General features: G+C 50.4%; 49 protein-coding genes, 3 tRNA genes, 1 rRNA gene and 1 pseudogene. 14 read left to right on the top strand and 40 right to left on the bottom strand.

The window, feature by feature from the left end; translation table 11 throughout:
- A partial coding sequence (locus ACNQ0W_RS19070; protein ID WP_417933226.1) for a hypothetical protein occupies window positions 1-1,181 on the bottom strand: 1,181 nt, incomplete at its 3' end.
- 646 nt (window positions 1,182-1,827) lie between these two features.
- Entirely contained in the window at window positions 1,828-2,283 is a 456-nt protein-coding gene (locus tag ACNQ0W_RS19065; protein WP_232961493.1) for a DNA-binding protein, read from the bottom strand.
- A gap of 376 nt (window positions 2,284-2,659) precedes the next feature.
- On the opposite strand from ACNQ0W_RS19065, the pseudogene ACNQ0W_RS19060 reads away from it, so the two are divergent.
- The 3 genes and pseudogenes from ACNQ0W_RS19060 to ACNQ0W_RS19050 all read left to right on the top strand — a co-directional run.
- Window positions 2,660-2,969: pseudogene (locus ACNQ0W_RS19060) on the top strand (tyrosine-type recombinase/integrase); the annotation flags it as partial.
- A 172-nt stretch (window positions 2,970-3,141) separates the two neighbouring features.
- Window positions 3,142-4,392, top strand: a complete 1,251-nt coding sequence (locus tag ACNQ0W_RS19055; RefSeq protein ID WP_045616431.1) for a DUF6538 domain-containing protein — start codon at window positions 3,142-3,144, stop codon at window positions 4,390-4,392.
- Window positions 4,393-4,685: 293 nt separating this feature from the next.
- A complete protein-coding gene (locus ACNQ0W_RS19050) occupies window positions 4,686-5,357 on the top strand; it encodes an EAL domain-containing protein (protein ID WP_063946034.1) in 672 nt (223 codons plus the stop codon).
- A 42-nt stretch (window positions 5,358-5,399) separates the two neighbouring features.
- Here ACNQ0W_RS19050 and ACNQ0W_RS19045 read toward each other — a convergent pair whose 3' ends face one another.
- From ACNQ0W_RS19045 to ACNQ0W_RS19000, 10 genes are all read right to left on the bottom strand, one after another.
- The gene (locus ACNQ0W_RS19045) at window positions 5,400-7,259 is read right to left on the bottom strand and encodes a hypothetical protein (protein WP_116329857.1); all 1,860 of its coding nucleotides are present in this window, start codon (window positions 7,257-7,259) and stop codon (window positions 5,400-5,402) included.
- Window positions 7,252-7,452 (bottom strand): hypothetical protein, encoded by a 201-nt coding sequence (locus ACNQ0W_RS19040; RefSeq protein ID WP_040117868.1) that lies wholly within the window; start codon window positions 7,450-7,452, stop codon window positions 7,252-7,254. The genes ACNQ0W_RS19045 and ACNQ0W_RS19040 overlap by 8 nt, the downstream gene beginning before the upstream one ends.
- Window positions 7,453-7,584: 132 nt before the next feature.
- Complete coding sequence (locus ACNQ0W_RS19035; protein ID WP_116329858.1) at window positions 7,585-8,619, bottom strand: major capsid protein; 1,035 nt, start codon at window positions 8,617-8,619, stop codon at window positions 7,585-7,587.
- 16 nt (window positions 8,620-8,635) lie between these two features.
- A complete protein-coding gene (locus ACNQ0W_RS19030; RefSeq protein WP_116329859.1) occupies window positions 8,636-8,995 on the bottom strand; it encodes a hypothetical protein in 360 nt (119 codons plus the stop codon).
- On the bottom strand, window positions 8,992-9,207 hold the full coding sequence (locus ACNQ0W_RS19025; protein ID WP_063134504.1) for a hypothetical protein: 216 nt from the start codon (window positions 9,205-9,207) through the stop codon (window positions 8,992-8,994). The genes ACNQ0W_RS19030 and ACNQ0W_RS19025 overlap by 4 nt, the downstream gene beginning before the upstream one ends.
- A gap of 750 nt (window positions 9,208-9,957) precedes the next feature.
- Complete coding sequence (locus tag ACNQ0W_RS19020) at window positions 9,958-10,275, bottom strand: hypothetical protein (protein WP_116329860.1); 318 nt, start codon at window positions 10,273-10,275, stop codon at window positions 9,958-9,960.
- Window positions 10,268-10,492: a hypothetical protein gene (locus tag ACNQ0W_RS19015; protein ID WP_116329861.1), complete on the bottom strand. Its 225-nt coding sequence runs from the start codon at window positions 10,490-10,492 to the stop codon at window positions 10,268-10,270. The genes ACNQ0W_RS19020 and ACNQ0W_RS19015 overlap by 8 nt, the downstream gene beginning before the upstream one ends.
- Window positions 10,492-10,890: a hypothetical protein gene (locus tag ACNQ0W_RS19010; RefSeq protein WP_116329862.1), complete on the bottom strand. Its 399-nt coding sequence runs from the start codon at window positions 10,888-10,890 to the stop codon at window positions 10,492-10,494. The genes ACNQ0W_RS19015 and ACNQ0W_RS19010 overlap by 1 nt, the downstream gene beginning before the upstream one ends.
- A 406-nt stretch (window positions 10,891-11,296) precedes the next feature.
- Window positions 11,297-12,745: a DEAD/DEAH box helicase gene (locus tag ACNQ0W_RS19005; RefSeq protein WP_180261566.1), complete on the bottom strand. Its 1,449-nt coding sequence runs from the start codon at window positions 12,743-12,745 to the stop codon at window positions 11,297-11,299.
- On the bottom strand, window positions 12,711-12,875 hold the full coding sequence (locus ACNQ0W_RS19000) for a hypothetical protein (RefSeq protein WP_157848878.1): 165 nt from the start codon (window positions 12,873-12,875) through the stop codon (window positions 12,711-12,713). Before ACNQ0W_RS19000 ends, ACNQ0W_RS19005 begins: the two co-directional genes overlap by 35 nt.
- A 1,576-nt stretch (window positions 12,876-14,451) precedes the next feature.
- Here ACNQ0W_RS19000 and ACNQ0W_RS18995 point away from each other — a divergent pair.
- The gene (locus ACNQ0W_RS18995) at window positions 14,452-15,012 is read left to right on the top strand and encodes a tyrosine-type recombinase/integrase (protein WP_023303153.1); all 561 of its coding nucleotides are present in this window, start codon (window positions 14,452-14,454) and stop codon (window positions 15,010-15,012) included.
- 87 nt (window positions 15,013-15,099) lie between these two features.
- Here ACNQ0W_RS18995 and ACNQ0W_RS18990 read toward each other — a convergent pair whose 3' ends face one another.
- A complete protein-coding gene (locus ACNQ0W_RS18990) occupies window positions 15,100-15,471 on the bottom strand; it encodes a hypothetical protein (protein WP_023303152.1) in 372 nt (123 codons plus the stop codon).
- 277 nt (window positions 15,472-15,748) lie between these two features.
- Here ACNQ0W_RS18990 and yecR point away from each other — a divergent pair, with 277 nt between their 5' ends.
- Complete coding sequence (gene yecR, locus ACNQ0W_RS18985; RefSeq protein WP_229692708.1) at window positions 15,749-15,922, top strand: YecR family lipoprotein; 174 nt, start codon at window positions 15,749-15,751, stop codon at window positions 15,920-15,922.
- A 21-nt stretch (window positions 15,923-15,943) separates the two neighbouring features.
- On the opposite strand, the gene ACNQ0W_RS18980 is transcribed toward yecR, so the two are convergent.
- From ACNQ0W_RS18980 to proB, 5 genes are all read right to left on the bottom strand, one after another.
- Entirely contained in the window at window positions 15,944-16,186 is a 243-nt protein-coding gene (locus ACNQ0W_RS18980; protein ID WP_023303151.1) for a hypothetical protein, read from the bottom strand.
- Window positions 16,187-16,343: 157 nt separating this feature from the next.
- Window positions 16,344-16,502: a hypothetical protein gene (locus ACNQ0W_RS18975; RefSeq protein WP_023303150.1), complete on the bottom strand. Its 159-nt coding sequence runs from the start codon at window positions 16,500-16,502 to the stop codon at window positions 16,344-16,346.
- A 580-nt stretch (window positions 16,503-17,082) separates the two neighbouring features.
- A tRNA-Thr gene (locus ACNQ0W_RS18970) sits at window positions 17,083-17,158 on the bottom strand.
- A gap of 111 nt (window positions 17,159-17,269) precedes the next feature.
- Window positions 17,270-18,523 carry a glutamate-5-semialdehyde dehydrogenase gene (proA, locus tag ACNQ0W_RS18965; protein ID WP_062933703.1) on the bottom strand — a complete coding sequence of 418 codons (1,254 nt, stop codon included), beginning with the start codon at window positions 18,521-18,523 and terminating at the stop codon, window positions 17,270-17,272.
- Window positions 18,524-18,534: 11 nt separating this feature from the next.
- Window positions 18,535-19,638 carry a glutamate 5-kinase gene (gene proB, locus ACNQ0W_RS18960; RefSeq protein WP_015571369.1) on the bottom strand — a complete coding sequence of 368 codons (1,104 nt, stop codon included), beginning with the start codon at window positions 19,636-19,638 and terminating at the stop codon, window positions 18,535-18,537.
- A gap of 305 nt (window positions 19,639-19,943) precedes the next feature.
- On the opposite strand from proB, the gene phoE reads away from it, so the two are divergent.
- On the top strand, window positions 19,944-20,996 hold the full coding sequence (phoE, locus tag ACNQ0W_RS18955) for a phosphoporin PhoE (RefSeq protein WP_062933702.1): 1,053 nt from the start codon (window positions 19,944-19,946) through the stop codon (window positions 20,994-20,996).
- A 132-nt stretch (window positions 20,997-21,128) separates the two neighbouring features.
- Here the strand turns inward: phoE and crl are convergent, their stop codons facing one another.
- The 3 genes from crl to gpt form a co-directional block, all read right to left on the bottom strand.
- Complete coding sequence (gene crl / locus ACNQ0W_RS18950; RefSeq protein ID WP_006809999.1) at window positions 21,129-21,530, bottom strand: sigma factor-binding protein Crl; 402 nt, start codon at window positions 21,528-21,530, stop codon at window positions 21,129-21,131.
- 56 nt (window positions 21,531-21,586) lie between these two features.
- Window positions 21,587-22,831: an esterase FrsA gene (gene frsA / locus ACNQ0W_RS18945; protein ID WP_116329867.1), complete on the bottom strand. Its 1,245-nt coding sequence runs from the start codon at window positions 22,829-22,831 to the stop codon at window positions 21,587-21,589.
- Between the two features lie 104 nt (window positions 22,832-22,935).
- Window positions 22,936-23,394 (bottom strand): xanthine phosphoribosyltransferase, encoded by a 459-nt coding sequence (gpt, locus tag ACNQ0W_RS18940; RefSeq protein WP_003863205.1) that lies wholly within the window; start codon window positions 23,392-23,394, stop codon window positions 22,936-22,938.
- A 258-nt stretch (window positions 23,395-23,652) separates the two neighbouring features.
- On the opposite strand from gpt, the gene pepD reads away from it, so the two are divergent.
- Window positions 23,653-25,110 (top strand): cytosol nonspecific dipeptidase, encoded by a 1,458-nt coding sequence (gene pepD / locus ACNQ0W_RS18935; RefSeq protein WP_062933700.1) that lies wholly within the window; start codon window positions 23,653-23,655, stop codon window positions 25,108-25,110.
- Window positions 25,111-25,165: 55 nt separating this feature from the next.
- On the opposite strand, the gene dinB is transcribed toward pepD, so the two are convergent.
- The 8 genes from dinB to ACNQ0W_RS18895 form a co-directional block, all read right to left on the bottom strand.
- Window positions 25,166-26,224, bottom strand: a complete 1,059-nt coding sequence (gene dinB / locus ACNQ0W_RS18930) for a DNA polymerase IV (RefSeq protein ID WP_062933699.1) — start codon at window positions 26,222-26,224, stop codon at window positions 25,166-25,168.
- Between the two features lie 106 nt (window positions 26,225-26,330).
- Window positions 26,331-26,531, bottom strand: a complete 201-nt coding sequence (gene nqrM, locus ACNQ0W_RS18925) for a (Na+)-NQR maturation NqrM (RefSeq protein ID WP_003863212.1) — start codon at window positions 26,529-26,531, stop codon at window positions 26,331-26,333.
- A 2-nt stretch (window positions 26,532-26,533) separates the two neighbouring features.
- Window positions 26,534-27,757 carry an NADH:ubiquinone reductase (Na(+)-transporting) subunit F gene (gene nqrF, locus ACNQ0W_RS18920; protein ID WP_015571374.1) on the bottom strand — a complete coding sequence of 408 codons (1,224 nt, stop codon included), beginning with the start codon at window positions 27,755-27,757 and terminating at the stop codon, window positions 26,534-26,536.
- A gap of 10 nt (window positions 27,758-27,767) precedes the next feature.
- Window positions 27,768-28,364: an NADH:ubiquinone reductase (Na(+)-transporting) subunit E gene (gene nqrE / locus ACNQ0W_RS18915; RefSeq protein WP_003863217.1), complete on the bottom strand. Its 597-nt coding sequence runs from the start codon at window positions 28,362-28,364 to the stop codon at window positions 27,768-27,770.
- Between the two features lie 6 nt (window positions 28,365-28,370).
- On the bottom strand, window positions 28,371-29,009 hold the full coding sequence (locus tag ACNQ0W_RS18910; RefSeq protein ID WP_003863219.1) for an NADH:ubiquinone reductase (Na(+)-transporting) subunit D: 639 nt from the start codon (window positions 29,007-29,009) through the stop codon (window positions 28,371-28,373).
- Complete coding sequence (locus tag ACNQ0W_RS18905) at window positions 29,002-29,796, bottom strand: Na(+)-translocating NADH-quinone reductase subunit C (RefSeq protein ID WP_062933698.1); 795 nt, start codon at window positions 29,794-29,796, stop codon at window positions 29,002-29,004. Before ACNQ0W_RS18905 ends, ACNQ0W_RS18910 begins: the two co-directional genes overlap by 8 nt.
- Entirely contained in the window at window positions 29,789-31,024 is a 1,236-nt protein-coding gene (locus ACNQ0W_RS18900; RefSeq protein WP_062933697.1) for an NADH:ubiquinone reductase (Na(+)-transporting) subunit B, read from the bottom strand. The genes ACNQ0W_RS18905 and ACNQ0W_RS18900 overlap by 8 nt, the downstream gene beginning before the upstream one ends.
- 2 nt (window positions 31,025-31,026) lie before the next feature.
- On the bottom strand, window positions 31,027-32,370 hold the full coding sequence (locus tag ACNQ0W_RS18895; protein ID WP_032647337.1) for a Na(+)-translocating NADH-quinone reductase subunit A: 1,344 nt from the start codon (window positions 32,368-32,370) through the stop codon (window positions 31,027-31,029).
- Between the two features lie 300 nt (window positions 32,371-32,670).
- Here ACNQ0W_RS18895 and dpaA point away from each other — a divergent pair, with 300 nt between their 5' ends.
- Window positions 32,671-33,411 carry a peptidoglycan meso-diaminopimelic acid protein amidase gene (dpaA, locus tag ACNQ0W_RS18890; protein WP_006810008.1) on the top strand — a complete coding sequence of 247 codons (741 nt, stop codon included), beginning with the start codon at window positions 32,671-32,673 and terminating at the stop codon, window positions 33,409-33,411.
- Here dpaA and ACNQ0W_RS18885 read toward each other — a convergent pair.
- Together ACNQ0W_RS18885 and lpcA are read right to left on the bottom strand one after the other, a co-directional pair.
- Window positions 33,382-34,149, bottom strand: coding sequence for a class II glutamine amidotransferase (locus tag ACNQ0W_RS18885; RefSeq protein ID WP_017383120.1), 768 nt, complete (start codon window positions 34,147-34,149; stop codon window positions 33,382-33,384). The genes dpaA and ACNQ0W_RS18885 overlap by 30 nt on opposite strands.
- A gap of 48 nt (window positions 34,150-34,197) precedes the next feature.
- Complete coding sequence (gene lpcA / locus ACNQ0W_RS18880) at window positions 34,198-34,776, bottom strand: D-sedoheptulose 7-phosphate isomerase (RefSeq protein WP_062933696.1); 579 nt, start codon at window positions 34,774-34,776, stop codon at window positions 34,198-34,200.
- A 239-nt stretch (window positions 34,777-35,015) separates the two neighbouring features.
- On the opposite strand from lpcA, the gene fadE reads away from it, so the two are divergent.
- Window positions 35,016-37,460, top strand: coding sequence for an acyl-CoA dehydrogenase FadE (gene fadE, locus ACNQ0W_RS18875; protein ID WP_116329868.1), 2,445 nt, complete (start codon window positions 35,016-35,018; stop codon window positions 37,458-37,460).
- 107 nt (window positions 37,461-37,567) lie between these two features.
- Complete coding sequence (locus ACNQ0W_RS18870) at window positions 37,568-38,338, top strand: amidohydrolase (protein ID WP_045911133.1); 771 nt, start codon at window positions 37,568-37,570, stop codon at window positions 38,336-38,338.
- A 100-nt stretch (window positions 38,339-38,438) separates the two neighbouring features.
- Here ACNQ0W_RS18870 and ACNQ0W_RS18865 read toward each other — a convergent pair.
- Window positions 38,439-38,515: transfer RNA gene (locus ACNQ0W_RS18865), tRNA-Asp, on the bottom strand.
- A gap of 132 nt (window positions 38,516-38,647) precedes the next feature.
- Window positions 38,648-39,379 (bottom strand): DNA polymerase III subunit epsilon, encoded by a 732-nt coding sequence (gene dnaQ, locus ACNQ0W_RS18860; RefSeq protein ID WP_003863237.1) that lies wholly within the window; start codon window positions 39,377-39,379, stop codon window positions 38,648-38,650.
- Here dnaQ and rnhA point away from each other — a divergent pair.
- Complete coding sequence (gene rnhA / locus ACNQ0W_RS18855; protein WP_160840538.1) at window positions 39,333-39,911, top strand: ribonuclease HI; 579 nt, start codon at window positions 39,333-39,335, stop codon at window positions 39,909-39,911. The two genes, dnaQ and rnhA, sit on opposite strands and share 47 nt — an antisense overlap.
- On the opposite strand, the gene ACNQ0W_RS18850 is transcribed toward rnhA, so the two are convergent.
- A complete protein-coding gene (locus ACNQ0W_RS18850) occupies window positions 39,912-40,628 on the bottom strand; it encodes a class I SAM-dependent methyltransferase (protein ID WP_017383714.1) in 717 nt (238 codons plus the stop codon).
- 32 nt (window positions 40,629-40,660) lie between these two features.
- Here ACNQ0W_RS18850 and gloB point away from each other — a divergent pair, with 32 nt between their 5' ends.
- Together gloB and mltD are read left to right on the top strand one after the other, a co-directional pair.
- A complete protein-coding gene (gene gloB / locus ACNQ0W_RS18845; protein WP_062933694.1) occupies window positions 40,661-41,419 on the top strand; it encodes a hydroxyacylglutathione hydrolase in 759 nt (252 codons plus the stop codon).
- Window positions 41,420-41,487: 68 nt separating this feature from the next.
- Entirely contained in the window at window positions 41,488-42,852 is a 1,365-nt protein-coding gene (gene mltD / locus ACNQ0W_RS18840; RefSeq protein WP_062933693.1) for a murein transglycosylase D, read from the top strand.
- Between the two features lie 52 nt (window positions 42,853-42,904).
- Here the strand turns inward: mltD and ACNQ0W_RS18835 are convergent, their stop codons facing one another.
- The 3 genes from ACNQ0W_RS18835 to ACNQ0W_RS18825 form a co-directional block, all read right to left on the bottom strand.
- Window positions 42,905-43,678, bottom strand: a complete 774-nt coding sequence (locus ACNQ0W_RS18835; protein ID WP_116329869.1) for a class I SAM-dependent methyltransferase — start codon at window positions 43,676-43,678, stop codon at window positions 42,905-42,907.
- A gap of 77 nt (window positions 43,679-43,755) precedes the next feature.
- Window positions 43,756-44,556, bottom strand: coding sequence for an endonuclease/exonuclease/phosphatase family protein (locus ACNQ0W_RS18830; protein WP_032621812.1), 801 nt, complete (start codon window positions 44,554-44,556; stop codon window positions 43,756-43,758).
- 137 nt (window positions 44,557-44,693) lie between these two features.
- Window positions 44,694-45,869 (bottom strand): MFS transporter, encoded by a 1,176-nt coding sequence (locus ACNQ0W_RS18825; protein ID WP_047738142.1) that lies wholly within the window; start codon window positions 45,867-45,869, stop codon window positions 44,694-44,696.
- 103 nt (window positions 45,870-45,972) lie between these two features.
- Here ACNQ0W_RS18825 and yafC point away from each other — a divergent pair, with 103 nt between their 5' ends.
- Complete coding sequence (gene yafC / locus ACNQ0W_RS18820) at window positions 45,973-46,878, top strand: DNA-binding transcriptional regulator YafC (RefSeq protein WP_015571393.1); 906 nt, start codon at window positions 45,973-45,975, stop codon at window positions 46,876-46,878.
- A gap of 30 nt (window positions 46,879-46,908) precedes the next feature.
- On the opposite strand, the gene dkgB is transcribed toward yafC, so the two are convergent.
- The 3 genes from dkgB to rrf form a co-directional block, all read right to left on the bottom strand.
- Window positions 46,909-47,712, bottom strand: a complete 804-nt coding sequence (gene dkgB, locus ACNQ0W_RS18815) for a 2,5-didehydrogluconate reductase DkgB (RefSeq protein ID WP_062933692.1) — start codon at window positions 47,710-47,712, stop codon at window positions 46,909-46,911.
- A 160-nt stretch (window positions 47,713-47,872) separates the two neighbouring features.
- A tRNA-Asp gene (locus tag ACNQ0W_RS18810) sits at window positions 47,873-47,949 on the bottom strand.
- A gap of 55 nt (window positions 47,950-48,004) precedes the next feature.
- Window positions 48,005-48,097 (bottom strand): 5S ribosomal RNA (rrf, locus tag ACNQ0W_RS18805); the annotation flags it as partial.

Here is a 48,097-nt window from a genome sequence, read left to right as displayed (position 1 = left end):
TCTTTAAACATTATTGTTATTAGATATGGTATCAATACAGGTGCATCAAGGTAAATGTAGAAACTTTTATCTTCAATATACTTTTCAAGTTTACTATCACTCAAGAAGTTAACACACAATTTTGCTGAGCAATGCTCTGACAAATATTCATTTTCACCTGCTATTTCAAGCAATTCACTAGCCAAAGCTTCAGATTTCTCTCTATCTAAACCGCATCTTTCGTTTATTAAAATCTTTAAGTTATTAATTGTCGCTTGAAAAATTTTTAGTTTAGGAGATTCAAATTTACTCTCAGTTATTTGAATGCTTATTGATTCTTCGTAGGCAGTGATAATTAACTTCACGACTTCGGAGGCTAAATCTTGATCAGTATGTTTTGCTAGTTTATCACTAATAGTTTTAATTAAATCTTGTTTACGAGTACTATCTCTAAGTTTTATATTCTCAAGTTTAGATATTTCCTCTTGGCTAAGCGTATAAATACCATCTTGATTAATTACTTTGCCCTTACGTGTGAGTGTTTGTAATTTACCTTTTAAGCTGCCTATTTTTAAGTTAACACCTTGAAGTAAACCTAATAACTCTTCAACCGTTTTGCCACCTTCATTCAAATGGGAGAGTATACTTGCATCTATAATAGCATTCTTTAAATTTGTACTGTCTTTACTAAGGAGAAGATACTCGTAAAAAGCCCTTTGCTGAAAGTTTATTGGTTCATCGTTCTGAATATCAATCTTATGAATATCTTTTATAAGGTAATTAAGAAGGTGTGGGTAATGATCTGTTAAATCCTGCGCAATTCTTTTTGCATCATAAAACTCCAAGGAAATAAAATGATTTGTCATTGCACCAGTTCTAAGTTTATCCAATGTATACTCTGAAATGGGATGACTCCAGAAAAAATGCAATATTGGTGGATAATTATCCTTATCAACTAATTTTTCAACCTTTAAAAGATCTGCCTCTAGTTTTTCTTCAATTTTCTTTTCTTGTATAGTTATCTGTGCGGCCTGCCGAACCTCTCTTTCATTGCGCTTAATAACTAAATCCTTTCCATTATCGTAAGGCCCACCAACTAGATAGGCATTTCCTTTGAATAATTCCTCAGCATATCTTTTGATCAGCGTCTCAAATTCACCTTCAGTTGAGATCGAACTGATAAATTTAACGTTACTGTTCACATAAACTCCTTCCATGTTTCCCATTTCATAATTTGACAGATTAAAGAAATATAAGATCAATAATTTGCATAGTCAATTCGAGCAAAAAACGTACAAATTTATGCTGTTATAATAGCAGTTGGCTATTTTTAGAAGTAATCGTGATAAATTTCATTTTGGTGGAATTTATGTTGGGTTTTCAAAACACAACATACTGTTTTGGAAGTTGTGTTTACTTAACACTTCGATGCAACTGTAACTTAGAGCTTCTACAGCCAAAAATCCCCGCCGGCTGTGCCGGTGGGTGACAACATTTGACAACTTTCCCGATCAAATGTCAGGTTTTGACAGGTACTGCTAACGCTCCGCACCTGAAGTTTTCTAAAGGGGTAGCGGTTGACACTTTCCCCTAGTTTTCCCTAGTAAGGCATAACAAACCATAACAGGCTGACAGCTGCCCTGCTTCGCATCAGGATTAACAAAAGCTAACAGCCAAGGCTCAACAAATCTCAACGCCAGCCCTTTACACTTCTGCTGTAGCTGCTGTTCGTAGGCGTGAGGATCCGTTAGGTTGGGTTGACACTTTTCCCAGTTTCTCGCGAAAAAGTGTCAAGTTTGAGGGGCTGGGAGGTTTACAGTTTTTCGCCGTCCAGCAGGCAGAGTGGCATTAAACCAGTTTTGTTCCAGTCATCCAGCGTATCGGAGTGCATTGTGGCAACGAAGCCAGCTCAGAACGAAGAAACCGTAAAGCGCCCGCTGCACGGTCTTTGCCATAGAAGCTGTGGGTTTCTTCATCCAGTCGGAAGAGAATCAGCAATTGTTCATCGGGCTCGTGCTGAACATCAAAACCCAGTTCAGCGACTGCGGCTTCTATTCGCTGGCCAGCATCAATATCAGCCGGCAGCGCTTTCCCGCCGTCATGCTTCCATACCCATGCGGCGGCCTGCGCCCACGTCATTTCAGTCTGGTGTTCGCCAGCACCAGCAGAATTTTGTTTAGCCTGCGATGCGTCAACATCAACTTTATCGCCTGAAATAACAATTTCACCGCGGGCTATCCAGCCATAAACAGTTTGCCGGCTGACGCCCATATGCCTGGTGTAGGCTGATTTACTTAACAGCATTCTGGAGTTTCCCTCCGGGCAGAAAAAAGCCGCCCTCAGGCGGCCTGCTTCTCTTCTGAATGTGTCTGCCGCTGGCTGCCTTTGAGCATCGCGCTGACATGTTCGCTTAACTGATCAAAGCCGGTCATGCGTGGCTGAACTTCTGATGGATCGTCGTTCTTCCCGTACACGAGATGTTTTGCCTGTCCGCCCAAATCCAGATCGTTTCGGATGACGTCCAGTAAATCCGCCTCAGCTTCGGCCTGCTGTACCGGGGGTCTTTCTCTCCTTGCAGTACTCGTGATTAAACTCCCGCATGGCGCTTTCTATTCCTTCTGAAAATTATTTCGGCGTCAGCGGCTTGTCGAAGCCGTTCGTCTCTAAGAATGCCAGCTAAACAGCAGCGGTCAGAAAAATGCGGACAGATAGTAATAAGGCATGGAAGGGGCACTAAAGCGGGCAGGAAATAGCAATTTCCGCTTCCATGACCTCAGGCATACATGGGCGAGCAGGCTCGTTCAGTCTGGCGTTTCACTTCTGGCGCTGAAGGAAATGGGGGATGGGAGACACTGGAAATGGTTCAACGATATACGCATTTATCTGCCGGACACCTGACAGAGCACGCTAGCAAAATTGATGCGATTATTGGTCTCAATGCCACAGATACGGCACAGGAGGAGAACGTAGTTTACTTGAATGTAAGATAAGTAATTGAAATAACTGGTGCCGATAATAGGAGTGTAACACGCGATAAATCTTGTGTTCGGGTCTTCTTCTACGACCTTCGCAACTACCTGATTTAACGATTTTTACGCACGCTGATAATCTGGCATTCACCCTGCACATGATAAACGCCCCTCAACTTTAACGGGGTGGAAAATGAAATACAAGCCGGATCAATACATCATTTCCGATAGTTACGGAGTTTATTACGTCAGGATATCAATTCCTGTATGGCTCCGTAATGCATTTGGTGGAAGAAAAACTCTCGTCCGTAGTCTGAAAACTTCCGATCTTCGTGTGGCTCGTAGGAAGCGTGATGTTATAGCCGATGAATTTCACCACATCAGGCAAATTGCAGAGCCTCCAAAACCGGACAGCTTGCAGGACACGATCAGCTATTTAAAGAGCGTGGCTAAGTACGCGAAAGCTGCCCCGAAAGCATCAGCGCCGATTATCTACCAATGCCCTTCTCTGATTAAGATGTTAGAGATCTACCTTATGCATAACGCTGATCGCCTGAAAATGGGAACATTAAGCAAGACCAGGAAAGCCGTAGAACTATTCCTGAATTACCTGCGAAAGAAGGATGTGGAACTTAACGATATCAACCGTACCACCGTTACAGGCTGGCTTGATCATCTCAGAGAGACAAAGGCAGTCCAGACAGTGGCTAACTATCTATCAGCAATGGCAAACATTTTCGATCTTGCCTCTTCCCGATACCAGGACGCCCCACCGCTGGAAAGTAACGTGTTCAGGGGGCATAAACTCAACACAGCGCAGAGCCGCCAGAGTTACGAGGCATTCACGGAAGAGGATATTACGAAGCTCATTAGCGCGTTTAACAAGTTAGGAGAGGACGAGCTAAGGGATGTGACCACTATCGCCGCTTATAGCGGGATGCGCATTAATGAAATAGCCAGTTTAAAATCAGACAATATCTGTGAAGTAGAGGGGGTGCTATGTTTCGAGGTTACGGAGGGTAAGACACGCAATGCGGCGCGGTTGGTTCCACTTCATAGTGCGATTAGAACAATGGTTCTGGAACGCTGCCAGAAGCCGCACAACGGTTTTTTATTCTACCGTGCAAGTGTGACCAAGAGAGAGGACGGCAAGCGCTCCTCGTGGCATGTAAACCGCTTTGGACGACTTAAACGCGACATTCTCCCAGGGCAGGAAAACAAGGTGTTTCACTCGATCAGGCATCTCGTTGCTCAAACTCTGGATAGGGGCGGGGTTGGTCGAGATAAGTTAAACCCCGTCCCAGAAGATCGCATAGCCCTTCTTCTGGGACATTCGAGAGGAGAAACGGAGAGTTTCAAAACATACAGCAAGAATGCCGCCTCCCCTGTTGAGCTACAGCAGTACATCGAATTGCTACGCTATTCAAAAATTGACAACCCATAAGAAAAGGGGCGTAAGCCCCTCGTTAACTTATCGAATAGAACATTATTACATTACTTATATATTTAGGTGAATATGAACCAGTATCAAACAAAAAACCGAGCAAAAAAACAACCAGAAATACATCACAAGACTAATATATAACAATCAGCAAACACCCACCGCAAAGTAAAAAGTCATGTTATATCAATCGCTTAGTCAAAACCCTGCATCCGTACCACAAATTTTAGCAATACTATTGCTTTATTGTGATAAAAATTACAATATAATTTTAATTAAAATTTAAGGTATTTGTTATGGATACTGCATTCATTGCTGAGCCTATAGTGAGCATTGACGAGAGGTTGTTAGGCGTTGAGCTTCTCACTCGCTTCATTGCCTCAGATGGACGCCCCCTTCACCCTGAATTCGTAATTTCATCTTGGGATTTAGATAGGAAGCGGCTTTTCCTATACGAACAATGTGGAAACATTGCCACTATGCAAACGTGGTTCGAACGAAAGAATCTATTTTGTACACTGAACATTGATCAGCAAATGGCTTTTTTAATACGTCATGACTACATACTTAGACAAACTTTCGAATCGATGTCATTCATCAAACTTGAACTTTCTGAGCATTTCCCTGGTTTGGATAAGGGATTGAAAAGTCCCTTATTAAAATCGCTGAGCCAGGGTGTAAATGGGCTATGGCTCGATGACCTTGGCGCAGGAAACGCGAATGTAGTTAGTTTGATCGAAGGATACTTTGAGGTTGTAAAGGTAGATCGCTGCTTCTTTAATGAACAGGTGCAGAAACCAACCTTCAACCAGCTGATTGCATCAATCAAAAAACACTGTGACAAAATTATTATTGAAGGGATTGAGAATAGAGATCATATGGGGTTACTGCGTGAGGTGGGGATTTGGGGATTACAGGGGTATCTTTTTAAATCTGTCCCTTTTAAAAATGTGGACTCATTGCTGTAGTGTTGAAACCATCAAAAAAGGGGCTTACGCCCCTTTGATGTATCACCCGCCTGTACTGCTTTGACCGCTCAGGGCTGACAAGGTTAGTGACTGTGTAAAATTGGCTTGAGAAGCCCTCGCCTGGAAGTCTACATAGTCGGCTAATCTGCCTGTGTCAGATTGGATCGTTAGTGGTACGGACGGTGCGACCGTCAGGTTAAATGTTGGATTCAGATTATACGCTGGTGCATTGCCGCTGCTGAGTGACATTGCAGAATCACGCAGAGAATCACCTGCAAGGTTATATTGATTCGCCGCAGTCCCTGCTTGCTGATTACCAACGCCCAACCAGTCCATAATAGCCGGAGCCACTGAGCGGCTGTCCCACCCTGTCTTATCCTGAATCCAATCGGCTGTGGCATTAGCTGAGCCATTCACGGCTTTATCATAGATAGCATCTGGCGCTGTTTTATCAGGATCAGAATACAGCGATGGGAAGGTATCTTTCATCCAGCCGTTAAATTTGCTGAGGTCAGCAGTGATTTCCTGCGTGAATCCTGTCACCTGTGCTAACAGGTTTCCAAGCCCAGAACCTAATGATTTTGCTGTCTCGTTCAGAGTAGCGGTGTTTGATGCTAAGTCCTTACCAGCGTTACCAAACCCTTCGAGGAAGCCGGAAGTTAGATTCTGATTAAAACCATTGTTAACTGCTTGCAACTGGGTAGACAGGTCGCCGTATGCCAGAGTTTGCCTAATTTGTTCATCATTGAGAGTTTGACCACTTTCGGCAAGTTTCCTGAGGACGCTTGTATACTGCTCTCCGTTGTTCATGAACATATCGGTGTAGTGCATCAGATCATCACCTAAACTCTCAATCAGCGTACCAATCTGAGCCTGTGACATACCACGGCGTTGCCCTTCATTTACCGTAGCCTGGACGAAATCCAGTGGAGAATCCTGGAACTTGGAAATCTGATCTTTGCTCCATCCGAACTTGTTCATGATGGACGTAATGCCACCGTCGCCACCTTTCCATTCGCCATTTTTAAACTGGCTATCATTCACAGTCATAGCGAGGCGTTCACGGACGTCTTTCATGTTATCGACGGCTTTTGAGGTATTAGCTGAATCAACACCGTGTTGCTGTCCCCAGGCCACCATCGTTTTTATGGCGTTTGGGTTGGTTTTCACACGTTCAGATTGCCTCACCAGATCGAGGTTATCATTGGCTGTCTCGCGTACACGTCCCAGGATGGAAGCCCCACCCGCTAATGCAGCCGTAGCGCCAATAAAACCAGCACCGCCGCCGATCACGTTCAGCCCCTTCTCTTTGATGTTAGCCGCCGCGCCTTTGTAGTCCGTTCTCTTAGCTTGACGCTGTGCAGCCGCTTGTTGTTGGGTACTGGCGGTTATACGGGCTTGTAACGCTGCCTCTCTCCGCATCAAGGCCAATCTTTCACGAAGTTCATAGTTTAACTTCGCGCTACTGATCTGGTTATTACGGAAAAGCTCTGTTTGCTGTTTAGCGAAGCGAGCAAACTCCAGTTGTTTGAGCGGGTCAAGGCCATACTTCCCCGCTACGCCTTTCATTTGAAGGTTAGCTGACCTAAATTTTAACGAAGCTGTCTCATTACGTTTGGCAATCTTCGCAGCTTCCCTTGCTTGCGCTTTACCTGCTTTCTCAGCCTGGCGTTGTTGTTTTAAGTCATTGGACGTTTTTGGAGAAGCCGCTTTAGCATCTGCCACCTGTTCACGCGCTGATTGTCGGCGCTGCTTCTGAGTCTGAAACCGAATTTTCGGATTCTCCAGCTTCTTAAAATGGCGTTGAAGGTCATCAGCCGCTTTTTTGGCCAGTGCAATATCTTCCTTCGAAACTTTAAACTCAACGGTGTTTACGATACGTGCTGTGTTTATTTCAAGCATCGCCACCGCCTTGTTTATCAAGGAAGTGATGCACGGCCTCGTCGACGGTTTCACCACGGAAAATACGCGCTCTAACGCCCGTATAAGAAATCTCTAATAGCTCGCAAAGCTGGCTCACCTTGAGCAGCCCTTCTGCATCGTCTGCACTCAGTCGAACATGTAAACCACGATTTGATTTAAGTATGAGTTCCACCTCTATTTTTCCTCTTGTTATGGGGGAAACTAAAAAGGGATGCCACCAGAGCCACAATTGCGCTGTGGGTTAGTAAACATCCCTCATTAAAGCGCCTGAATATTTCCAGCGAGTCAGGCTCCCGCTTGCTCATTAAGCAGTGATGGTGATTTTCACCTGCATACCTAACGCATGATTGACAGGCAACGCCGAATTTTCGTGCATAACGTGGTACGCATCGCCGCGCTCACTCAGGTAGCCCCAAGAGTAGTATTCAGCAGGTGCTGCATCGATCAGCGCGAAGTTGCCAGAGGCAGCGCCGTAAATATTCTTATAAGGATTTGAGTTGCCTTTGCTAAACACAGGCACCGCCACCATATCAGCATCATCCGGCATCTGTGCCAAGATCAGCGCATCTGTCACTTTAACAATGTCGATAGGCGCACCAGGCAGACTAAACGTACTAACTCCTGGGAGAAGCTCGTGACGCTGGTAGAACAGGTTACGGTCGTCATATGGCGCTACATACTGGAACGCTTTAGACATACTGTCAGAGAAGCGAATCTGGCTAAATGCAGCAGGCTTAGCGAATACGATCACTCGTTCAATCTGACCAGCCAATCCACCTGCGGCAGCCTGAACTTTGTCTAAGATGGCATCAAAATCCTGTGCCGCTGTCGCTGTACTCACGCTGGCTGTCATTGGTACTACACCGAACAGTTCAGCATAAGAGATCAGCAGGTCATCAGTAGCAGGGGTATAAACTTCACCTTTGAACAGAGCACGGGCCAGGTAAGATTCACGGGTACGAAGGTAAGCAATTTTATGTTTCCCAGTGTACTCGGTGTACAGGTCGGTAACGGTTTGTTCGTAATCAGTGCCTTGTACCCTTTTCCCTTGTACGTCTACAGGTTTAAACTCATCTTCCCTTGCAAACCAAGGAATCTCGATAAGGTATTCTTTCCCATTCTGACGCGCGGTAGTGTCGTGGTTTGATGAATAACGGCTCTGCGGGGTGTTAAACAGGCTGTAGTTATCATCCAGAAGCTGTGTCACCACCACTTTCGGATTCTGAACACCTACTCCGTCGAAGAGGTCGAGGGCATTCATAAGGTAGTTACGTTCCGGCAGGGCCTGGAAGATTGGCGCTAAATCGACCATCTCACGCCCAATTGCGATTTTACTCATTATTTATCTTCCTTGATTAAGAGGTGAAGAATGGACGGCATACGAATCCTTTGGATTCGAGCGTGGTAATAGCTGCGGCGTGATTAGCTGCGTGCAGGTTCTCGGCTTTCAGTGCTACGAAGCTGCCAACATTAGGCGCACGTAGGACATTCACGGTTTTACCGTCGCCAGCACTCACGAAATCACTTACCACCACAAAGGCATCATCGCCGGAGGTGTATAAAGCGCCATCAGCCCCGATAACATCGGCGCATTGAATATCCGCTGGCAGGTCGAAAACACGACCTTCTACGACTGCAAAAGAATCAGTGGCGTAGCTCACTACGTCAGTGAAACTCTTACGAATTGGGAAAAGTTCGGTTAGGTCTACAATCATTGTTGTTTGATTTCCTTGGATTTGATTGCGATCCGTTCCTGCATACTAAGTTGAGGTGTGTCCTCAGAAGGGAAATACTGGTCTACAGCTTTTTCTATTTCTTCAACAGTACATCCTGCCATTTCAGCCACTTTAGCTATTAACTCAGGATTAACTTGAATCACTTCGGATTTGTATTTTAGGATTCGGTCGCGATTATTTAATAAGAACATTGTGTTGTTCCTTCGCGTTGTAACTGCGTTCATCCTTCCATTAATAACGGAAGTGTTACATGCAGATTGTTAAAAAGGGGCGATTAAGCCCCTGGAAAGCATGCCCGTGTTAGAAAGCATTGTTTAACGTCATCGTTTCGGAGGATTATGATGTTAAAGAATGGTTTCTTGAATAAATGAGGGCGCAATGTGAATACAGATGTATACACAAAGTAGGATCGCCCGTCATTGCTCCTCATTTTTAAAAGCGTGTAGCAGCGCCCAGGAATAAAATGAGGCTTTCTTTATCTATCTACTACCAGACACTTTCGGGAGTGTATTAATAGAAGATTTGCCAGCCTGAACGTGACTACCGCTGACGGCGTTTATTCAGTCTGACTACATTCACCCTAACGGAATGTATGAGTAAAGAGCGAATGCCCTTTCTGAAAAAGTCGGAGATGCGCGGTGATTGCGATGCAATACCAACACAACAAGATATTACATCCCGCGCATTCCTTCGGAACTAAACAAGACAAAGAAGAAAGAACCAACACTTTCAGAGAGAACATATGAATGGAAAGAGTGCCGCTATGGGAAACGGCATTCTCTGGAGTGCTCACACTATGGGATAGTGTTTGCAAGTCGTATTGACATACGAGGAAGAGTAATGTGATTCGAACATTTATTCATTTCCATACTTCTTATTCTACAGTATTCCCGTTACAAAGTCAATAGTCAGTCGCCATTTTATTCATTTATTGTACATTTTTATTCAATTTCGAGTACTACGTATTCTTCGGCTAAGTCATGCGCCAGCGCGTCTAAATCCTGCATACAGGACACAAGGGACTGAGCCACCTGTGACACTTCGCGTAGTACGCCTTGATCCTCGTTCAGGCTTTCTGACTGCTCCACTACGCTTATAATCCCTTGCATAACAACTGAGGCCAGATGAAGCTGTTTAACGGCCTCAGAAACGCTCTCAGGGGTTCCCTGTCGGTAGGCTTCCGTAGTCGCATCAAGAAGCGGAATGTGTAGTTGCTCGTGAAATTTCTGTAGCATTAGGTTAATGTCGGTTTTAGTCATTTTTCATTTGTTCCATTGTCATTTTGGTTTTATTTGCAGCAGCCAGAAAAGGCGCTGCGAGAGTGAGGACTCTGTTTTCCAGGTCATCAAGTGCCATTATTTTTTCTTCATCTGTCAGAAAAGCATCATTGATGACATTCTCGATTTCATCGTAATACCATTCGCAGCATTTAACGTTCTGGGCGAATCGTTTGGTTTGTATTGTCTGTGTATGCATTATTCTGTGTAACTGTCTCCAATGTTAAATAGTTCATTAAAGTCCCTGACTCCCGCCACGGTGTTATTCATTGCGTTGAATGTGAGGTAATGACGTAAAGAGGTGAAACCGAGGCACTGCCATTTTTTAAGCTGGCTATCATCCCAGGTGTAAACCTTCCGTTTACGTGGGCGGTAATACGCACCAGGACAGGAAGTGAGGATATCATTCAAAGCAGCCCACTCTTCCACAGAGGGCGGTTGTGAATGCACTTCTTCAACGTGCTCTATTAGTTCACCAGGGATTTCTTCGAGTGAAGAGATTAATAATCTCTCGCGTTGCCTACGCGCGGCTTTTCCGATATGGTTTAAACTTTCCTGCTCGATCCGTTTGATTGGATTTCTATCTTTTCTTCCCATTATGCCCCTTTAGTGGGGAAACTTCCCTGTCTGGTTATAACGTAAACGCCATAGAATATGGTGAACCACCATAAAGCAGTTATCATAAAAGTTTCCCTATTGTGTGTTTTAGAAATTAGAGTAGATAAATTCTACATTGTCTCGTTCGATGTGTTTCAGCGTGAATGATAGATAATGGCTTTCATCGTCTATCTCAATCACACCAATGTTGCGCAGCGCACGAAGCCAGAATCTGATCCCGTGGTCACTTACACCGGATTTATCAGATAGCTCTCCGTAAGAAATGCGTGTCCTACGTCCCTTCCAGAACCAGATAAGCGCATAATAAACGCCCTTCCCGCTATCGTTGATCTGTATCTGGTTTGTGTTGTTCAATTTTATGTATTGTATCAATTAGGTCTCCTGATTAGTTCCAGTGGCGTTGTATTGTGGCGATCCCTTTCTTCATGAGTTCAGCCGTTTGTCTTTGGGTCAATCCTTTGGATTTGTGTTCCTGTACTTCTTTACGGGTGTTGTTACCTTTAACTTTCTTTCTCACTTTCCCAAATTTCAGACATTCAATCTTTGCTCCAGGGAAATAATGCTCTTTGATGTATTCAGCAGTTGCCAGATCTGGCACTACGAACACCAGAGGGTGATCAGTGTCAGCATTACGAATAGATGTACGGCTAATAAACTGGTAGCACCTTTCATAATTCATCGCGGCGCGTTGCTTCTGTTCAAATTTTTCAACATCCCATCCGTTAATCTCCGCATACTGCCGCCATTTACCCTGGAAATCTCGATCAAGATTACTGCATCCGAGAAATACAGCATTGTGTATGTGCTGGTAATGGTTCAGGCCATAGGATGCCATTGAAACACGGATACCACGGGAAGCATCGGTAAGAATTTCATCCCCTATCGTAGTAAACTGACACAGGGATTTATCTCTGTTGGTAGCGAAGATAAATTCACCAGGCACGCGCTGGATGATTTCCTGGAGATGTTCGTGAAACACTTTCTGTAATGCTGTCAAAGTGCATCTGTTTTCACATACGGCGACCAGGGAGATCGGTACACGCTTATGTTTACGTCTTTCAAGTGGCGGCTGTAAATCTTCACCAGCTTCCTCAACTTCGTATTTCGCCAGATGTTCAGCAGCCCAGGTAAACAAACTTCGAGAAGAGCCAGCACCTAAGAGTGTAAGTTGTTCAGCCCATTCTACAGATCTGATAATTGGTGAAGCAGTGAAGGCGAACAGGTGTTTATTCTCTTCGTAGAGAAGTCCAGCACCCTGCATAATCGCCCAGAGCAGGCGCTTTAACTCAGCACCATTCGCCTCTGTTTCGTGCCAATAGTCGTAGAAATCTTCACGCTTATCATCACTCAGGAATAACAATCCGTCCCGCTCTTCCAGCCACTTTAGGAATGGGAAATTTTCTTCCGTCCGTTTGGTATGCTGCACTTTGATGTAAGCGCCAAACATTGCATCAGGGATTTCATCAACAAAGATACTGAAATTACGGAGAAGGTTTTGAAGTTCCGTTTCAAGCGCTGCGCGATAGCAATAATGAATGAAACATTGATGTGTACAGATAATAACCGAATGCTGGAAATCGTATTCCAGGGTGGAAATTAGGAGATTTACCGCTTCTGTTTCGGTGTCCACATGGAAACTCTTCACCCGTCTTTCTTTTAGTTCTTCCTTCACCTGTCCACATAATTCATGTGTTGGCATCACGAGAAGATAACGAGGGGGAATTGCTTCGGAGTTTGTTAATAAACTTGATTTGATGTAGTGCTGTAACGTGGTGGATTTTCCAGATCCGCAAATTGCATCAACGAATTTTACTACGCGTTTCTTTTCTTTCATCAGTTTCCTCTTTTTGTAGGATAGTGTGTTTGACAATGGAGTTAACCAGGGCCGGAATACTTACACCTTTAATTGTGGCGGCTTCACGGAGCGCCTCGTAAACTTCTGGACTAAAACGAATGTTCATCATTGGTTAATTTCCTTACGGTGTTGGTCATAACGGGCGAGAGCGTCAGCGAACATTTTCATTCGGTCTGTATACTCCCTCGATTTTGCTGCTTGCATGGATGCGTAAATAACGTGGCGTTTCACCTTACCACTCACCAGATCATTAAAAACCTGGTCACTACTGAAATACTTCAATAACTACCTCCTTCGGATTTTGGATGCAAAAAGCCCCAGGCAGATTACCCCGCCCAGGGCCGAAAGTTTGAGAAGGTTTTCTCCCCTTCATACTTACCATAATACACTATTTTAATAACGTTTGTCAACCAATACCACAAAATAAATTCGTCGTCAACAATTTTTTCATAATAGGATAAGACGGCTTCTCAAGGAAGGGTATCATTTCCGGCTCTTCATGCAAGTGAGCCGATCTTGTAGCTACGCTACATTGCACAATTAACCTGTTAACACATCATTTTAATGATAAGCCCTTTTACATAATTTTGATGTGTTGAGATCGTAGGCTCACAATGAACCAGCGATCAGCGGGTGAATGTCGCATGAAAAAGTATCTGCTCATGATCATCCTGCACAATGATGTATGTTCGAGGAATACGAGAACATAAGAGAGATAATTAATAACCTTAATTTAATTAAGGGTAGTTAGTAGTTGGTTTGTGTCAGTGAGTGAAGCGAACATGACAAGTTTCTCTACAGGAAAATCTCTTCTCAACAATAACTTTCAGTAGAGGTTACTTTCCTGTATAGCTCTCTTCCATGCGCGTGATCAGCGTATACCAAATTGTATAGTCCACTTTATGGAGAATTAACCCTCCATCAATCCTGATTACGTGTTAATAGCGAATACTCGCCTCCATAGCGCCGGAATAATCCCACGCTAATTACATTCTAAATACCCGCTAAACCCCAGGTAAAGCGATGCTTAATCTATTCTAAATAACCCGCCTGTAACGCTATCTGAGCGCCTTTCTCACTTTCAAAGTATCTTTCATCACTTATACGAAAGCCTTGCGCCGTGCGGCTCACAGCGATCATTGTCCACAATGAGCACTTTTATGATAGGTGCAATGTGCTTAAAGACTTTTTATATTTTATCAAATTTATTTGAATATCGATTTTCCATGCCAAAACCCGCCAATTAATTAGCATTCTAATCATTTCTTGATGCAATCAACTCAGATGGGAATCATTATCATCTACGGTGCAATATCCCTACCTCAAGGTTCTATACTAATGTGAGATAGAATATCTAAACAATTGATTTAGATGACATTAACCACTTTACCTTCAACTTTCCTCTCTAAGATATGCAATGAATCTGCATAAACCGTGCATAGCCTCGCCAGGATTTGGCAACGTTCAAACATCTGTTTAGACTTGCCAACTTTATGATTTCGTTCAAGATATTCCTAAATTGTTCGAATTTCAAACAGGAGTCCGTGCTTTTTCGCGTTCAGTAGTGCTGGAAATGGCGCAACCTTCCACCACTCCGTCAAAAAAATGTGAGATTGAATAGTTGTAACTTACTGAAAATGATCATAATCTTATTTCACAGTTTCAAGATTTACGGAGATAAGCAGATGGCGACCACGAAGATAATCACCCAGGCAGAGGCTTTTAAGCTGATTAACTGGCTTGAAAGTCATAACAAACAGCTATTCGCAGACGTAGCGGTAACAATGGCCTCTTTATGCTTACGTGTCGGGGATACGGTGAATTTAAAGTTCACCCAGTTCAAGGAAGGAAATACGCTGGAAGTGCTGGAGAGTAAGACGTGCAAGAAGAAAGAAATCATCGTCCCTGCGAAGGTGTGGGAGATTGTAGAACGTCGCCGCCAGGCATTCCCGAAAGACGAATATGTTTTTACGTCACACAGCAATCGTGCATCAGGAAAAGCCCCTGTCAGCCGTGAACAGGTGAACCGTGAGATCAAACAGGCTGCGGAGAATGTGGGGATCAAAGGAACAGTAGGATGCCATTCTTTTCGCAAGTTTTCTGCCACACAGGTGTGGGAGAAGTCTAACGGGAATTTGGCTTTAGCAATGAAAGCGCTGAACCACTCAGATCCCAAAGTCACCATGAACTATTTGAAAATTGACGTTAAGAGCGTGGGCGCTGCCCTTGCAAACATTTGGGAGTGAGCAATATGAAACGCTTGATTGTACTGCCGCTGGCGCTCATGAGACTGAAAGGTTAACGCAAGGCGCACCAGAGCATTTGGAAAGTAATCAGAACACACCAGCAGTGAGGGTGCACTTGGTAAACTTGTAGTGATCATAAGTGAACTCACAGTACACATTACCCACACCTTGCAGAGATACATCCCCCTGATACTTTCTCTCTCGTGTGTCGGGATCAAATTGGTTGAGGTAAAACTCCCCAAACATACTAAAAAACTTCTTCGCCCCAAATCTGCTCACACGAAGTTCGAAACTATCTATATAACCAGATGAACGCATCTCGACGGCAATAATACGCGCGATGGCAATCGCCTCCTGTTTACTTAACCAGTTATTCACAAACAAGAACACAATAAAAGAGCAACCTAATGTTTCAGGTAATGCCAAGATAGAAACAATTAACATTATCACGCGCAGCAACTATTATTCCTTCTTTCAAGAATCAGACAGAAATCATTAAGAAAACTCTTAAAGTTTTTGAGGCTATATTTTAAGTTAGCAATCTAACCGCAACAACTTAACACAAAAACTCTTGGTAGGGATGATCCTTGATGCGTAAAAGTTTATTGATGTTGTTAGCTTCTTCTCTGCTTCTGTCTGGGTGTGCTGTATAGAAACAACAGGTTCTAACTGGTGGTAGCAAGTCTGATGGGACTGTAAAAACGAGTTATTCTTTCGGGATGTTCGCCCCCCTAAAGTGAACGTCCAGCAAGGCGCTCAAGCAGCAGCACAGCGTTGCGCTGCATGTGGCTATTCTGGTGCTGAGCCTTTCGGCGGTTATACTTCAGTTTGTTCTCAACCATCCTCAAGCGGATGTATGGAAACACTGGTCTCAATGGAGTATCAATGTACTGGCGATATTAAAAAATAAAATAAAGGGGACATCGCCCCCTTATGCCCTTGCCAACCATTTTGTAGGGATCTCTTCCCACTTTTTGCTTACTTCATCAAAGAAGAACACATCATCAATGCCATGCTCAAGGAGGTTAACTGTCTGAGTAGCTGTCGGTATATTCAAATCTTCAACAAGCGCTGACAACACGGTATTGATTTGATCACATCCGTCCCATTCAATAATTTTCTCTTTATGTTTTCCATGAAACCCATAGTGGATACGTAACTGCTTATTGGTCATTACCATCCCCCTACTGTTAGTATTATCCTGATACATTGACTCAACAAAATCTCGTTGCTCTCCAGTCAAGGTGAGTGTCTCCAAAGAAAGAGCCCACTAAATTGTGCAACTAATAGATTTTAGACGATATAAGCCATTTAGCACCGTGATGGGTAGCTTAAAACATGTTGTTAGCCGTTCGCGCCAGCTTGATTTCCTCTCGCTCTTCCTGCTTCTTAGCAAGCCAAGCTTTACCTTCTGGCGTAGCAAGGAATTTACGAGCGTGAATCTTACGGTTGTTGCGCTTAGTGGCTGCCTTATTCGTGGCTTTTGACATGATATCACCTCCGCTGAATCTGCCAGCGCTCAACGTACAGCAGAGAGACAGTACAACGAAAGTTACAATCGTGCAGATAATGGATGACCATTACGTGCCGTGTTGGGCACATAAGAAAAGGCGGCGCGTAGCGCTTCCGCAGGGTGTAATCCCTTCGCAGGGAGGATAAAGCCTTAGCACGTTCTCTTATCAGGTGATCGTTATACTCCGGTGATCGAAACCGTGGCAGAGCCGGATTCTTTCCCGATCCGGTTAGTCTTCCCAACATTACGCCTGTTTATTCTCTGCAACGTCATCTCGACGTGTAGCATCATTGAGCGCCGCACGAAGCGCGGAACGTATCGCTAAGGGTTCAAGTGATGTGTTTAGAGAGTCCGGCAACTCTTTTAGCTTCAAGGGATGGCATAATTTCTAATGCTGTTCGGGCTTGAGCCTGGTAACTACCCGCCAGTACGTTGTACAATACTTGAGCCGATACAACGCAAAGGCGTTTACCAGTGCTAACAGACGTTAGAACAGAAGTTACAAACCGTTAGATAAACATGCTAAAGAATGCTGTTTTTACGGGATTTTCTGTTGATGGTGCCGATAATAGGAGTCGAACCTACGACCTTCGCATTACGAATGCGCTGCTCTACCAACTGAGCTATATCGGCCCTGAAAGGCCGGTTACGAGCGTAACCACGGGGCAAAAGAGTAGATCTAACCAGGTGATGCGTCAATGCCCTTTTGAATCAAACGGCTATTTTTGCATCACCCGCGATTATTTATGCACGAATGGTATCATCACCGAAGCCGATCCACTTGTAGGTGGTCAGTGCTTCCAGCCCCATCGGACCGCGGGCATGCAGCTTCTGTGTGCTCACAGCCACCTCCGCGCCCAGACCAAACTGGCCGCCATCGGTGAAGCGCGTCGAGGCATTCACGTAAACCGCAGACGAATCCACTTCATTCACAAAACGATCGGCATTGCGCAGGGTGCGCGTCAGGATCGCGTCAGAATGCTGGGTTCCGTGTTCACGAATGTGTGCAATAGCGTCATCGAGATCCGCAACCACCTTCACGTTCAGATCCAGCGACAAATACTCATCGTCGTACTGCTCCGCGTTAACCGGAACGACCTTCGCCGGACCGTCTTTCAGCAGGGCGAAAGCCTTCTCGTCCGCATGCAACGTGACGCCACTTTCCGCCATCTGCTTGCTCAGCGCTGGCAGGAAGGTACTGGCGATGCCCTGATGCACCAGCAACGTTTCCACCGTATTACAGGTGCTTGGACGCTGTGTTTTAGCGTTGACGATAATCTTCAGCGCAGGTTCGATCTCCGCGGTGTCATCCACCACGATATGGCATACGCCAATACCGCCGGTGATCACCGGAATGGTAGATTGCTCACGGCACAGCTTGTGCAAGCCCGCGCCGCCGCGTGGGATGAGCATGTCGATGTATTTGTCCATGCGCAGCATCTCGTTGACCAGCGCACGGTCGGGGCTTTCAATCGCCTGCACGGCACCCGCCGGTAAACCACACTCCTCCAGCGCCTGCTGAATGACGTTTACCGTCGCGGCGTTGGTGCGCCAGGTCTCCTTCCCGCCACGCAGGATGGCGGCGTTACCGGTCTTCAGGCACAGGGAGGCGACATCCACCGTCACGTTTGGACGCGCTTCGTAAATCACACCAATGACGCCGAGCGGCACGCGGCGACGCTCAAGGCGTAACCCGCTGTCGAGCACCCCACCGTCAATCACCTGCCCTACCGGGTCGGGGAGGTTGCACACCTGACGGACGTCGTCGGCGATACCTTTCAGACGCGCCGGGGTCAGCGCCAGACGATCGAGCATCGCTTCACTCAAGCCGTTGCGACGCGCTTCCAGCAGATCCTGCTCGTTGGCGAGCAAAATTTCCTGCGACTGAGATTCCAGATAATCAGCGATTTTTTCCAGCACGCGATTTTTCTCGCGGCTGGAAAGGAGCGCCAGTTTATAAGAGGCGGCTTTCGCGGCTGCGCCCATTTGTTCCAGCATGTTCTGGCTCCTTAACGAATAATCATGTCGTCACGATGCACGGCAACCGGGCCATATTCATAGCCCAGGATGGCGTCGATCTGCTGGGAATGGTGACCAGCAATCCGACGCAACGCGTCGCTGTTATAACGACTTACGCCATGAGCGATGTCGCGACCTTCAAGGTTACGGATTCGGATCACTTCACCACGCGAGAAGTTGCCTGTCACGCTTTTAATTCCTTTTGGAAGTAACGAGCTTCCTCTTTCCAGAATAGCGGCGGTCGCGCCTTCATCCACGGTCAGTTCGCCAGCCGGGGGCGCACCAAAGATCCAGCGTTTTCGGTTTTCCAGCGGGGACGCCTGGGCGTGGAAGCGAGTGCCCACAGAGATGCCTTCCATCACATCACCGATCACGCCCGGACGGCTGCCCGCGGCGATGATGGTGTCGATACCGGCCCGGCACGCCACGTCCGCGGCCTGGAGCTTGGTGCCCATACCGCCGGTTCCCAGACCAGAAACGCTGTCACCCGCGATGGCGCGCAGCGCATCGTCAATGCCGTGAACGTCTTTGATCAGTTCAGCCTGTGGATTAGAGCGCGGGTCAGCGGTAAACAGCCCCTGCTGATCGGTCAGAAGCAGCAGCTTATCGGCCCCTGCCAGGATCGCCGCCAGCGCAGAGAGGTTATCGTTGTCGCCTACTTTGATTTCAGCGGTGGCAACAGCGTCGTTTTCGTTAATGACCGGAACGATATGGTTATCCAGCAGCGCACGCAGCGTATCGCGGGCGTTCAGGAAACGTTCTCTGTCTTCCATATCCGCACGCGTCAGCAGCATCTGCCCGACGTGAATGCCGTAGATGGAGAACAGTTGTTCCCAGAGCTGTATGAGTCGGCTTTGTCCCACGGCGGCCAGCAGCTGTTTGGAGGCGATCGTCGCGGGGAGTTCGGGGTAGCCCAGGTGTTCACGCCCGGCGGCAATCGCCCCGGAAGTCACAATCACAATACGATGCCCTGCGGCATGCAACTGAGCGCACTGACGTACAAGCTCAACGATATGGGCACGATTCAGGCGGCGCGATCCGCCTGTTAACACACTGGTACCGAGTTTTACCACCAGCGTCTGGCTGTCACTCATGATTCTCTGCCGTTCAACAATAAGGGAAAATGATGTCAGTCAGACGTTTTAACAGGTGTCAGCTCCGTTGCCAACTGCCTTAGCGCATGACCCGTCACTTTGTTGCGCGGGATCAGGAAGCGTAGCGGCAGATTTTGACAATTTTATTACCGAAAAATTAAAACATACTTTTTTAGACATATTCTTACTTTGTCATAAAACTTTCACCCACGAACGATAAAACCCTTCCTGTTTTTCACGGGGTAATAAGTCGAATCTTATTACTCAGCGAATATTAGCGCGTTTTTATAAAATCAGGATTGAAAATGAAAAAGAGCACTCTGGCATTAGTGGTAATGGGCGTAGTTGCTTCCGCATCTGTTCAGGCAGCAGAAGTTTATAATAAAAACGGGAATAAACTGGACGTGTACGGCAAAGTAAAAGCAATGCACTACATCAGTGATGATGACGCTAAGGATGGTGACCAGACTTACGTTCGTTTCGGCTTTAAGGGTGAAACGCAGATTAACGATCAGCTGACGGGCTACGGACGTTGGGAAGCTGAGTTCGCAGGTAACAAAGCTGAGAGCGACTCTTCTCAAAAAACACGTCTGGCATTTGCCGGGCTGAAACTGAAAGACTTCGGCTCACTGGATTACGGCCGTAACCTGGGCGCGCTGTATGACGTCGCCGCATACACCGATATGTTCCCGGAGTTCGGCGGTGACGGCCTGGCGCAGACCGATAACTTCATGACGAAACGCGCCTCCGGTCTGGCCACATACCGTAATACCGATTTCTTTGGCCTGGTTGACGGCCTGAACATGACCCTGCAATACCAGGGCAAAAATGAAAACCGCGACGTGAAGAAGCAAAACGGTGACGGCTTCGGTACCTCCCTGAGCTATGACTTCGGCGGCAGCGATTTTTCTGTGATTGGTGCGTATGCCAGCTCCGATCGCACTAACGATCAAAACCTTCAGGCACGCGGCGAAGGTAAAAAAGCAGAAGGCTGGGCAACCGGTTTGAAATATGATGCCAACGATATTTATCTGGCCACTATCTATTCCGAAACCCGCAATATGGCCCCTATTTCCGGTGGCCTTGCAAATAAAGCGCAAAACTTCGAAGTGGTCGCGCAATATCAATTTGACTTTGGTCTGCGTCCATCTCTGGGTTACGTGCAGTCTAAAGGCAAAGATATCGAAGGTATCGGCGATGAAGATATCGTGAAATACATCGACGTAGGTGCGACATATTATTTCAACAAAAATATGTCTGCGTTTGTTGATTATAAGATCAACCAGATCGATGACGATAATAAACTGGGCGTAAGCAGCGATGATATCGTTGCGCTGGGCATGACCTACCAGTTCTGATGTTGTGGTAATAAAAAAACCGGCGCTGAGCCGGTTTTTTTGTGCCCGGTGACGCTGTGCTTACCGGGCATACGGGATAGTACATTTTTCATGCCGGGTAAGGCGTAGCCGCCACCCGGCGCTGTGACATCATCAGGCTCTCAGTTTCACCGCTTCGCTGGAAAAATCGTCCGCAGGCTCCAGCTTCAGATCCAGCGTTGCCAGCAGGTCGCGAGCTTTGCCGTGAAATTCTTTTAGCGTATGCTCCAGGCGATCGATCACTTCCTGATCTTTGATGCTCGTCGCCTGCCAGTGCCCGTCTTTATTAAACAGGCCAAACTGATAGCTATAGGTAAAACGGTTTTCCTGTGCTTCCATTTCCATCCACCAGCCCCAGAACTCACGTTTTTCGGGTGCAGGCTTCACGTTGACGCAAACAGCCAGGCAGTCGAAAAAAAAGCGATTCTCTTCACACTGCTCTTCTCGAATATACGGGCCAAGAGCCATGAACTTCTTAATCAGTCTACTTTTCGGGTGTCCACTCGGTAACGTCATTGCGATCTCCTTTTGTGAAGCACTGTTTTACCAAACCAACGAAATTTAGCAAACTATTAACACAATCTCTGCGTGATCCAGCGTGTGATCTCTTTCAGCGCTTTGTCAAAATTCTGGTACACCGGGCTGAAGGGTACCTCCAGCAATTTACCGTCAGAAGATGACGACGTGATTAAGCGTGACTCCTCTTCAGGGCTAAACGGATCGTTCTTCCAGAAACCGGACATCATCGGGGTTGGGCAGCGGCGGCCGAGTAAGCCCTGCGTTTTTAATGAATAACGATTAAGTTCAATGCGCAACGCTTCATCTGAAGCATCATGCATGCCAAGTCGGCTCGCCAGCACGTCCAGATACATCTCAGGAACGCTACCCTGACGCGCAGGATCGCTTAACAGAGCATGCACCACCGGGCCAAGACAGGCGACGGCCTTCAGGCGTGAAGATTCAAGGTAGGCCAGCCGTACCGCGACGTTAGCGCCAAAGCGGAAGCCAAACGCGCCTACCCGGGTGTGGTCAACCCAGGGGATATTCTCCAGCGCTTTTAATGCATGCTGGTGCAGCAGGCTGGAGTCTTGCGTAAGTTTCCATTTGGATGAAAAACCAATGGAAGGCATATCGAGCGTCAGCATGGCGATCCCTTTTGGGGCAAAGTAGCGCTCATACAGGCTGTAATAGTCGATTTGTAACGAGTTCAGGCCACCGCACATCAGAACCGTCGGGAACGGCCCTTCCCCCTCCGGCATATGCAGGAATCCGGTCACCGGGCTGCCGCCGGGAATGGCGAACTCAATTTCACGCATCCGGCCAGGCAGCCGCTGGGCGGCCTCTTCATAAGCCCGGTTTGCCAGCGCCTGGGCCTGCTCTGCCAGTTCGTCGCCTTTCAGATGCGGATATGCAGCGATGCTGTACAGATTTGCCGCATGCAGCCAGTGCTTGCCGCTGAGAGTGGCATCTTTTTCCTGGCTCGCTTTTTGCTGCCAGAGCATGGCCTGCTTTGACCATTCGTAGATCCAGTTTCCACCACGGTAGCCCACCACCGTATCGTAGAGATCGCTGTCGGTACGCTCGGACTCGCTCATCACGATACGCGCCTGCACGTCGAGGATTTCACGCGGATCGATGCCGCGCCAGATCCACATCAGGCGGTTAATCATTCGATACCAGTGGGGCACGTTCTTACCGTCTAACGCTGACTGAACGGCAGGCATTGTCCCCGGATTAAACCGACGCACCAGCGTCGACGTTTCAGGGTGCTTGAAACGGGGTTTGAAGAGAGTTTCGGTAAGATTCGCCTGCGTCATTGCGTTGCCTCCATGGATACGTCATATGAAGACCATTGTAACGCCTGGCAGGCTAAAAAGAACAACGCCCGGCATAACCGGGCGTGTAAAGTTACGTACTGAAATTAACGGCCAGAGATAGGCGGTACGAAGACCACGCCCATATCCCATGGCTGTTCAATCCAGGTATCCTGCGGGATATCAATGACGTAATCATCAACCAGTGGGCGACCCGCTGGTTTCGCGAAGATAGTGACGAAGTGCGCTTTTGGATACATTTCGCGGATAGCCACCGCAGTACCGCCGGTGTCCACCAGATCGTCGATAACGATAAAGCCTTCACCGTCGCCTTCCGCGCGTTTCAGCACTTTCAGTTCGCGCTGGTTGTCGTGATCGTAGCTGGAGATACATACGGTATCGACATGACGAATACCCAGCTCACGTGCCAGCAGCGCCCCCGGTACCAGACCGCCACGGCTGACGGCAATAATGCCTTTCCACTGTTCGGAAGGCATCAGACGCGCAGCCAGTTTGCGTGCGTGAATCTGCAACATGTCCCAGGTGACGACGTATTTTTCGCTCATGTGAAGTGTCCCAGCCTGTTTATATACGGCTTAAAAAAATGAGGGTGAACCAGGTTGCGCGAGATTATAGAGATCTGACGCACTAAAAACCAGTGTTACGCGCCATGAGCCTGAGTTTTTACATGCTTAATGCTACCAGCCACGGGAGAAAGTGGTATTCTCAGTTGCATCTCGCAAGCCTGACTTGTGGTAACAATCAACCTGCTAACCCTGTGACCTGCAACATTGTTTTGCAGCGCATCGACAAGGAGACCTATCGTGTCTGAACTGTCTCAATTATCTCCACAGCCGCTGTGGGATATTTTTGCCAAAATCTGCTCCATTCCGCACCCTTCCTATCACGAAGAACAGCTTGCCGAACATATTATGGGCTGGGCAAAGGAAAAAGGTCTGCACGCTGAGCGCGACCAGGTTGGCAATATTCTTATCCGCAAACCTGCCACCGCAGGTATGGAAAACCGTAAGCCAGTGGTATTGCAGGCGCACCTGGACATGGTTCCGCAGAAAAACAACGACACCGTTCACGACTTCACAAAAGACCCGATTCAGCCGTACATCGACGGCGAGTGGGTGAAGGCGCGCGGCACGACCCTGGGCGCAGATAACGGCATTGGTATGGCTTCCGCGCTGGCCGTGCTGGCTGACGACAGCGTTGAACACGGTCCGCTGGAAGTGCTGCTGACCATGACTGAAGAAGCGGGCATGGATGGCGCGTTCGGTCTTCAGGCAAACTGGCTGCAAGCGGACATTCTGATCAACACCGACTCCGAAGAAGAAGGTGAGATCTACATGGGCTGCGCGGGCGGGATCGATTTCATCTCTACCCTGCCGCTGTCCCGCGAAGCGATCCCTTCCGGATTCGAGACCTTTAAGCTGACGCTGAAAGGGCTGAAAGGCGGTCACTCCGGCGGTGATATTCACCTGGGCCTGGGCAACGCCAACAAACTGCTGGCGCGTTTCCTGGCGGGCCATGCCGCTGAACTGGATCTGCGCCTGGTGGACTTCAACGGCGGTACTCTGCGTAACGCGATCCCTCGCGAAGCCTTCGCTACCGTGGCGGTACCTGCGGCGAAAGCGGACGAGCTGAAAAAACTCTCCAGCGTGTATCTGGAGATCCTGAAAAACGAACTGTCTGCAAAAGAGAAAAACCTGACGGTGGTGCTGGAGTCCGTTACGACGGATAAAGCCGCGCTGACCGCACAGTCTCGTGACACGTTCGTCCAGCTGCTGAACGCAACGCCAAACGGCGTGATCCGCAACTCTGACGTGGCAAAAGGCGTGGTGGAAACCTCCCTGAACGTGGGCGTGGTGACCATGGGTGACGACAGCGCAGAGATCATCTGCCTGATCCGTTCCCTGATCGACAGCGGTAAAGAGTACGTTGTGAGCATGCTGGAATCTCTGGGCACGCTGGCCGGTGCGAAAACGTCTGCAAAAGGCAGCTACCCGGGCTGGCAGCCGGATGCAAGTTCTCCGGTCATGGCACTGGTGCGTGAAACTTATCAGCGACTGTTCAACAGCACCCCGAACATTCAGGTTATTCATGCGGGTCTCGAATGTGGTCTGTTCAAGAAACCGTATCCGGATATGGACATGGTCTCTATCGGGCCAACCATCACCGGGCCACACTCCCCGGATGAGCAGGTTCACATTGAAAGCGTCGGTCACTACTGGACGCTGCTGACTGAGCTGCTGAAAGCAATTCCTGTTAAGTAATTAGCCGTTTGATGCCCGGTGGCGCTACGCTTGCCGGGCTTACGATTAGCGTAATCTACAGTCCCAACACCAGCTGACGTTCCAGCTGCGGATCCAGCAAGGTGACGTGCAGCCCCACCAGCCTCACCCCTCGTCCGCCCCGCCGTTCTTCCCATGCCTTTTTTGCCGTCGCGATAAGATCCTCTTTGTTGAGGCGTGGCCAGACGTGCTCCTGCGTCGTCTGCTGAAAATCGTTAAATTTCAGTTTGATGCCCTGTCGGGCAATAAGCAGATCCGGTTTGACCTTCAGTAAGCGTCGTTCAAGCTCAGGATAAAGCTGTTCCGTAATAATGGTTTCACACTCGGTCCAGTCATGGATATCTTCGCTGAGCGTGCGTTCAACGCCGACCGATTTACGCAGCCGTTCGTTGTTCACATCCCGGTCATCAATGCCCTGACTGCGTTCCCACAGTACGCGGCCAAACTTGCCAAAACGCTTAAGCAGCAGCGCCAGATCGCTGCGCTGAACGTCTTCGCAGGTGCGTAGCCCCATACTTTCCAGCTTCGCGGCGGAGACTTTGCCCACGCCGGGGATTTTGCTGAGCGGCAGCGTCTTTAAAAACGCCGGAACCTCTTCCGGAGTGATAACGTACTGGCCGTTGGGCTTATTCAAATCGGAGGCGATTTTGGCGAGAAACTTTACCGGCGCGACGCCTGCCGATGCCGTCAGGTTCAGCTCGTTAAAAATAGTCTGGCGGATCTCCTGCGCCATCAGGGTGGCGGAGCCGTGGCAGTGCACGCTGTGGGTGACATCCAGATAGGCTTCATCCAGCGATAACGGTTCAATCAGTGAGGTGTAGCGGGAGAAGATCTCCTGAATGTGGCTCGATGCTTCTTTATAAGCATCAAAACGTCCGGGCAAAAGAGTGAGATGCGGGCACAGTTTCAGCGCCATCGCTGTCGGCATGGCGCTGCGCACGCCGTATTTGCGAGCAGGATAGTTGGCGGTGCTGATGACACCGCGCTGAACCCGGCTGCCGCCAATGGCGATGGGAATATCCCGCAGCGCCGGGTTGTCACGCATCTCCACTGCGGCAAAAAAGCAGTCCATATCGACATGGATTATTTTGCGCATAGTAAGCCCTCACTCATTACTGGATAAGTATACAGTAAACAAATGAGGGTTGAGAAGTGCGTGCAGGAATTGTCGGGTGGCGGGGTGCCTTACCCGACCTGGAAAACTAAATAATGCGTTGCTGCTCGCGAGCCATCCGCTTTTTCCGCGCATCGCACGGCTCCGGACAATCGCACACTTTTTCCATTCCGATAGAAGAGATGCCTCCGCAACTGCCCTGAATGCTTTTACGCTTGATGATCCAGCCTAAGGACATGCCGAAGATCACCAGCACAAACACCGCAAAGGTCGCCAGAAAAGTCAGCATAATCAGCCTCCGAAATCATCGAGCATGATGTTCTCATCTTCCACACCAAGATCTTTTAGCATCTTAATCACGGCGGCGTTCATCATTGGTGGACCACACATATAGAACTCGCAGTCTTCCGGTGCCGGGTGCTGTTTGAGGTAATTTTCATACAGCACGTTGTGGATGAAGCCCGTATAGCCTGTCCAGTTATCTTCCGGCTGCGGATCGGATAGCGCCACATGGAAGGTAAAGTTAGGGTTATCACGCGCCAGTTGTTCAAACTCATCGTCATAGAACATTTCGCGCAGTGAACGCGCCCCGTACCAGAAGCTGATCTTACGCTTGCTGCCAAGTCGTTTGAGCTGGTCAAAAATATGCGAACGCATCGGCGCCATACCCGCACCGCCGCCGATAAAGACCATCTCCGCATCGGTATCTTTGGCGAAGAACTCCCCAAACGGGCCGGAAATCGTCACTTTGTCGCCAGGCTTGAGGGACCAGATATACGACGACATGACGCCAGGGGGTGCATCAGGCACATTCGGTGGCGGCGTGGCGATACGCACGTTGAGCATAATAATGCCCTTCTCTTCCGGATAGTTAGCCATGGAATAGGCGCGAAGCGCGGGCTCTTTTACCTCGGAAACAAAGCGGAAGAGGTTAAATTTATCCCAGTCTGCCCGGTATTCCTCGGGCACGTCGAAGTCAGCATACGCGACGGTGTGTGCCGGACAATCAATCTGGATATACCCACCCGCACGGAACGGAACGCTCTCCCCTTCAGGGACACGCAGCTTGAGCTCTTTGATGAATGTGGCTTTATTATCGTTAGAGATAACTTCGCACTCCCATTTTTTCACACCGAAGATCTCCTCCGGCAGCTCAATTTTCATGTTCTGGCGCACAGCGACCTGACACGCCAGACGGCATCCCTCTTTCGCTTCACGCTTCGTGATATGCGACAGTTCCGTAGGCAGAATATCACCGCCGCCCTCTTTCACCGTCACACGGCACTGGCCACAGGATCCACCGCCGCCACAGGCAGACGAGACAAAAATCCCGTTGCCGGAGAGCGTGTTAAGCAGCTTATCCCCTGCCGGGGTACGGATCTGATTCTGCGGATCGTCATTGATATCAATGATCACATCCCCGGAATTGACCAGCTTCGCACGCGCCGCCAGGATCAGCCCTGACAGCACCAGTACTATCAGCGTGAACATCACCACGCCAAGAATAATTTCCATCTGTTAGCCCTTATAGCTGCACACCGGAGAAGGACATAAAGCCCAACGCCATCAGGCCGGTGGTGATAAAGGTGATCCCTAAGCCACGAAGCCCCGCAGGTACGTTGGCATATTTCATTTTTTCGCGGATCCCCGCCATGGTGACAATCGCCAGCATCCAGCCGATACCGGAACCGAAACCATACACAACCGATTCACTGAAGTTGTAATCGCGCTGAACCATAAACGAGACGCCGCCAAAAATGGCGCAGTTCACGGCGATCAGCGGCAGGAAGATCCCCAGCGCGTTGTACAGCGACGGGAAGTATTTATCGAGGATCATCTCCAGGATCTGAACAAGCGCCGCAATCACCCCAATAAAGGTGATGAAGTTCAGGAAGCTAAGATCAACCCCCTCCACCAGCGCGCCATCGCGCAGCACGAAGTTGAAGACCAGGTTGTTAATGGGAACGGAAAGCCCCAGCACAACGGTAACTGCCACGCCCAGACCAAATGCCGTCGATACCTTTTTAGAAACGGCAAGGAAGGTACACATGCCCAGGAAGAAAGCGAGCGCCATGTTTTCAACAAACACCGCGCGCACAAATAAACTCAGGTAATGAGCCATTGTCGGTTACTCCTTTTCCTGCTGTTCAGGCTTCAACGTACGAATTAGCCAGATCAGCAAACCGATAATGAAAAATGCGCTTGGGGCCAGCAGGAACAGGCCGTTCGGCAGATACCAGCCGCCGTTCTGTACCGTATCCAGCACCGGGATGCCAAACAGCTTGCCGCTGCCAATAAGTTCGCGCAGGAAACCGACCGTCAACAGGATCACGCCGTAACCCAGGCCGTTGCCGATACCGTCCATAAAGCTCGCCAGCGGTGGCATTTTCATCGCATAGGCTTCAGCACGCCCCATCACGATGCAGTTGGTGATTATCAGGCCGACAAACACCGAAAGCTGCTTCGAGGTTTCATAGGCGAAGGCGCGCAGGAGCTGATCGACCACGATCACCAGCGAGGCGATGATCGCCATCTGCACGATGATCCTCACGCTGTTGGGTATGTGGTGGCGGATCATTGAGATAAACATGCTGGAAAACGCTGTCACCAGCGTTACCGCCAGCGTCATGACCACCGCCGTTTCCAGCTTGGTGGTCACCGCCAGCGCCGAGCACACCCCCAGCACCTGTAGCGTTATCGGGTTATTGGCTAACAGCGGGCCAATCAATACCTTTTTAACTTCTTTCAGTTCACCCGTATCAGCCATTTTTCAGCGCTCCTTCACGTACATTCTTCAGGAAGGGACCAAAGCCCAGTTCACCCATCCAGAAATCAAAGCTGTGCTGCACACCGTTAGAGGTGAGCGTGGCGCCGGAAAGGCCATCAACGGCAAATTCATCGCCGGGACGCGCACCCCCTTTCACCACCTTCAGCGCAGGCTGGCCGTTGTCGTCGAGCACTTTTTTACCAACAAACTGTGCCCGCCAGTTAGGGTTCTCAACTTCGCCCCCCAGCCCTGGTGTTTCGCCCTGATCGTAATAAGTAATGCCTTTGACCGTACGACCATCGGTATCCAACGCCACAAAGGCGTACATCATTGACCATAAACCGTTGCCATAGATGGGCAACACGATTTCCTGGATGCGCTTTTGCTCGTCACGGACGAGGTAAATCTCCGCGACATTGCTGCGGCGCTTAATGCCTGCCGGATCCTGCGAGGCGTCAAGCGTGGTGCTCATCTGCGGATCTTTTAGCGCCAGCGCCTGGTTGTATTTCGCCGGGTCTTTTTCCATTAACTCCCCGGTTTTTAAATCCACCAGCCGTGCGGTAATACGTTCGGCAAACACCGCTGCGACGTCATCCTTCGTCATGCCTTCCTGCATCAGCCCGGCCACGGCCAGGATGTTACGCTGTTTATCCAGCGCTCGTTGCTCCTGCTGTAGCGGTTTTAACCCTACGGCAGAACCGGCCACGACAATGGAACAGACCAGACACAGTACCAGCACCACCAGCAGCGTTTTGCTGATGCTGTCGTTATTTTTGATCTCAGCCACGCGCCTTCCTCCGCTTAATGTTGGCGCGCACGACCAGGTAGTCGAACAGCGGCGCAAACAGATTGGCAAACAGAATGGCCAACATCATCCCTTCCGGATAGGCCGGGTTGACCACGCGAATCAGTACACACATCACCCCAATGAGCACGCCGTAACACCATTTACCTCTGTCGGTAAACGAAGCCGAGACCGGATCGGTGGCCATGAACATCATGCCAAACGCAAAGCCTCCCAGCACGAGGTGCCAGTACCACGGCATGGAGAACATCGGGTTTGTGTCTGAACCAATGAAGTTGAAAAGCGTGGCGGTGAGTACCATCCCGAGCATGACGCCAGCGACAATGCGCCAGGACGCCACGCGGCCAAAGAGGATGATGGCCCCGCCGATCAAAATCATCAGGGTAGACACTTCACCGATGGAGCCCGGAATATTGCCGATAAACGCATCAAACCAGGTGACAGGCTGTCCGGTTGCATTGTTGACCAGCGTTTCGCCGCCGCCTGCCGCCCACTGTGAAAGTGGCGTCGCGCCGGAGAATCCGTCTGCTGCCGTCCACACCAGGTCTCCCGAGATTTGCGCCGGATAAGCAAAGAACAGGAACGCGCGCCCTGCCAGCGCCGGGTTGAGGAAGTTGCGTCCGGTCCCACCGAAGATCTCCTTGGCAATCACCACGCCAAAGCTGATCCCCATCGCCGCCTGCCAGAGCGGCAGCGTTGGCGGGACAATCAGCGCAAACAGAATAGAGGTGACAAAGAAGCCCTCGTTGATCTCATGTTTGCGAATAATAGCGAACAGCACCTCCCAGAAACCGCCCACGATAAAGACAGTCATATAGATAGGGAGGAAGAAGACAGCGCCCAGCGTCATCATGCTGACCCAGCCGGCATCTGCCGCAAAGCTCACCCCCAGCGACTGCGCCAGACGATAGTGCCAGTCAGACTGAATCACCTGCGCCAGCTGCTCTGCATCGTACATATGGTGCAGCGCCGGAATAGTTTGCAACCCAACATTATACATCCCCCAGAACATGGCCGGGAAGACCGCAAACCAGACCAGAATCATCATTCGCTTGAGGTCGATGGCGTCGCGAACGTGCGCCGCGCCTTTCGTCACCAGACCCGGCGTGTAGAAAATGGTCGTTGTCGCTTCATACAGCGGGTAGTACTTTTTGAGCTTCCCTTCGGTAAAGTGCGGCTCAATTTTTTCAAAGAGGTGTTTTAAGCCCATGGTTATCCTTCCTGCTCAATGCGGGTTAACACCTCGCGCAATACGGGCCCATATTCGTATTTACCTGGACACACATAGGTACACAGCGCCAGATCTTCTTCGTCCAGCTCCAGACAGCCCAGCGCCTGGGCACCGTCGGTATCGCCGGCCAGGAGATCGCGCAGCAGCACGGTGGGCAGAATATCCAGCGGCATCACGCGTTCGTAGTTGCCAATCGGAACCATGGCGCGCTCACCGCCGTTGGTGCTGGTGGAGAAGTTAAACAGCTTACGACGCAGGAAGTGGCCGAGCGTGGTGCGCGTTACCGAGTATTTTTCTGCACCAGGCAGTACCCAGCCGAACAGCTCTTTCTCGCGTCCTTCAAGCACAACGCTCACCTGAAGATGGAAACGACCCAGCCAGGCCATCGGGCCTGTCGCGTGCCTGCCGCTCAGCACCGAACCGGAAATAATACGGTTTTCACCCTCTTTCGTTTCGCCAGCCAACAGCGCCGTCAGGTCCGCCCCAAGCAGCGTGCGAACCAGACGCGGTTGGGTTGCCTGAGGGCCGCCGATGGCAATAATGCGTTCTGCGCACAGCTCACCCGTGGTGAACAGCTTACCGATAGCGATCACGTCCTGATAATTAAGATGCCAGACCTGTTTCGTCAGGCTTACCGGCTCCAGGAAATGAATATGCGTTCCCACCAGCCCGGCCGGATGCGGGCCGGCAAATTCATTAAAGGCCACCTGCCCTTGCGGATGCCCGCCCAGCTTACCGCCGCTGGCCTGGCAGACATGCACTTTGCCCGGCGTCAGGCGCGTTAACACGGTGAGGCCGGCATCGAAAGCGTTTCGTTCCGCCAGAATAAGAGGCTGCGGATCTGCGCTGAGCGGGTTGGTGTCGATGGCCGTAACGAAGATAGCGGCCGGCACAGTGCCTGGCACGGGCGTTTTGCTATAGGGGCGCGTGCGAAGCGCCGTCCACAGTCCCGACTCCAGCAGTTGCGTCTGCACCGCGTCGTGGCTGAGGGTGGCAAGATCGGCGGCGTCAAAACGCGCAAATTCGCGTTTCTCATCGCCTTCAATTTGAATAACAACCGATTGCAGGACACGACGCTCACCACGATGGATGGCGACAACGGTGCCGCTGGCTGGGGCTGTAAACATAACGCCAGGATTTTTTTTATCCTCGAAGAGCGCCTGGCCTTTTATTACGCGATCGCCTTCCTGTACCAGCATCGCGGGACGCATGCCCACGTAATCATCACCTACAATAGCGACATGATGAATACTGGCGCCGGTGGTGACGTGCTGTTCAGGCACGCCAGAGATTGGCAGATCGAGTCCTTTTCTGATTCTAAACATGTGGTTAGCAGGTATCCATGAACAACAATCCAGAGAGGCCGGAGTGTACCATTTTCGGCCCTGCCAGGGGCAGTAAATCCGCCGTCTGGCGCGCCGAAATGCGAGCTATTGCGCAAAGTTCCTGGAGTCAGGACATTATGAATGGGTTATAAAGTAAAACTAATTTGTAAACGCAAAGGTTGGCTCTTGCGAAAATCTCCATCGGTGCTAATGTGAGCGCTCCTGTCCAGATTAGTCTGATTTCGGGTGTCTTTTGCCGTTCTGGCAAGTTGGTCATTGTTTTATCAAGGAACCAGTAGTATGCGTAAAATCGCATTGTTCATTGCGATGCTTCTGATACCGTGCATGTCGTTTGCCGGGCTGCTTGGCAGTAATAGTTCAACGACGCCGGTCAGCAAAGAGTATAAACAGCAGTTGATGGGATCCCCGGTTTATATTCAAATCTTCAAGGAAGAGCGCACACTCGATCTGTTTGTCAAAATGGGCGAGACGTATCAGCTGCTCGATAGCTACAAAATCTGTAACTATTCTGGCGGGCTGGGGCCGAAACAGCGCCAGGGTGACTTCAAAAGTCCGGAAGGGTTTTACAACGTTCAGCGTAACCAGCTAAAACCGGACAGCCGCTTCTATAAAGCGATTAACATCGGTTTCCCCAATGCCTTCGACCGTGCGCACGGTTACGAAGGGAAATACCTGATGATTCACGGTGCCTGCGTGTCAGTCGGTTGTTATGCGATGACGGATTCCGGCATTGATGAAATCTTCCAGTTTGTCACGGGCGCACTGGTCTTCGGCCAGCCGAATGTTCAGGTCAGCATCTATCCGTTCCGTATGACGGATGCGAACATGGCGCGCCATAAGTACTCTGTTTACACAGATTTCTGGAAACAGCTAAAACCGGGCTATGACTACTTCGAGCAGACCCATAAGCCGCCGGTGGTGTCCATCGTCAATGGCCGTTACGTGGTGAGTAAACCGCTCAGCCATGAAGTGGTTCAGCCGCAGCTGGCGTCAAATTACGCGGTCCCCGAGACAAAATAGCGCCCACTCGCCTGGCATGATCTTTTGCCAGGTTTCGTTGCCGGTCAGCGGCTGCGTTGCAATGACAGTGACCACATCGTTCGGTGTGGTCTCCTTCTGAAAATCAATTTCCACATCCTGATCGAGCAGCGTGGCGACGCCAAACGGCGCACGTCGGGTGATCCAGAACAGATTCGTCGAGCAGAACGCCATCACGTAGCGCCCGTCAGACAGCAGCATATTAAAGACGCCCTTCTCGCGTAACTCAGACGCCAGTGACGCTATGTACTTAAAAACGGCGGTCATGTTGCCGGGCGTACGGGGGTAGCGCTCGGTCAGCTTGTGCAGCAGCCAGCAAAATGCTTTTTCGCTGTCCGTTTCACCGACAGGACGGAAATTGCCGGTTTCCAGCGACTTATAGCCCGAAAGCTGCCCGTTGTGCGCATAGGTCCAGTTACGGCCCCACAGTTCACGGGTAAACGGATGGGTATTTTCCAGCGCCACTTCGCCGCGATTTGCCTGGCGGATATGGGCGATCACCGAACAGGATTTAATAGGATAGTCCTGCACCAGTCTGGCAATGGGTGAGTTAAAGCTGGGTTGTGGATCTTTAAACGTGCGACATCCTTTGCCTTCGTAGAAGGTAATACCCCAGCCGTCTTTATGCGGCCCGGTTCCTCCACCGCGCTGAACCAGCCCGGTAAAACTAAAGCAGATATCGGTTGGCACATTGGCGCTCATCCCGAGCAGTTCGCACATAGATCACCTCCACAACAGCGGGGGGCACCGGCGCCCCCCAGCGAAGTCTTACTTAACCATCTCTTTTTCGATCAGTTGGATCAGGATGTGGATCACTTTGATGTGAATTTCCTGAACGCGATCCGCATAACCGAAGTGTGGTACACGGATTTCAATGTCCGCTGTACCGTCCATCTTACCGCCATCTTTCCCGGTCAGGGTGATCACTTTCATGCCCTTCTCACGCGCGGCGGCGATCGCTTTGATCACGTTAGCAGAGTTACCGGACGTGGAGATACCCAGCAGCACGTCGCCTTCACGGCCTACGGCTTCAACGTAGCGGGAAAAGATATGGTCGTAACCGAAGTCGTTGCCTACACAGGAGATGTGGCTCACGTCGGAAATCGCAATCGCCGGGTAGCCCGGACGGTTTTCGCGATAGCGTCCGGTCAGCTCTTCGGCGAAGTGCATGGCGTCACAGTGGGAACCGCCGTTACCGCAGGAGAGCGCTTTACCGCCGGCTTTGAAGCTGTCGGCAAGCAGGACCGCCGCGCGCTGAATAGCGTGAATATTGGCATCATCTTTCAGAAAATTCGCCAGCGTTTCCGCCGCTTCGTTCAGTTCGTTACGAATAAGATCCTGGTACATGAGGATAATCCTTCAGTATTGATGAAATAACACAGTGGAGTGTACCGGATAGCAGTAAAAGCGAGAAGCTAAAGCCATGCGAATCGTCCGGCGTTTTGATTTTTTGTGCCGGCTAAAACGCGAACAATGTGAACCAGGTTGTAATTATTTTGTAAACACATTGCTAAAGGAAATGACATCAACTACAACCATATCATCACAAGTGGTCAGACCTCCTACAAGCAAGGGAGCTTATCTTTATGATGATTTTGAGCATTTTCGCAACCGTTGTGCTGCTCGGTGTGTTGTTCTATCACCGTGTCAGTTTATTCCTGAGTAGCCTGATTCTTCTGGCCTGGACGGCTGCACTTGGCGTCGCTGGTCTGTGGAATATCTGGGTCCTTGTTCCCCTGGCCATCATTTTGCTGCCGTTCAACCTGACGCCGATGCGTAAGTCGATGATCTCTGCGCCGGTGTTCAGGGGATTCCGTAAAGTGATGCCGCCGATGTCGCGTACAGAGAAAGAAGCGATTGACGCCGGTACAATCTGGTGGGAAGGCGATCTGTTCCAGGGCAACCCCGACTGGAAAAAGCTTCACAACTATCCGCAGCCGCGTCTGACCGCCGAAGAACAAGCCTTTATTGATGGTCCGGTAGAAGAAGCGTGCCGCATGGCAAACGACTTTGCCATCACTCACGAAATGGCCGACCTGCCGCCTGAGCTGTGGGCATACCTGAAAGAGCATCGCTTCTTCGCGATGATCATTAAGAAAGAGTACGGCGGTCTGGAATTCTCCGCTTACGCTCAGGCTCGCGTACTGCAAAAACTGGCGGGTGTCTCCGGGATCCTGGCGATCACCGTTGGCGTGCCAAACTCCTTAGGCCCGGGCGAGCTGTTACAGCATTACGGTACAGAAGAGCAGAAAGATCACTACCTGCCGCGTCTGGCGCGTGGTCAGGAAATTCCGTGCTTCGCGCTGACCAGCCCCGAAGCGGGCTCCGATGCCGGCGCAATCCCTGATACCGGCGTGGTTTGCATGGGCGAATGGCAGGGCCAGCAGGTGCTGGGTATGCGCCTGACCTGGAACAAACGTTATATCACCCTCGCACCTATTGCCACGGTGCTGGGCCTGGCGTTCAAACTCTCTGACCCGGAAAAACTGCTGGGCGGTGAAGAAGAGCTGGGTATTACCTGTGCGCTGATCCCAACCTCAACCCCGGGCGTTGAAATTGGTCGCCGTCACTTCCCGCTGAACGTACCGTTCCAGAACGGTCCTACCCGCGGTCAGGATATCTTTGTCCCGATTGACTACATCATCGGTGGCCCGAAAATGGCCGGGCAGGGCTGGCGTATGCTGGTGGAATGTCTGTCTGTGGGCCGCGGCATTACCCTGCCGTCGAACTCAACAGGCGGTCTGAAATCGGTGGCGATGGGGATTGGGGCTTACGCGCATATCCGCCGTCAGTTCAAAATCTCCATCGGCAAGATGGAAGGTATCGAAGAGCCGCTGGCGCGTATTGCGGGCAATGCCTACGTGATGGACGCCGCAGCCTCGCTGATTACCTACGGCATTATGCTGGGCGAAAAACCCGCCGTGCTGTCAGCGATTGTGAAGTATCACTGTACCCACCGCGCACAGCAGTCAATTATTGATGCAATGGATATCGCAGGCGGTAAAGGTATCATGCTCGGCGAAGGCAACTTCCTGGCGCGCGGCTATCAGGGTGCGCCGATTGCCATCACCGTGGAAGGGGCAAACATCCTGACCCGCAGCATGATGATCTTCGGCCAGGGTGCGATTCGTTGCCATCCGTACGTGCTGGAAGAGATGGCTGCCGCGCAGAATAATGATTTGGATGCCTTCGACAAGCTGCTGTTCAAACATATCGGTCACGTCGGCAGTAACAAGGTGCGCAGCTTCTGGCTGGGCCTGACGCGCGGGCTGACCAGCGCGACGCCAACCGGCGATGCGACCAAACGTTACTACCAGCATCTGAACCGTCTGAGCGCCAACCTGGCCCTGCTGTCTGACGTTTCCATGGCGGTGCTGGGCGGTAGCCTGAAGCGTCGCGAACGCATCTCCGCCCGTCTGGGTGATGTGCTGAGCCAGATCTTCCTGGCCTCTGCGGTGCTGAAACGCTACGACGATGAAGGCCGTCAGGAAGCGGATCTGCCGCTGGTGCACTGGGGCGTGCAGGATGCGATGTATCAGGCCGAACAGGCGATTGACGATCTGCTGGCGAACTTCCCGAACCGCTTCGTAGCGGGTGCCCTGCGCGCGGTGATCTTCCCGACCGGTCGTCATCACCTGGCGCCGTCCGACAAGCTGGATCACAAAGTGGCAAAAATCCTCCAGGTACCAAGCGCAACCCGCTCTCGTATTGGTCGGGGTCAATATCTGGCACCTACCCCGCATAACCCGGTAGGTTTGCTGGAAGAGGCGCTGCTTGACGTGATGGCCGCCGACCCGATTCACCAGAAGATCTGCAAACAGCTGGGCAAAAACCTGCCGTTTACACGACTGGATGAGCTGGCAAAACAGGCGCTGGCGGGTGGCATCATCGACAACAGCGAAGCTGCGATTCTGGTGAAAGCCGAAGAGAGCCGTCTGCGCAGTATTAATGTGGATGATTTCGAACCTGAAGAGCTGGCGACACAGCCGGTAAAGCTGCCAGAGAAACACCGCAAACCTGAAGCGGCATAAGGCCTTTTGCTCCCACAAACCCCGCCCCGCGCGGGGTTTTTTATTGCCACATTTTCTGGTAATGACGTGCTACAGTGTCAAAAAGTGTTTATTAAGGAGCCTGTATCGTGCCTGGTTTAAAGATTTCTGTTTTGCAGCAACCTTTAGTGTGGATGGACGGCCCCGCCAACCTTCGCCATTTTGATCGCCAGCTGGAAGAGATTACCGGACGCGATGTGATTGTCCTGCCGGAGATGTTTACCACAGGTTTCGCGATGGAGGCAGCAAAACAGTCCATGCCGCAGGACGAGGTGGTGGCCTGGATGCACGCCAGGGCGCAGGAAACAAATGCGCTGATTGCCGGTAGCGTCGCACTCCAGACCGGGCGCGGACCGGTCAACCGCTTCCTGCTGGTCGAGCCGGAAGGAAAAGTCCATTTCTACGATAAGCGCCACCTGTTCCGCATGGCGGATGAACATCAACATTATGAAGCCGGAAGCGAACGCGTGGTATTTGAATGGCGCGGCTGGCGTATTTTGCCGCTGGTCTGCTATGACCTGCGCTTCCCGGTGTGGTCGCGCAACCGCAACGATTATGACCTGGCGTTGTACGTCGCCAACTGGCCCGCCCCACGCTCCCTGCACTGGCAGGCTTTACTGACCGCGCGCGCGATTGAAAATCAGGCTTATGTCGTTGGCTGTAACCGCGTGGGAACGGACGGCAACGGGCATCACTATCGCGGTGACAGCCGGGTGATCAGTCCGCAGGGAGAGATTATTGCCACCGCCGAGCCGCATCAGGCAACACGAATTGACGCTGAGATCTCGTTAACGGCGTTAAAGGAGTATCGGGAGAAGTTTCCGGCCTGGCAGGATGCAGATCCGTTTACGATCGGATAAACGCAACCCGCGATGTTACCCTGGCTTATCGCCTTGCGTAACATCAGGGAAAAGCAGAAATGAAAAAGGCCCACGTTATAAATAACGTGGGCCTGAATAGTGGCGGAACGGACGGGACTCGAACCCGCGACCCCCTGCGTGACAGGCAGGTATTCTAACCGACTGAACTACCGCTCCACTGTTCCCGTTTGGGGAACGAGGCGAATATTACGGTTTGCCTCTGAACTCGTCAACGCTTTTTCTCAGGTTTTGAATCGTTTGCTGCAAAATTCACCCAAACGGTGATTTAACAAACGTTTCAGCACATTTTCACGTGCGCCACAGACAGCTTCCGCCCTTCTTCTGCACTAAATCGAGACGAGATTCATGGTTCATCAGTTCTTCATCACTGGCTAAAACAACCCGCAGGCGATTCGCCTGACGCACAATGCGCTGAATTCCCCCTTCATCCCGCGTCTGCTGGGATTCATTTTCCATACTGAATTTCATCGACGTTTGCCCGCCGGTCATGGTCAGGTAGACATCGGCCAGGATCTGGGCATCGAGCAACGCGCCGTGCAGCGTTCGCTTGGTGTTGTCTATCTCATAGCGAGAGCACAGGGCATCAAGACTGTTACGCTTGCCGGGGAACATCTTCCTTGCCAGCGCCAGGCTATCCGTGACTTTACAGAACGTATTCGTCTTCGGAATATCACGGTTGAGCTTGCTGAACTCATAGTCCATAAAGCCGATATCGAACGACGCGTTATGAATGACAAGTTCCGCACCTCTGATGTAGTCGAGAAATTCATCTGCGACGTCGGCAAAGGTGGGCTTATCCAGCAAAAACTCATCGGCAATTCCGTGAACGCCGAACGCTTCCGGGTCCACCAGCCGATCGGGTTTAAGGTAAACGTGGAAGTTGTTGCCCGTAAGGCGACGGTTCACCACTTCAACGGCACCAATCTCAATGATTTTGTGCCCTTCGTAGTGGGCGCCAATCTGGTTCATACCGGTGGTTTCGGTATCAAGAACAATCTGGCGAGTAATTGCAGTGCTCATAGCGGTCATTTATGTCAGACTTATCGTTTTACTGAACGTTTCAAATACAGGAAGTCTACCAGAGATGCGTAAACAGGTAGAAATTTTCACCGATGGATCTTGTCTCGGTAACCCAGGGCCCGGCGGCTATGGCGCCATTATGCGCTATCGCCAGCATGAAAAAACATTTAGTGAAGGCTATTTCCTGACCACCAACAACCGCATGGAGCTAATGGCGGCCATCGTGGCGCTGGAAGCCTTAAAAGAGCATTGTGACGTGGTGCTGAGTACCGACAGCCAGTATGTCCGCCAGGGCATTACCCAATGGATCCACAACTGGAAAAAACGGGGCTGGAAAACGGCAGAGAAAAAACCCGTCAAGAATGTCGATCTCTGGAAGCGTCTTGATGCCGCCCTCGGTCAGCACGAAATCAAATGGGAGTGGGTAAAGGGGCACGCCGGTCACCCTGAAAACGAACGCTGTGACGAGCTGGCTCGCGCGGCGGCATCCAACCCGACCCATGAGGATGCAGGTTATCAACCTGAATCCTGATCACGGTTTTTTGTACTGCCGCGTGGCCCCCACGGTCTGGCGGATCCGCGTTTTTGATTTGCTTTGCTTCATCGGGTTGAGCGTAAGGGGGATCGTCCTCTTACGCGCGACAATAAATTGCATGCAGCCCAGCGCGGGTAAATGGGTGCTTAATAAGACCCCGCCTTTACGCGTCCAGGGGATGACCTGAAAACCCCCGTAGCTCAGCACTTCGAAATTTAACAGTGAAAGCCAGTCCAGCTGGCGCATCATGGTAAACATCCTGCTGTTATAAGGCGGCGTGCGACGCAGAACGGGCGTCAGTTTACGTAGCCCCATCAGACTCAGCGGATTAAAACCGCTCAGGATCAGCCAGCCGTCATCAATCAAAACGCGGTCGGCCTCCCGCAGCAGACGGTGGGGATCGCTGCACCAGGGCAGCGTGTGGGCGAGCAGACAGGCATCAATGGATTTTTCCGCGAACGGCAAATGCAGCGGATCTGCTTTCACCTGAACCGGGGAGCCATTAAGCGATACGCTAACCTGATGCGAGATAGCGCAGCTTTCGGTATTGATTTCTGCGCTCAGATTGCCAATCTTAAGCAGGTGAAAACCATACATTTTCGCGAGCCAGGGTTTAAGCTGAAGCTCTAAGGCCTCGCGATAATATTCACCCCAGGGCAACTCTGCCCAACGTTCCGGTGGTGCGACAGTCTGAGGTATCCTTGCCGGTTTCATCAAAACACCCGCCACGCTATAAGAGGTAATGCATGAATCTTATCAGTATTTCCGCCTTTCAGGACAATTACATCTGGGTTTTAGTCGACGACGATCGCAGATGCATTATTGTTGATCCAGGCGAATCCGCACCGATCCTGCACGCGATAAAAGAAAACGGCTGGCAGCCGGAAGCGATCCTCCTTACCCATCACCATCACGATCATGTCGGCGGTGTTCCCGATCTCCTTGCGCGCTATCCCCTTCTTCCCGTCTACGGACCAGCAGAGACACAGGATAAGGGTACGACGCAAGTTGTCGAAGAAGGCGAAAGTATCCTCATCCTCGGATGGGAGTTTTCCGTATTTGCTACGCCAGGTCACACTTCCGGTCATCTCTGTTTCTACAGCAAACCTTATCTGTTTTGTGGCGACACGCTGTTTTCCGGCGGCTGTGGAAGGCTGTTTGAAGGCACGCCAGAACAAATGTATCAATCTTTACAAAAAATTAATGCGTTGCCAGCCGACACCGTAATTTGTTGCGCACATGAGTATACATTAGGGAATATGAAGTTTGCTGCAAGCGTGCTGCCTGAGGATCGGGCGATTCAGGATTATTACCAGAAAGTGAAGGAGTTACGTGCAAAAAACCAAAAAACACTCCCCGTAATTCTGAAAAATGAGCGACAAATAAATTTATTTTTAAGAACTGATGATGTTGATTTAATTAATAAAATTAATCAAGAAACAAATTTGTTACAACCTGAAGCGCGATTTGCATGGTTAAGGTCAAAGAAAGATAACTTCAGATAATTGCGGGTTGCCTTTTCAAAATTTCGCCGTTATCATCGCTCGTCTTTTAAGCAACTATTGACACACACATGAAGGCAAAAGCGATATTACTCGCCTCTGTCCTGCTTGTAGGTTGCCAGTCACAAAACGGCAGCAACGTACAACAGCACGCACAGAGCCTTTCTGCGGCTGGTCAAGGGGAAGCAGGGAAGTTTACGAGTCAGGCGCGATGGTTGGACGATGGGACATCCTTCGCGCAGGAACAAGACTTGTGGGCCTCTATTGGCGACGAGCTAAAGATGGGAATTCCGGAAAACAGCCGGATTCGCGAACAGAAACAGAAGTATTTGAGAAATAAGAGCTATCTCCACGATGTAACATTACGGGCAGAGCCGTATATGTACTGGATAGCCGGGCAAGTTAAGAAACGTAACATGCCTATGGAACTGGTACTACTACCCATAGTGGAGAGCGCTTTTGACCCGCACGCGACGTCTGGCGCCAATGCAGCAGGCATCTGGCAGATCATTCCGAGCACAGGGCGAAATTATGGTTTAAAGCAGACCCGCAACTACGATGCGCGTCGTGATGTTGTCGCTTCAACGACAGCCGCTCTCGACATGATGCAACGTCTGAACAAGATGTTTGACGGCGACTGGTTATTGACTGTCGCGGCGTATAACAGTGGTGAAGGTCGTGTACTGAAGGCAATGAAAGCGAATAAAGCGCGTGGAAAATCCACAGACTTCTGGTCGCTCTCACTGCCACAGGAAACAAAGATTTACGTACCGAAAATGCTGGCACTGAGTGACATTCTCAAGAACAGCAAACGTTACGGTGTACAACTGCCAACACCAGACGAAAGTCGTGCACTGGCGCGTGTCCGCCTCAGCAGCCCGGTTGATATTCAACAGGTTGCCGATATGACGGGTATGTCGGTAAGTAAGCTTAAAACCTTTAATGCAGGTGTTAAAGGCTCCACGCTGGGTGCTAGTGGCCCACGCTATGTGATGATTCCGCAGAAACATGCGGAACAGTTACGAGAGTCTTTAGCTTCGGGTGAAATTGCAGCCGTTCAGTCCACGCTGATCGCTGATACGTCGCCTGTAAGCAGCCGCAGCTATAAGGTGCGTTCAGGTGATACGCTTTCAGGTATTGCATCACGTCTTGGCGTGAATGCGAAAGATCTCCAGCAGTGGAATAATCTGCGCGGATCGGGTCTGAAAGTGGGTCAAACGCTGACCATAGGTGCAGGTAGCAGCGCACAGCGTCTCGCTAAAAACAGCGATAGCATTACCTATCGCGTACGTAAAGGCGACTCGCTGTCCAGTATTGCTAAGCGTCACGGCGTAAACATCAAAGATGTGATGCGCTGGAACAACGATACTGACAACCTGCAACCTGGCGACCAGCTGACGTTGTTTGTGAAAAACAGCGCTACGCCAGATTCCTGATAGTACGATCGCTTGTTAAAAAGGCACCGATTCCCCTCGATGCCTTTTTTATTTATCCCGCTTTTTGCGCTTCAGCCATAATGGTGTCGCTGGTAAACGAACCATCGTCATGCAGTTCAAAGTACGCCTTCACGTCAGCAGAGGCGCTCTCCTGATACAATCGGATCGCCTGAGTCAAAGCCTCCGGTGTGCGCATCCGCGCAATCCATGACGTAAACTCCAGCGGCAAACGGTCGGTAATCAATGAGCGTGAAATCAAGCCGGCTTCGGTGATAAACGTAAGCCACTCTCCACTGGAGTAGTTTTGCACGTGCGAGGTATCACGCAGCGCTTCAACCGTCTGGAGCCAGATATTTCGTACCGGATGTCCGGGAGACATCACGTCCATGATGATGAAGATTCCGCCCGGTTTGAGTACGCGTTTCACTTCCCGTAATGCCTGCCCCACATCATGCCAGTGGTGTGCAGAGTAACGGCTAATCACAACCTCAAACGACGCATCCTCAAAGGGTAAAGATTCAGCGTAGCCCTGGCGCGTCGTGACGTTATTCAGCCCTTTCGCTTTCGCCGCTTCAGCAACCACATCGAGCATCTGGCTCGATAAGTCATACGCCGTCACCTGAGCAACCTGCTGTGCGGCGGTAAAACTGGCGTGCCCCGCCCCGCAGCCTAAGTCCAGCACGTGCGCGTCAGGAAACGCGGCGAGCCGTTCGCCGAGACGTACCAGATCGCGGCCAGAGGTGTGCACGGCGCTGCTCAGGTAGGCACTTGCCTGAGAACCAAACTGTTTTTCGACGTTGTCATGATGGGAGTGTGTTGTTGTCATGTTGCTGTCCTTTTATGGGTTAAAAAAGAAAGGGCAGCACCCGCACAGGCCTGCCCCACGGCAGACCTGACGCACCATTATTTATCAGGTTTGCCGGGACTGAATTCAACTAGTAGAGGATTATGATCGGAGGCGCGCGTCACCAGAACGGAGGCGTCGTGCACGCTTAAACCCCGATAGAAGACAAAATCGAGAGGACGACCAAACGCTTTCTTGCGCTGGTCATCGTTAAAACGAACTTCACGCAGCGACATTTCACGCGCGAAGCGGTACAACGCGTTCATACGCGGACGGCTCCAGGCATTGAAGTCCCCGGCCATAATGATCGGCCCACTGTGATGAGCAATCTGATCGCCAATGGGAAGTAACTGCTTACTGTACACATCAACCCCCAGGCTGAAGTTCACCGCATGAATGTTTACCACCATCAGCAGACGGGTGTCGGGCAACGGATAGACCGTGACCAGCGCCGATTTTGCCAGACGCAGGATTGGCTCACGTTCACGCAGCGGGCAGCAATAGACCGGATGTGCGGCTGAAAGGGTCATCACCCCAGAAGGATGCTGTGGCAGAACAAAGGCTGGCACCTGATCGGCTGCAAGATAGTTTGTCGTTGCAAACCTGACCAGCTCAGGCGTGGTTTGCGCCTCCTGTAACAGAACCAGATGTGCATCTTTACCAAAATTTTGAAGTACGGATAACCACTCCGCGCGCTGTTGCTTAAAGATGTTCCACACCAGTACGCGAATTTTTTCGTCACTGCTTAATGGAGTGCCCGCTGGTAATGCCTGGCTGAGGCTCGCAAACGACCCCGGAGGCAAGATCCTCTCCGCGGGCATTCCGGCTACATAACGCATGGCATAGGTATTTTTTCGCACTTTCGGAAACGGCCTCTGTAACATGAACCAGCCCGGAAAACGGACTGGTTCTAATGTTATAGGGATTTTAGGTCACACTTTCAACGCAATTACTGAGAAACCGCTTTCCAGTTTTGTAAGCAAGCACTTACTGATACTTATCCAAGCGCGACGCGAGCGGGTTTATCAAGCCGTCCACTCAGCCCAATAAGGAGGAAAGCGACAAGCACAATTACCGCACCAATCCATGGCGTTTGGGTTAATCCAACGTGTTCAACCGTCTGCCCGCCGATAACCGATCCGAGTGCGATACCGATATTGAATGCGGCGATATTCAGGCCGGATGCGACATCCACCGCATTGGGCGTATAGCGTTCGGCTTTCTGTACAACATAGACCTGCAATCCCGGTACGTTACCAAAAGCGAATATTCCCATAACCAATACCGTTACCAGCGCGGCATATTGTATCGACGCGGTGAACTGGAAAATCATCAGCAGGACAACCAGCGCGGCGAAGATAAATTTTAGCGCCGGTACCGCACCATGCTTATCTGCAAGCTTACCGCCCCAGATATTGCCGATTGCGACGGAGATACCGTAGCCCAGTAAAATCCAGCTCACTGCGCCCGGAGAAAAACCAGCCAGCTCCTGCATCATCGGTGCAAGGAAAGTGAACGCAGTGAACACACCTCCATAACCCAGCGCCGTAACGGCATAGATCAGCAGCAGGCGCGGGTGTGTCAGAACCTTAACCTGATCGCTCAGGCTGGCGCTCGCGCGTCCCGGAATACTGGAGGGCACCAGCAGCAGGCTGGCTACCAGAGCAATCACGCCCAACAGCGATACCGCGAGGAAGGTTTCTCGCCAGCCAAAATGTTGCCCAATAAACGTTCCTAACGGCACGCCGGTCACCAGCGCGACGGTTAAGCCGCCAAACATAATCGCAATGGCTGACGCCGCTTTCTCTTTTGGCACCAGGCTGGTTGCAATCGTGGAACCGATGGAGAAGAAGACACCGTGCGCGAGGCCAGTCAGCAAACGGGCAATGACCAGCGTGGTGTAGTCAGGAGCCTGCCACGCCAGAATATTGCCGGCGGTGAAGAGCACCATCAGGGCAACTAACAGTTGTTTACGTGGAAAGCGTCCAGTCAGTGCGGTCAGCACAGGCGCCCCAACAGCGACGCCTAACGCGTAAATAGATACCAGCAGACCGGCAGAAGGCAGCGAAATGGCGAGTTGTTCAGCAATGGTGGGGACAAGTCCTACAATAACAAATTCGGTCGTGCCAATTGCGAAGGCACTGATCGTCAGGGCAAGAAGCGCCAGTGGCATAAATACTCCGTCTCTTCAGGATTAAGATGACAGGCAGTATGCGCCAGTGTTTAAATAACAAAAATGGTTAGAATCTCAATAGAATTTTGCGGATGATGCAATAATGAAAGCCACATCGGAAGAACTGACTATCTTTGTTGCCGTTGTTGAAAGCGGCAGCTTCAGCCGTGCGGCCGAACAGCTCGGGCAGGCGAACTCCGCCATCAGCCGCTCGGTAAAAAAGCTGGAGATGAAGCTCGGGGTGAGCCTGCTCAACAGAACAACGCGGCAGCTCAGCCTGACGGAAGAAGGTGAACGTTATTTTCGCCGCGTACAATCCGTTTTGCAGGAGATGGCGGCAGCTGAGACGGAAATAATGGAGTCACGTAGCACTCCGCGTGGATTGCTACGTATTGATGCGGCGACGCCGGTCGTGCTTCATTTTCTGATGCCGTTAATCAAGCCATTCCGGGAGCGTTACCCGGAGATGACTCTGTCTCTGGTCTCCTCCGAGACGTTTATCAATCTTATTGAGCGTAAAGTTGATGTGGCGATCCGCGCGGGAACCCTGACGGATTCAAGTTTACGCGCTCGCCCTCTGTTCACCAGCTATCGCAAAATTATCGCGTCACCGCAATATATTGCTGAGCATGGCAAACCTGAGACCGTTGAGGAGCTGAAGCAGCACCTGTGCCTGGGCTTTACGGAACCTGTCTCGCTGAATACCTGGCCCGTGGCCTGTCATGACGGACAACTTCATGAGATCACCTGCGGACTTTCGTCTAATAGCGGGGAAACGCTGAAACAGCTTTGTCTTGAAGGAAATGGGATCGCCTGTTTATCAGACTATATGATCGATAAGGAAATAGCTGCGGGTCAGCTTGTAGAACTGATGGCTGACAAACGCTTACCTGTAGAGATGCCTTTTAGCGCAGTGTATTACAGTGACAGAGCGGTAAGTACGCGCATACGCGCTTTTATCGACTTCCTTAGCGAACATATAAAAACAGCTCCCGGAGGAGCTGTGTGAGGGTTTAAGGGTACAGAGGGAGGGCTTTTATTAATCCCAGTCTGGGGCTAACCCTTCCGGGCTGACCAGACGATCGTTGCATTCCAGTGCAGCGATCGCGTTGTTATCTTCATCATCAAGCTGGAGATCCCGCGCTAACAGGTTACTTGCCAGGTTTTCACGTTTGGTTGAAGACGGGATCACGACATAACCTTCACCCATTGCCCATGCCAGAATGACCTGCGCAGCAGTCGCGTTATGTTTCTCAGCGATACGCGTAATCACTTCATCTTTCAGTGCCTTACCATAGGCCAGCGTCATGTATGAGGTGATGTGGATACCGTGCTGTTTCGCCCAGTCCACGACTTTACGGTTTTGCAGGTAAGGAGAGAGTTCAATCTGGTTGGTGGCGATATTTTCTTTACCCACTGCGGCAATCGCCCTTTCCATCAATGGGATAGTGAAGTTAGAGATGCCAATTTCACGCGTTAAGCCCTGCTCTTTCGCTTCCAGCAGCGCCTGCATGAACTCCTCCACAGAGACGGCATCGTCAGGAGATGGCCAGTGGATCAGCGTCAGATCAACATAGTCAGTACGCAGCTTTTTCAGACTTTCCTTCAGGCTTGGGATCAGCTTGTCTTTGCTGAGATTCTCAATCCAGATTTTAGTGGTGATGAAAAGTTCGTCGCGCGGTACGCCACTCTCTTCGATGGCCTGACCTACGGCAGCTTCGTTATCATAAATCTGCGCCGTATCAATAGCACGATAGCCCAACTCGAGTGCGGTTTTAACAGATGCAATAACAACATCGTCTTTCAGGCGGAAAGTGCCCAGACCCAGTGCAGGGATAGTCATATGATTCCTCAATCGTTATGTTCGTAAACTGAGGAGAATTATCGCTGTAGTTGTTATGACGAAAAAGATCGTAAAATGCAGAGGATTTTTGCTAATTTCGCAACAATCAAACGACAGATAAGAAAAAAGCCCTGAGCGTTAGCTCAGGGCTTTTAATAAGTGGCGGAACGGACGGGACTCGAACCCGCGACCCCCTGCGTGACAGGCAGGTATTCTAACCGACTGAACTACCGCTCCACCGAATACTTCTGTAACCACCGGATTAATGCACCGGCTTACTACTTAATTTGATGCCTGGCAGTTCCCTACTCTCACATGGGGAGACCCCACACTACCATCGGCGCTACGGCGTTTCACTTCTGAGTTCGGCATGGGGTCAGGTGGG

Source organism: Enterobacter cloacae complex sp. 6730903 (genome assembly GCF_048283985.1).
Lineage (GTDB): Bacteria > Pseudomonadota > Gammaproteobacteria > Enterobacterales > Enterobacteriaceae > Enterobacter > Enterobacter hormaechei_C.
The sequence above is the reverse complement of the archived record's forward strand: the minus strand, read 5'-3'. Positions and strand labels throughout refer to the sequence as shown.

What these genes read in the sequence shown, in the direction of transcription:
- proA (WP_062933703.1), bottom strand. Translation starts at nt 18,523, where the DNA reads ATGCTGGAACAAATGGGCGCAGCCGCGAAAGCCGCCTCTTATAAACTG.
- ACNQ0W_RS19005 (WP_180261566.1), bottom strand. Translation starts at nt 12,745, where the DNA reads ATGAAAGAAAAGAAACGCGTAGTAAAATTCGTTGATGCAATTTGCGGA.
- gpt (WP_003863205.1), bottom strand. Translation starts at nt 23,394, where the DNA reads ATGAGCGAAAAATACGTCGTCACCTGGGACATGTTGCAGATTCACGCA.
- frsA (WP_116329867.1), bottom strand. Translation starts at nt 22,831, where the DNA reads ATGACGCAGGCGAATCTTACCGAAACTCTCTTCAAACCCCGTTTCAAG.
- ACNQ0W_RS19020 (WP_116329860.1), bottom strand. Translation starts at nt 10,275, where the DNA reads ATGACTAAAACCGACATTAACCTAATGCTACAGAAATTTCACGAGCAA.
- proB (WP_015571369.1), bottom strand. Translation starts at nt 19,638, where the DNA reads ATGAGTGACAGCCAGACGCTGGTGGTAAAACTCGGTACCAGTGTGTTA.
- ACNQ0W_RS19030 (WP_116329859.1), bottom strand. Translation starts at nt 8,995, where the DNA reads ATGATTGTAGACCTAACCGAACTTTTCCCAATTCGTAAGAGTTTCACT.
- crl (WP_006809999.1), bottom strand. Translation starts at nt 21,530, where the DNA reads ATGACGTTACCGAGTGGACACCCGAAAAGTAGACTGATTAAGAAGTTC.
- ACNQ0W_RS19015 (WP_116329861.1), bottom strand. Translation starts at nt 10,492, where the DNA reads ATGCATACACAGACAATACAAACCAAACGATTCGCCCAGAACGTTAAA.
- yafC (WP_015571393.1), top strand. Translation starts at nt 45,973, where the DNA reads ATGAAAGCCACATCGGAAGAACTGACTATCTTTGTTGCCGTTGTTGAA.
- dinB (WP_062933699.1), bottom strand. Translation starts at nt 26,224, where the DNA reads ATGCGCAAAATAATCCATGTCGATATGGACTGCTTTTTTGCCGCAGTG.
- ACNQ0W_RS19010 (WP_116329862.1), bottom strand. Translation starts at nt 10,890, where the DNA reads ATGGGAAGAAAAGATAGAAATCCAATCAAACGGATCGAGCAGGAAAGT.
- dnaQ (WP_003863237.1), bottom strand. Translation starts at nt 39,379, where the DNA reads ATGAGCACTGCAATTACTCGCCAGATTGTTCTTGATACCGAAACCACC.
- lpcA (WP_062933696.1), bottom strand. Translation starts at nt 34,776, where the DNA reads ATGTACCAGGATCTTATTCGTAACGAACTGAACGAAGCGGCGGAAACG.
- gloB (WP_062933694.1), top strand. Translation starts at nt 40,661, where the DNA reads ATGAATCTTATCAGTATTTCCGCCTTTCAGGACAATTACATCTGGGTT.
- dkgB (WP_062933692.1), bottom strand. Translation starts at nt 47,712, where the DNA reads ATGACTATCCCTGCACTGGGTCTGGGCACTTTCCGCCTGAAAGACGAT.
- fadE (WP_116329868.1), top strand. Translation starts at nt 35,016, where the DNA reads ATGATGATTTTGAGCATTTTCGCAACCGTTGTGCTGCTCGGTGTGTTG.
- ACNQ0W_RS18980 (WP_023303151.1), bottom strand. Translation starts at nt 16,186, where the DNA reads ATGACCAATAAGCAGTTACGTATCCACTATGGGTTTCATGGAAAACAT.
- ACNQ0W_RS18835 (WP_116329869.1), bottom strand. Translation starts at nt 43,678, where the DNA reads ATGACAACAACACACTCCCATCATGACAACGTCGAAAAACAGTTTGGT.
- dpaA (WP_006810008.1), top strand. Translation starts at nt 32,671, where the DNA reads ATGCGTAAAATCGCATTGTTCATTGCGATGCTTCTGATACCGTGCATG.
- phoE (WP_062933702.1), top strand. Translation starts at nt 19,944, where the DNA reads ATGAAAAAGAGCACTCTGGCATTAGTGGTAATGGGCGTAGTTGCTTCC.
- ACNQ0W_RS18825 (WP_047738142.1), bottom strand. Translation starts at nt 45,869, where the DNA reads ATGCCACTGGCGCTTCTTGCCCTGACGATCAGTGCCTTCGCAATTGGC.
- ACNQ0W_RS18910 (WP_003863219.1), bottom strand. Translation starts at nt 29,009, where the DNA reads ATGGCTGATACGGGTGAACTGAAAGAAGTTAAAAAGGTATTGATTGGC.
- nqrE (WP_003863217.1), bottom strand. Translation starts at nt 28,364, where the DNA reads ATGGCTCATTACCTGAGTTTATTTGTGCGCGCGGTGTTTGTTGAAAAC.
- ACNQ0W_RS18995 (WP_023303153.1), top strand. Translation starts at nt 14,452, where the DNA reads ATGGCGACCACGAAGATAATCACCCAGGCAGAGGCTTTTAAGCTGATT.
- ACNQ0W_RS19065 (WP_232961493.1), bottom strand. Translation starts at nt 2,283, where the DNA reads ATGCTGTTAAGTAAATCAGCCTACACCAGGCATATGGGCGTCAGCCGG.
- ACNQ0W_RS18885 (WP_017383120.1), bottom strand. Translation starts at nt 34,149, where the DNA reads ATGTGCGAACTGCTCGGGATGAGCGCCAATGTGCCAACCGATATCTGC.
- mltD (WP_062933693.1), top strand. Translation starts at nt 41,488, where the DNA reads ATGAAGGCAAAAGCGATATTACTCGCCTCTGTCCTGCTTGTAGGTTGC.
- ACNQ0W_RS19035 (WP_116329858.1), bottom strand. Translation starts at nt 8,619, where the DNA reads ATGAGTAAAATCGCAATTGGGCGTGAGATGGTCGATTTAGCGCCAATC.
- ACNQ0W_RS18895 (WP_032647337.1), bottom strand. Translation starts at nt 32,370, where the DNA reads ATGTTTAGAATCAGAAAAGGACTCGATCTGCCAATCTCTGGCGTGCCT.
- ACNQ0W_RS19025 (WP_063134504.1), bottom strand. Translation starts at nt 9,207, where the DNA reads ATGTTCTTATTAAATAATCGCGACCGAATCCTAAAATACAAATCCGAA.
- ACNQ0W_RS19000 (WP_157848878.1), bottom strand. Translation starts at nt 12,875, where the DNA reads ATGATGAACATTCGTTTTAGTCCAGAAGTTTACGAGGCGCTCCGTGAA.
- ACNQ0W_RS19045 (WP_116329857.1), bottom strand. Translation starts at nt 7,259, where the DNA reads ATGCTTGAAATAAACACAGCACGTATCGTAAACACCGTTGAGTTTAAA.
- ACNQ0W_RS19050 (WP_063946034.1), top strand. Translation starts at nt 4,686, where the DNA reads ATGGATACTGCATTCATTGCTGAGCCTATAGTGAGCATTGACGAGAGG.
- nqrM (WP_003863212.1), bottom strand. Translation starts at nt 26,531, where the DNA reads ATGCTGACTTTTCTGGCGACCTTTGCGGTGTTTGTGCTGGTGATCTTC.
- ACNQ0W_RS18850 (WP_017383714.1), bottom strand. Translation starts at nt 40,628, where the DNA reads ATGAAACCGGCAAGGATACCTCAGACTGTCGCACCACCGGAACGTTGG.
- ACNQ0W_RS18900 (WP_062933697.1), bottom strand. Translation starts at nt 31,024, where the DNA reads ATGGGCTTAAAACACCTCTTTGAAAAAATTGAGCCGCACTTTACCGAA.
- ACNQ0W_RS19055 (WP_045616431.1), top strand. Translation starts at nt 3,142, where the DNA reads ATGAAATACAAGCCGGATCAATACATCATTTCCGATAGTTACGGAGTT.
- nqrF (WP_015571374.1), bottom strand. Translation starts at nt 27,757, where the DNA reads ATGGAAATTATTCTTGGCGTGGTGATGTTCACGCTGATAGTACTGGTG.
- ACNQ0W_RS18975 (WP_023303150.1), bottom strand. Translation starts at nt 16,502, where the DNA reads ATGTCAAAAGCCACGAATAAGGCAGCCACTAAGCGCAACAACCGTAAG.